At 60.1% G+C, this 57,671-nt stretch carries 46 protein-coding genes and 1 pseudogene (1 of these 47 running past the window's edge); 27 read left to right on the top strand and 20 right to left on the bottom strand.

The window, feature by feature from the left end; genetic code table 11:
• Positions 1 to 862 carry the 5' portion of a LysR family transcriptional regulator gene (locus tag ACZRMH_RS19150; protein ID WP_464014767.1) on the bottom strand. Its footprint begins 86 nt before the window's first position, so the window shows 862 of its 948 coding nt (coding positions 1-862); its start codon is at positions 860 to 862; its stop codon lies off the left edge, out of view.
• Between the two features lie 114 nt (positions 863 to 976).
• Between ACZRMH_RS19150 and ACZRMH_RS19145 the strand changes: the two genes are divergently transcribed.
• Positions 977 to 2,491 carry a CoA-acylating methylmalonate-semialdehyde dehydrogenase gene (locus ACZRMH_RS19145; RefSeq protein ID WP_464014766.1) on the top strand — a complete coding sequence of 505 codons (1,515 nt, stop codon included), beginning with the start codon at positions 977 to 979 and terminating at the stop codon, positions 2,489 to 2,491.
• An 11-nt stretch (positions 2,492 to 2,502) separates the two neighbouring features.
• On the top strand, positions 2,503 to 3,387 hold the full coding sequence (gene mmsB, locus ACZRMH_RS19140) for a 3-hydroxyisobutyrate dehydrogenase (protein ID WP_464014765.1): 885 nt from the start codon (positions 2,503 to 2,505) through the stop codon (positions 3,385 to 3,387).
• A 60-nt stretch (positions 3,388 to 3,447) separates the two neighbouring features.
• On the opposite strand, the gene ACZRMH_RS19135 is transcribed toward mmsB, so the two are convergent.
• The 3 genes from ACZRMH_RS19135 to ACZRMH_RS19125 form a co-directional block, all read right to left on the bottom strand.
• Complete coding sequence (locus ACZRMH_RS19135; protein ID WP_464014764.1) at positions 3,448 to 3,792, bottom strand: cupin domain-containing protein; 345 nt, start codon at positions 3,790 to 3,792, stop codon at positions 3,448 to 3,450.
• A 226-nt stretch (positions 3,793 to 4,018) separates the two neighbouring features.
• The gene (locus ACZRMH_RS19130; RefSeq protein ID WP_464014763.1) at positions 4,019 to 5,422 is read right to left on the bottom strand and encodes an amino acid permease; all 1,404 of its coding nucleotides are present in this window, start codon (positions 5,420 to 5,422) and stop codon (positions 4,019 to 4,021) included.
• 145 nt (positions 5,423 to 5,567) lie between these two features.
• Positions 5,568 to 6,452 carry a LysR substrate-binding domain-containing protein gene (locus ACZRMH_RS19125; RefSeq protein ID WP_464014762.1) on the bottom strand — a complete coding sequence of 295 codons (885 nt, stop codon included), beginning with the start codon at positions 6,450 to 6,452 and terminating at the stop codon, positions 5,568 to 5,570.
• Between the two features lie 205 nt (positions 6,453 to 6,657).
• Between ACZRMH_RS19125 and ACZRMH_RS19120 the strand changes: the two genes are divergently transcribed.
• The 7 genes from ACZRMH_RS19120 (at position 6,658) to ACZRMH_RS19090 (ending at position 14,376) form a co-directional block, all read left to right on the top strand.
• Positions 6,658 to 7,422 carry a sulfite exporter TauE/SafE family protein gene (locus ACZRMH_RS19120; protein ID WP_464014761.1) on the top strand — a complete coding sequence of 255 codons (765 nt, stop codon included), beginning with the start codon at positions 6,658 to 6,660 and terminating at the stop codon, positions 7,420 to 7,422.
• A 144-nt stretch (positions 7,423 to 7,566) separates the two neighbouring features.
• The gene (gene mdaB / locus ACZRMH_RS19115) at positions 7,567 to 8,157 is read left to right on the top strand and encodes an NADPH:quinone oxidoreductase MdaB (RefSeq protein ID WP_464014760.1); all 591 of its coding nucleotides are present in this window, start codon (positions 7,567 to 7,569) and stop codon (positions 8,155 to 8,157) included.
• Between the two features lie 147 nt (positions 8,158 to 8,304).
• Positions 8,305 to 9,216, top strand: a complete 912-nt coding sequence (locus ACZRMH_RS19110; RefSeq protein ID WP_464014759.1) for a LysR substrate-binding domain-containing protein — start codon at positions 8,305 to 8,307, stop codon at positions 9,214 to 9,216.
• Positions 9,217 to 9,330: 114 nt separating this feature from the next.
• Complete coding sequence (locus tag ACZRMH_RS19105; RefSeq protein ID WP_464014758.1) at positions 9,331 to 10,224, top strand: NAD-dependent epimerase/dehydratase family protein; 894 nt, start codon at positions 9,331 to 9,333, stop codon at positions 10,222 to 10,224.
• A 363-nt stretch (positions 10,225 to 10,587) separates the two neighbouring features.
• Entirely contained in the window at positions 10,588 to 10,845 is a 258-nt protein-coding gene (locus tag ACZRMH_RS19100; protein ID WP_464014757.1) for a DUF3077 domain-containing protein, read from the top strand.
• A 224-nt stretch (positions 10,846 to 11,069) separates the two neighbouring features.
• Entirely contained in the window at positions 11,070 to 12,737 is a 1,668-nt protein-coding gene (ggt, locus tag ACZRMH_RS19095; protein WP_464014756.1) for a gamma-glutamyltransferase, read from the top strand.
• 193 nt (positions 12,738 to 12,930) lie between these two features.
• Positions 12,931 to 14,376 (top strand): SulP family inorganic anion transporter, encoded by a 1,446-nt coding sequence (locus ACZRMH_RS19090; RefSeq protein ID WP_464014755.1) that lies wholly within the window; start codon positions 12,931 to 12,933, stop codon positions 14,374 to 14,376.
• 128 nt (positions 14,377 to 14,504) lie between these two features.
• On the opposite strand, the gene ACZRMH_RS19085 is transcribed toward ACZRMH_RS19090, so the two are convergent.
• Both ACZRMH_RS19085 and ACZRMH_RS19080 read right to left on the bottom strand, forming a co-directional pair.
• The gene (locus ACZRMH_RS19085; protein WP_464014779.1) at positions 14,505 to 15,209 is read right to left on the bottom strand and encodes a methyl-accepting chemotaxis protein; all 705 of its coding nucleotides are present in this window, start codon (positions 15,207 to 15,209) and stop codon (positions 14,505 to 14,507) included.
• A 198-nt stretch (positions 15,210 to 15,407) separates the two neighbouring features.
• Positions 15,408 to 16,292, bottom strand: a pseudogene (locus ACZRMH_RS19080) (methyl-accepting chemotaxis protein); the annotation flags it as partial.
• Between the two features lie 467 nt (positions 16,293 to 16,759).
• Between ACZRMH_RS19080 and pmrG the strand changes: the two are divergent.
• Positions 16,760 to 17,482, top strand: coding sequence for a lipopolysaccharide core heptose(II)-phosphate phosphatase PmrG (pmrG, locus tag ACZRMH_RS19075; RefSeq protein WP_464014754.1), 723 nt, complete (start codon positions 16,760 to 16,762; stop codon positions 17,480 to 17,482).
• A gap of 82 nt (positions 17,483 to 17,564) precedes the next feature.
• Here pmrG and ACZRMH_RS19070 read toward each other — a convergent pair whose 3' ends face one another.
• The 3 genes from ACZRMH_RS19070 to ACZRMH_RS19060 all read right to left on the bottom strand — a co-directional run bounded on the left by ACZRMH_RS19070 (position 17,565) and on the right by ACZRMH_RS19060 (position 21,130).
• Positions 17,565 to 18,071: a hypothetical protein gene (locus ACZRMH_RS19070; protein WP_464014753.1), complete on the bottom strand. Its 507-nt coding sequence runs from the start codon at positions 18,069 to 18,071 to the stop codon at positions 17,565 to 17,567.
• Positions 18,072 to 18,165: 94 nt separating this feature from the next.
• Positions 18,166 to 19,626, bottom strand: a complete 1,461-nt coding sequence (locus tag ACZRMH_RS19065; protein ID WP_464014752.1) for an ArnT family glycosyltransferase — start codon at positions 19,624 to 19,626, stop codon at positions 18,166 to 18,168.
• Between the two features lie 208 nt (positions 19,627 to 19,834).
• Complete coding sequence (locus ACZRMH_RS19060) at positions 19,835 to 21,130, bottom strand: carbohydrate porin (RefSeq protein WP_464014751.1); 1,296 nt, start codon at positions 21,128 to 21,130, stop codon at positions 19,835 to 19,837.
• A 176-nt stretch (positions 21,131 to 21,306) separates the two neighbouring features.
• Here ACZRMH_RS19060 and ACZRMH_RS19055 point away from each other — a divergent pair, with 176 nt between their 5' ends.
• The 13 genes from ACZRMH_RS19055 to ACZRMH_RS18995 all read left to right on the top strand — a co-directional run bounded on the left by ACZRMH_RS19055 (position 21,307) and on the right by ACZRMH_RS18995 (position 32,822).
• Positions 21,307 to 22,320: an ATP-grasp domain-containing protein gene (locus ACZRMH_RS19055; RefSeq protein ID WP_464014750.1), complete on the top strand. Its 1,014-nt coding sequence runs from the start codon at positions 21,307 to 21,309 to the stop codon at positions 22,318 to 22,320.
• A 40-nt stretch (positions 22,321 to 22,360) separates the two neighbouring features.
• Complete coding sequence (locus ACZRMH_RS19050) at positions 22,361 to 23,503, top strand: trypsin-like peptidase domain-containing protein (RefSeq protein ID WP_464014749.1); 1,143 nt, start codon at positions 22,361 to 22,363, stop codon at positions 23,501 to 23,503.
• Positions 23,504 to 23,579: 76 nt separating this feature from the next.
• On the top strand, positions 23,580 to 24,716 hold the full coding sequence (locus tag ACZRMH_RS19045; RefSeq protein WP_464014748.1) for a phosphoribosyltransferase domain-containing protein: 1,137 nt from the start codon (positions 23,580 to 23,582) through the stop codon (positions 24,714 to 24,716).
• The gene (locus ACZRMH_RS19040) at positions 24,706 to 25,464 is read left to right on the top strand and encodes an HAD family hydrolase (protein ID WP_464014747.1); all 759 of its coding nucleotides are present in this window, start codon (positions 24,706 to 24,708) and stop codon (positions 25,462 to 25,464) included. Before ACZRMH_RS19045 ends, ACZRMH_RS19040 begins: the two co-directional genes overlap by 11 nt.
• Complete coding sequence (locus tag ACZRMH_RS19035) at positions 25,457 to 26,551, top strand: cysteine protease StiP family protein (protein ID WP_464014746.1); 1,095 nt, start codon at positions 25,457 to 25,459, stop codon at positions 26,549 to 26,551. The genes ACZRMH_RS19040 and ACZRMH_RS19035 overlap by 8 nt, the downstream gene beginning before the upstream one ends.
• Positions 26,551 to 27,510 (top strand): HpcH/HpaI aldolase/citrate lyase family protein, encoded by a 960-nt coding sequence (locus tag ACZRMH_RS19030; RefSeq protein WP_464014745.1) that lies wholly within the window; start codon positions 26,551 to 26,553, stop codon positions 27,508 to 27,510. The genes ACZRMH_RS19035 and ACZRMH_RS19030 overlap by 1 nt, the downstream gene beginning before the upstream one ends.
• Positions 27,507 to 28,184 (top strand): HAD family hydrolase, encoded by a 678-nt coding sequence (locus ACZRMH_RS19025; protein WP_464014744.1) that lies wholly within the window; start codon positions 27,507 to 27,509, stop codon positions 28,182 to 28,184. The genes ACZRMH_RS19030 and ACZRMH_RS19025 overlap by 4 nt, the downstream gene beginning before the upstream one ends.
• A 73-nt stretch (positions 28,185 to 28,257) precedes the next feature.
• Positions 28,258 to 28,848 (top strand): TerD family protein, encoded by a 591-nt coding sequence (locus ACZRMH_RS19020; protein WP_464014743.1) that lies wholly within the window; start codon positions 28,258 to 28,260, stop codon positions 28,846 to 28,848.
• Entirely contained in the window at positions 28,845 to 30,032 is a 1,188-nt protein-coding gene (locus tag ACZRMH_RS19015) for a TerD family protein (RefSeq protein WP_464014742.1), read from the top strand. The genes ACZRMH_RS19020 and ACZRMH_RS19015 overlap by 4 nt, the downstream gene beginning before the upstream one ends.
• A 66-nt stretch (positions 30,033 to 30,098) precedes the next feature.
• Positions 30,099 to 30,548: a tellurite resistance TerB family protein gene (locus ACZRMH_RS19010; RefSeq protein ID WP_395247421.1), complete on the top strand. Its 450-nt coding sequence runs from the start codon at positions 30,099 to 30,101 to the stop codon at positions 30,546 to 30,548.
• Positions 30,549 to 30,555: 7 nt separating this feature from the next.
• Positions 30,556 to 31,602, top strand: a complete 1,047-nt coding sequence (locus ACZRMH_RS19005; protein WP_016783513.1) for a TerC/Alx family metal homeostasis membrane protein — start codon at positions 30,556 to 30,558, stop codon at positions 31,600 to 31,602.
• Positions 31,603 to 31,628: 26 nt separating this feature from the next.
• The gene (locus tag ACZRMH_RS19000) at positions 31,629 to 32,204 is read left to right on the top strand and encodes a TerD family protein (protein ID WP_133078838.1); all 576 of its coding nucleotides are present in this window, start codon (positions 31,629 to 31,631) and stop codon (positions 32,202 to 32,204) included.
• 39 nt (positions 32,205 to 32,243) lie between these two features.
• Entirely contained in the window at positions 32,244 to 32,822 is a 579-nt protein-coding gene (locus tag ACZRMH_RS18995) for a TerD family protein (RefSeq protein WP_464014741.1), read from the top strand.
• A 211-nt stretch (positions 32,823 to 33,033) separates the two neighbouring features.
• On the opposite strand, the gene ACZRMH_RS18990 is transcribed toward ACZRMH_RS18995, so the two are convergent.
• Positions 33,034 to 36,003: an autotransporter outer membrane beta-barrel domain-containing protein gene (locus ACZRMH_RS18990; protein WP_464014740.1), complete on the bottom strand. Its 2,970-nt coding sequence runs from the start codon at positions 36,001 to 36,003 to the stop codon at positions 33,034 to 33,036.
• 87 nt (positions 36,004 to 36,090) lie between these two features.
• The gene (locus tag ACZRMH_RS18985; protein ID WP_464014739.1) at positions 36,091 to 39,291 is read right to left on the bottom strand and encodes a S8 family serine peptidase; all 3,201 of its coding nucleotides are present in this window, start codon (positions 39,289 to 39,291) and stop codon (positions 36,091 to 36,093) included.
• A 295-nt stretch (positions 39,292 to 39,586) separates the two neighbouring features.
• Between ACZRMH_RS18985 and ACZRMH_RS18980 the strand changes: the two genes are divergently transcribed.
• The 4 genes from ACZRMH_RS18980 to garD all read left to right on the top strand — a co-directional run bounded on the left by ACZRMH_RS18980 (position 39,587) and on the right by garD (position 44,622).
• On the top strand, positions 39,587 to 40,336 hold the full coding sequence (locus ACZRMH_RS18980; RefSeq protein ID WP_464014778.1) for a FadR/GntR family transcriptional regulator: 750 nt from the start codon (positions 39,587 to 39,589) through the stop codon (positions 40,334 to 40,336).
• A gap of 290 nt (positions 40,337 to 40,626) precedes the next feature.
• Positions 40,627 to 41,538 (top strand): 5-dehydro-4-deoxyglucarate dehydratase, encoded by a 912-nt coding sequence (gene kdgD / locus ACZRMH_RS18975; RefSeq protein WP_464014738.1) that lies wholly within the window; start codon positions 40,627 to 40,629, stop codon positions 41,536 to 41,538.
• A 106-nt stretch (positions 41,539 to 41,644) separates the two neighbouring features.
• Positions 41,645 to 43,057, top strand: a complete 1,413-nt coding sequence (locus tag ACZRMH_RS18970) for an MFS transporter (protein ID WP_464014777.1) — start codon at positions 41,645 to 41,647, stop codon at positions 43,055 to 43,057.
• Between the two features lie 11 nt (positions 43,058 to 43,068).
• Positions 43,069 to 44,622 carry a galactarate dehydratase gene (gene garD / locus ACZRMH_RS18965; RefSeq protein ID WP_464014737.1) on the top strand — a complete coding sequence of 518 codons (1,554 nt, stop codon included), beginning with the start codon at positions 43,069 to 43,071 and terminating at the stop codon, positions 44,620 to 44,622.
• 113 nt (positions 44,623 to 44,735) lie between these two features.
• Here garD and ACZRMH_RS18960 read toward each other — a convergent pair whose 3' ends face one another.
• From ACZRMH_RS18960 to ACZRMH_RS18920, 9 genes are all read right to left on the bottom strand, one after another.
• Complete coding sequence (locus ACZRMH_RS18960; protein WP_464014736.1) at positions 44,736 to 46,136, bottom strand: purple acid phosphatase family protein; 1,401 nt, start codon at positions 46,134 to 46,136, stop codon at positions 44,736 to 44,738.
• A gap of 326 nt (positions 46,137 to 46,462) precedes the next feature.
• Positions 46,463 to 47,245 carry a uroporphyrinogen-III C-methyltransferase gene (cobA, locus tag ACZRMH_RS18955; RefSeq protein WP_464014735.1) on the bottom strand — a complete coding sequence of 261 codons (783 nt, stop codon included), beginning with the start codon at positions 47,243 to 47,245 and terminating at the stop codon, positions 46,463 to 46,465.
• A gap of 10 nt (positions 47,246 to 47,255) precedes the next feature.
• Positions 47,256 to 49,973, bottom strand: a complete 2,718-nt coding sequence (locus ACZRMH_RS18950; protein WP_464014734.1) for a nitrate reductase — start codon at positions 49,971 to 49,973, stop codon at positions 47,256 to 47,258.
• Complete coding sequence (nirD, locus tag ACZRMH_RS18945; protein ID WP_464014733.1) at positions 49,973 to 50,290, bottom strand: nitrite reductase small subunit NirD; 318 nt, start codon at positions 50,288 to 50,290, stop codon at positions 49,973 to 49,975. Before nirD ends, ACZRMH_RS18950 begins: the two co-directional genes overlap by 1 nt.
• Positions 50,287 to 52,755, bottom strand: coding sequence for a nitrite reductase large subunit NirB (nirB, locus tag ACZRMH_RS18940; RefSeq protein ID WP_464014732.1), 2,469 nt, complete (start codon positions 52,753 to 52,755; stop codon positions 50,287 to 50,289). Before nirB ends, nirD begins: the two co-directional genes overlap by 4 nt.
• Before the next feature lie 296 nt (positions 52,756 to 53,051).
• Positions 53,052 to 54,731, bottom strand: a complete 1,680-nt coding sequence (locus ACZRMH_RS18935; protein WP_464014731.1) for a protein kinase domain-containing protein — start codon at positions 54,729 to 54,731, stop codon at positions 53,052 to 53,054.
• Positions 54,732 to 54,738: 7 nt separating this feature from the next.
• Positions 54,739 to 55,950: a nitrate/nitrite transporter gene (locus ACZRMH_RS18930; RefSeq protein WP_464014730.1), complete on the bottom strand. Its 1,212-nt coding sequence runs from the start codon at positions 55,948 to 55,950 to the stop codon at positions 54,739 to 54,741.
• Positions 55,951 to 56,228: 278 nt separating this feature from the next.
• A complete protein-coding gene (locus ACZRMH_RS18925; protein WP_464014729.1) occupies positions 56,229 to 56,804 on the bottom strand; it encodes an ANTAR domain-containing response regulator in 576 nt (191 codons plus the stop codon).
• A gap of 14 nt (positions 56,805 to 56,818) precedes the next feature.
• Positions 56,819 to 57,607 carry a CmpA/NrtA family ABC transporter substrate-binding protein gene (locus ACZRMH_RS18920; protein WP_464014776.1) on the bottom strand — a complete coding sequence of 263 codons (789 nt, stop codon included), beginning with the start codon at positions 57,605 to 57,607 and terminating at the stop codon, positions 56,819 to 56,821.
• Positions 57,608 to 57,671 lie beyond the last annotated feature (64 nt).

Here is a 57,671-nt window from a genome sequence, read left to right as displayed (position 1 = left end):
GGGTGATCCGCTTGAGTTTGCGCAGGTCTTCGCGGCAGTACATCCAGAACTGGCGAGTGAGATTGACCTCCTCCGGCAGTACTGGCAGCAAGCGCGGGTCCTGGGCGGCCAGGAAGCACGGCAGAATTGCCAGCGAACGCCCTTGCTGCGCCGCTACGAACTGCGCAATCACGCTGGTGCTGCGCAGGTTGGCGCTGGCGCCCGGCAACACATTGGCCAGGTACAGCAGCTCCGAACTGAACGCCAGGTCGTCCACGTAACTGATAAAGGTGTGCTCCGACAAATCTGCCGTCCGGAGGATTGGCGGGTGTTGGTCCAGATACTCTTGGGTAGCAAACAGTTGCAAGCGGTAGTCGCACAGTTTGCAGCACACATACGGCCCGTGCTCCGGGCGCTCCAGCGCAATCACGATATCCGCCTCGCGCTTGGACAGGCTGATAAAGTGCGGCAACGGCAGGATATCCACCGATATCGCCGGGTAGTTATGCACAAAGTGGCTGAGCTGCGGGGTGATAAAAAAGCTGCCAAAGCCCTCGGTACAGCCCATGCGCACATGCCCCGATAACGCCACCCCGGACCCGGAAACCTGCTCGCAGGCCATATGCAGGGTGCTTTCGATCGACTCGGCATAACCCAGCAAACGCTGGCCTTCGCTGGTCAGGGTAAAGCCATTGGTGCGCGACTTTTCAAACAACAGCGTGCCCAGTGCTGCCTCCAGCGAGCTGATCCGTCGCGACACGGTGGTGTAGTCCACCGCCAGGCGCTTGGCCGCGCTGCTGGCCTTGCGGGTGCGGGCCACTTCCAGGAAAAACTTCAGGTCGTCCCAGTTCAGTGCGCTTAACGATGTGATGTTTTTTTGCATGTTAGACCGGCTTTTATGTGCGTTCTTATTAGAAGAACGCACACCTATACTCCAAAAACAGTCCTGCGACCAATCTGGACGCCCGTACTCATAAAAATAATTCCGGAGACTTTCATGAGCGTTTCTACCACCCCGTATCAGAACGCCCGCCTGCTGATCGATGGCGAATGGGTCGAGTCGCAGTCCACCGAGTGGCACGACATCGTTAACCCGGCCACTCAGCAGGTGCTGGCCAAAGTGCCGTTTGCCACCGCCGATGAAGTCAACGCTGCCATCGCCGCCGCCCAACGCGCTTTCCAGACCTGGAAGCTGACGCCGATCGGTGCGCGCATGCGCATTATGCTCAAGCTGCAGGCGCTGATTCGTGAACACTCCAAGCGCATTGCGACCGTGCTCAGTGCTGAACAAGGCAAAACCATTGCCGACGCCGAGGGCGATATTTTCCGTGGCCTGGAAGTAGTCGAGCACGCGTGCTCCATCGGCACCCTGCAGATGGGTGAATTCGCTGAAAACGTTGCAGGTGGAGTCGATACCTACACCTTGCGCCAACCGATCGGCGTCTGCGCGGGCATTACACCCTTTAACTTCCCGGCGATGATTCCGCTGTGGATGTTCCCGATGGCTATTGCCTGCGGTAACACCTTCGTACTCAAGCCTTCCGAGCAAGATCCGTTGTCGACCCTGATGCTGGTCGAGCTGGCGCTGGAAGCCGGGGTTCCACCAGGCGTGCTCAACGTCGTTCACGGTGGCAAGGATGTCGTGGATGCACTTTGCACCCACTCCGATATCAAAGCCGTTTCGTTTGTTGGCTCAACCGCGGTCGGCACCCATGTCTACGACCTGGCGGGTCGTCACGGCAAACGCGTGCAATCGATGATGGGCGCGAAAAACCACGCCGTGGTGCTGCCTGACGCCAACCGTCAACAAACCCTCAATGCTCTGGTGGGTGCTGGTTTTGGCGCTGCCGGGCAACGTTGCATGGCCACTTCGGTGGTGGTGCTGGTGGGTGCCGCCAAGCAGTGGCTGCCCGACCTCAAGGCGCTGGCGCAAAACCTCAAGGTCAACGCAGGCAGCGAAGCGGGCACAGATGTAGGCCCGGTGATCTCCAAACGTGCGAAAGAGCGCGTGCTGGGGCTGATCGAAAGCGGCATCAAGGAAGGTGCAGTGCTCGAACTCGATGGCCGTAACATCAAGGTGCCGGGCTTCGAACAAGGCAACTTTATCGGCCCGACCCTGTTTTCTGGCGTCACCACCGATATGCAAATCTACACCCAGGAAATTTTCGGTCCGGTGCTGGTGGTGATTGCGGTCGACACCCTGGATCAGGCCATTGCACTGGTCAACGCCAACCCGTTCGGCAATGGCACCGGCCTGTTTACCCAAAGCGGCGCAGCGGCGCGCAAGTTCCAGACAGAAATCGACGTGGGCCAGGTGGGCATCAATATCCCGATTCCGGTGCCGGTGCCGTTCTTCAGCTTTACTGGTTCCCGTGGTTCGAAACTCGGCGATCTGGGGCCGTACGGCAAGCAAGTGGTGCAGTTCTATACTCAAACCAAGACCGTCACCAGCCGCTGGTTTGACGATGAAAGCGTGAATGATGGCGTCAACACCACCATCCATCTTCGTTGAGGGCACACAGCATGAACATCGCATTTATTGGCCTGGGCAATATGGGCGCACCCATGGCGCGCAACCTGCTCAAGGCCGGGCATTCGTTGAACCTGTTTGATCTGAACAAGGACATTCTGGCTGAGCTGGCGGGCCTGGGTGGCCATATCAGCGCCTCGCCGCGCGAAGCTGCCCAAGGCACCGAACTGGTGATCACCATGCTCCCGGCCGCGGCCCATGTGCGCAGCGTGTGGTTGGCTGAGGACGGTGTGCTGGCCGGTATCGGCGCAGGCGTACCGGCCGTGGATTGCAGCACCATCGACCCGCAGACCGCCCGTGATGTGGCCGCTGCTGCTGCCAAACAAGGCGTGGCAATGGCCGACGCGCCGGTGTCCGGCGGCACCGGCGGCGCGCAGGCTGGCACCCTGACTTTTATGGTGGGCGCCTCTCAGGCTCTGTTCGACACTCTGCACCCGGTACTCGCACAAATGGGCCGCAACATCGTCCATTGTGGGGATGTGGGCACCGGCCAGGTGGCTAAAATCTGCAACAACCTGCTGCTCGGGATCTCCATGGTCGGCGTCAGCGAAGCCATGGCCCTGGGCGCGGCGCTGGGCATCGACAGCGAAGTGCTGGCCGGGGTGATCAACAGCTCCACCGGGCGCTGCTGGAGTTCGGAGGTGTATAACCCGTGGCCGGGCATCGTTGAAACCGCCCCTGCATCACGCGGCTATACCGGTGGTTTTGGTGCCGAGCTGATGCTCAAGGATCTGGGGCTGGCGACGGAAGCTGCACGCCAAGCCCATCAACCCGTGGTGATGGGCGCTGTGGCGCAACAGTTGTATCAGGCCATGAGTTTGCGCGGCGAAGGCGGCAAGGACTTTTCGGCCATCATTAACAGCTATCGCAAACCCTAATAAGGGGTTTTTCCGGGAATCCGCGTCGGGCGGAATCCCGGGTTTTTTGCGTGCTTTCAATCAGGCAAAAACGAAATACTTGCGCACGGTTTCAACCACTTCCCACGTGCCTTTCATACCCGGCTCCACCACAAAGATATCGCCAGCACGCAGATGGATCGGCTCCTTGCCTTGCGGGGTGATGATGCAATAGCCCTCACGGAAGTCGCAGTATTCCCACTTCACATATTCCACATACCACTTGCCGGGCGTGCAAATCCACGTGCCCATGATCTTGCTGCCGTCTTCGCTGGTGTAAGCGTTGAGGTTGACAGTGTGTGGGTCGCCTTCGAGTTTTTCCCATTTGCAGGCATCTAGCACGGGCAGGGGATGGGTGTCGCGAAGCACGGTAATTGGCGCAGACATAAGACCTCCGGTGATGGGTTAATAAACTCCACCCTAACCGGGGGCGTCATTCGACAGATGCCTGGTTCCGACCCCCAGTGACCCGAATGCGCAAAAGTGCATGGTGCCTCTGTGGGAGCGAGCCTGCTCGCGAAGGTCGTAAACGATGGCGCGTGTTTACCGATTATTCGCGCCGCTTGCTGCCTTCGCGAGCAGGCTCGCTCCCACAGTTGAGGTCACATGGACCTTAGCCCGCGCTGGCCAGTGCCTTGCCGGTGCGCAGGCGCAGCAGGTAGAAACCGTAGATCACCAGCAACCACACCGGGATCGCATACACCGAGGCGCGAACGTCGGGGATCATCCAGATGACCGAGACAATCATCGCCATAAACACCAGGCACAGGATATTGCTGAACGGGAACCAGAACGCCTTGAACGAAGGGGTTACGCCCTGAACGGCCATGGCCTTGCGGAACTTGATATGGGTGAGGCTGATCAGCGCCCAGTTGATCATCAGCGAGGCAACCACCAGGGCAAACAGCAGCTCCAGCGCTTTATGCGGGGCCACATAGTTGACCACCACACACAGCAGGGTCACCAGCGCCGACACGCCCAGCGCGCGCAAGGGCACGCCATTTTTGGTCAGCTTCATCAATGCCCTGGGCGCATCACCCTGCTCGGCCAGGCCGAACAGCATACGGCTGTTGCAGTACACGCCACTGTTGTAGACGGACAATGCGGCGGTCAGTACCACGAAATTGAGGATTTGCGCGGCGGTATCGCTGCCGATCAGGGCGAAAATCTGCACAAACGGGCTACTGCCGTAGGCATCGCCACCGGCGCCCAGAGTGACCAGCAACTGATCCCACGGGTATAGCGCCAACAGCACCGTCAGGGCGCCCACATAGAAAATCAGAATCCGGTACACCACCTGGTTGATGGCCTTGGGGATGACTTTTTTCGGTTCGCTGGCTTCCGCTGCGGTGATGCCCACCAGCTCCAGGCCACCGAAGGAGAACATGATAAAAGCCATGGCCATCAGTAGCCCGGTGCCGCCATTGGGGAAAAACCCGCCGTGGCTCCACAGGTTGCTGATCGACGCTTGCGGGCCACCGGTACCGCTGAACAGCAGGTAGCAGCCGAGCACGATCATGCCGACAATCGCCACCACCTTGATAATCGCGAACCAGAACTCCATTTCGCCAAACACCTTCACGTTCAGCGTGTTGATCAGGTTGACCAGCACAAAGAACACCACGGCGCTGACCCAGGTGGGTACCTCGGGCCACCAGAACTGGATGTACTTGCCCACCGCCGTCAGCTCGGCCATGCCTACCAGTACGTACAGCACCCAGTAGTTCCAGCCCGACAGAAACCCTGCATAGCCGCCCCAGTACTTGTGGGCAAAGTGGCTGAACGAACCGGCCACCGGTTCTTCGACAATCATCTCGCCCAATTGGCGCATGATCAGAAAGGCGATAAAACCGGCAATCGCGTAGCCCAGAATCATCGACGGCCCGGCGGACTTGAGTACGCCCGCCGAGCCCAGGAACAGGCCCGTACCAATGGCGCCGCCCAGGGCAATCAGCTGGATATGGCGGTTTTTCAAACCGCGTTTGAGTGTGACCGGGGGGGAATTAGCGTCAGCCATCGGGTGCCCTGTGGGTTGTTATTCTCAAAATCTGATCAAAATACCCGCGGCCAAAGGCGCCCCGGGTGTCGCAAGCCCCGGATATTACTCCGGGTAAAAATGCAGGCATACAGGTGAAAACAAATCCGCGACCTGTCCTACAGGCTCAATTGAACGACAACGCTTCAAGCAACGCCACGGCATAGGCGGGCAGTTGCTCGAACGAGCGGGCACACAACAGCAATTTGCGATCGGCCCAGGGCTCGCTCAGGTTTATCACCTTGAAGGTGCGCGGTGCCTGCCAGCGGCTAATGGTTGCATGGGGCACGATGCCCAGCCCGGCGCCCCGGGCAACCATGCGCAACACCCCGTCAAAGCCCTCGGCTCGGATTCGTACCTGCATGCGCAAGCCGCAGTGCAGCGCCTGCTCTTCCAGATACACCGCCAGCGCGCTGCTGGCCGACAGCCCTACATAGTCATGGCCCAGGGTGTCGTTGAAACTGAGGGCAGGGCAGTGGGCCAGCGGATGATCGAGGGGCACCACCAGCACCAGCGGGTCATCGCGAAAGGGGCGGGTTTGCAGGTCACGGGTGTCTACGGCGTTGGAAATCACCCCGATATCTGCCGCGTCCTGGCGCAAGGCATGGGTGATACGCAGGCTGGTGAGTTCTTGCTGGTCGATGCTGATCGCGGGGTGCTGGCGCACAAAATCAGCGAGCAACTCGGGCAGGTACTCGGTGAGGGCGGCGGTGTTGCACAGCAGGCGTATGCGGCCTTTGAAGCCCTGGGCGTATTCGGCGAGTTCGTGGTTCATGCGCTCCACCTGTTGCAAGAGCAATCGCGCATGCTGTGCCAGCGCTTGCCCGGCCGGGGTTGGGCTGATACCACGGCGGCTGCGCTGCAAAAAGTCCACGCCCAGTGAGGCCTCCATGGCGCGGATCCGCGCACTGGCAGCGGCCAGGGAGAGATGGCTGAGGTTGGCGCCTGCGGTGATATTGCCCGCCTGTAAGACATTTAAATACAGGCGCAGATCAACCAGATCGAAGTGCATAAAACGGACCTCAACAATCCTGTGGGAGCGGGCTTGCTCGCGATTCAGGCGCCGCGGTCTGCCGGGTACACCGTGGCGATCCCATCGCGAGCAAGCCCGCTCCCACAAAGGTGGGTAAGTGTGTGATCTGCCTATTGCCAGGCAAGAGGCTAGCTCAGTGTATGCCACATTTTCAGGCTCCTGCCGATGCCCCACCCTAGCCCCCATGAAAACACTTATCGAGTTCTACCAAAACCTTGGCTGGGCTTTGTCACTGCTGGTGATGATGACCTTTTTACTGGCCGGCACGGTCAAGGGCGTCATCGGCCTTGGCCTGCCGACGGTTGCGATGGGCATGCTCGGGCTGGCTATTGCCCCGGCGCAGGCTGCGGCGCTGCTGATCATTCCTTCTATCGTCACCAACACCTGGCAACTGGCCGCAGGCGGGCAGCTTCGGGCGCTGATAAAGCGCCTGTGGCCCATGCAACTGGCGATTTTTATCGGCACCGGGCTGGGCATTCTTTGGCTCGGCATCGACGGCGGTAGCTGGGTGGTTCGGGCATTGGGCGCGGCCTTGCTGCTCTACGCCCTGATCGGCCTGTTCCTGCCTACCCTGCATGTGCCCCCGCAGCATGAAGGCTGGCTAGGCCCGGTGTGCGGGCTTATTACCGGGGTGATCACTTCTGCTACCGGGGTCTTCGTGATTCCTGCCGTGCCGTATCTGCAAGCCTTGGGCTTGAACCGAAATCAATTGGTACAGGCCTTGGGTTTGTCCTTCAGCGTCTCCACATTGGCCCTTGCCGCCGGGCTCTACTGGCGCGGCAACCTGGGTGGCGGTGAGCTGAATGCCTCGGTACTGGCACTGGTGCCCGCCATGCTCGGTATGTGGCTGGGGCAATCGTTGCGCCAGCGCATCAGCGCCTTGCTGTTTAAACGGGTGTTTTTTATCGGCATGGCGCTGCTGGGTATGCACTTGCTGATCAACAATTAACAATTGATTCGTGCTGTAGCGGCAAAGGTTATTTGACCCAACACGGGTTTTTCTCCCGCGAGGGCATCGATATTCTGCCGACATGTTTTTGAACCCCCGATGTCGCTCAACAGCGCTGAGGGTTTAACCCCCTGGAGGCTGATGATGAAAAAAATACTCTTGCTTAACGGCGCCAAAAAATTTGCTCACTCCGATGGTCGTTACAACCTGACCATGCATGAAACTGCACTGGCGTTTTTTGATCGTCAGGGCTTTGAAGTCAAAGTGACTCATATCGACGAAGGCTACGATATTGCCGAAGAAGTCGAAAAATTCCTCTGGGCCGACGTGATCATCTATCAAATGCCGGGCTGGTGGATGGGCGCACCCTGGATCGTTAAAAAGTACATGGACGAAGTGTTCACCGAAGGCCACGGCAAGCTCTACGCCAGCGACGGCCGCACCCGTTCCGACGCCTCGCAGCGCTACGGCAGCGGCGGCCTGATTCAAGGCAAGAAATACATGCTGTCCCTGACCTGGAACGCACCGCAGCAAGCGTTCGACGACCCGGCCGACTTCTTTGAAGGCAAGGGCGTGGACGCGGTGTACTTCCCGTTCCACAAGGCCAATGAGTTTTTGGGCATGACCGGCTTGCCGACCTTCCTGTGTGTAGATGTGATGAAGCGCCCACAGCCAGAAATTGATGCCGCACGTTACGAGCAACATCTGGCTGAGGTGTTCGCCCTCAAGGCATAAATGCAGCCATTGTGGGAGCGGGCTTGCTCGCGATGCAGACTGCGCAGTTGTGCTGACGGATCGCGGTGATACCATCGCGAGCAAGCCCGCTCCCACAGGTGGCAGTGGCTGGCTTGGCCATTCCCAATCGCCGATAAGGTCGCACCCGTGAAAGCCAGATCCGATGAGCTGCAAATCTTTGTTTCGGTAATCGAGTGCGGTTCGATTTCTGCCGCTGCCGAGCAGGCCGGGCAAACGCCTTCTGCCGTCAGCCGCACGCTGTCACGCCTTGAAGCCAAGCTTGAAACTACGCTGATCAACCGCACCACGCGGCGTATGGACCTGACCGAGGAGGGCAAGTTCTTCTTCGAACGGGCCAAGCTGATCCTTGAGCAGATGGACGAGCTGGAAGAGCGTCTGATCTCGCACCAGCGCACGCCTTCAGGGCGTTTGCGCATCAATGCAGCGGCGCCCTTTGTGCTGCACGCCATCGTGCCGTATATCCCCGAATTCCGTGCCCTGTACCCCGAGATCCAACTGGAGCTCAACAGCAACGACCTGATCATCGACCTGCTGGAGCAGAGCACTGATATCGCCATTCGTATCGGCACCCTGGCCGACTCCACTCTGCATGCCCGCTCGCTGGGTTGCAGCCCGCTGAATATCCTTGCCAGCCGGGACTACATCGCTGCCCACGGGATGCCCACAAGTGTTGCAGAACTGGCCGACCACACCCTGATCGGTTTCACCCAGAACGATGGCCTCAACCAATGGCCGCTGCGTTATGCACAGGGCGACCGCTGGCCCATCCAGCCGGCCATCAGCGCCTCAAGCGGTGAAACCGTGCGCCATCTGGCACTGCAAGGGCAGGGCATCGCCTGCCTGTCGCACTTTATGACCCATGAAGACATCAAGGCCGGGCGCTTGCAGGTGGTATTGGGCGCATTCAACAGCGGTTACCGCCAGCCAATCCATGCCGTGTACTACCGCAACTCGCAGCTGGCGCTGCGCATTCAGTGCTTTCTGGACTTTATCCAGGCCAAGCTCTCCGGGTACGCGGGGCCGCACTTTCAAGGGTGAATCCGCGGCTGATTCGTGATCTGCAGGCAAGATTGAATTGGCCGGGCGCGGGTTTTTCTGTCGCCATGACTCTTTGATACTGGCCCTATCACTTACTCACACGGGAGTCATGGCATGAACGTTTTCGTAACCGGCGCAGCAGGTTTTATCGGTGGCTCGATTGCCACGGCACTGGTCAAGGCCGGGCATCAAGTTACGGGTCTGGTGCGCAGCCCGGAGCAGGAGCAGCAAATGCTTGCCCTGGGTATTACTCCGGTCATCGGCACTCTGGATGACAGCGCCTTGCTCGCCACCCTGGCGCGTCAGGCCGATGCGGTGATCAACGCGGCCAGCAGCGACCACCGTGGCGGCGTCGAAGCCTTGCTCGATGCCCTGCGTGGCAGCGGCAAAGTGTTCTTGCACACCAGCGGTTCGAGCATTGTCGGCGACGCCTCGGGCGGCAAGGCCAGCGATATCATTTACTACGAAGGTCAATTGCCCGAGCCAACCGTGGACAAGGCGGCGCGGGTGGCCATCGACAACCTGATCCTCGCGGCAGCGCAGGACAACGTGCGCTCGGCGGTGATCTGCAACACCCTGATCTACGGCCACAGCCTGGGCGTCAACCGCGACAGCGTGCAGTTGCCGCGTCTGCTCAAGCAAGCGCGTAAAAGTGCGGTGGTGCGCCATGTGGGCAGCGGTCAGAACATCTGGTCCAACGTGCATATCGAAGACGTGGTGGCGCTGTACCTGCTGGCGCTGGAGAAAACCCCGGCCGGCACCTTCTACTTTGTTGAAAGCAGCGAAGCGGCCTTTGCCGACATGAGCAACGCCATTGCTCAAGCCCTGGGCCTGGGGCACGCCCACGACTGGCCACTGGCAGACGCCGAAGCCGAATGGGGCTATGAAATGGCCAACTACGGGCTGGGCTCCAACAGCCGCGTGCGTGGCAAAAACGCCCGCGAACTGCTGGGCTGGGCACCGAAGCGCAACAGCGTGGTGCAGTGGATCAAGGACGAAATGCTGTAAGGCCTCCTACGGGATTTGTGGGCGGCGGCTACACATAAAGCAACGTCTGCACCTGACGTTTCGCTTTCTCTTGAGTGATGTTTCCTAGAGAATCCCGAGCGTCTTGTGGTGCTGTAAACGGGTCGATAGTCTCGGCGGGTCGCTGATTTCAGTGACCGGTTTTGACAGGCCGATGAGAGTGAGCAAGACAGCGTCATAAACATTTCATCGTGTTATGGCGGCTGCGTGTGGGGCACTTTCGAGTGCACCGAGTCGTTCTGTCTTGCTTTCTCCTCGGTCTGTCAACCGCACGCAGCTGCCACCCTTTCCGAATGACAGCGGAGCATTGGCAGTTCTTTCATCCCTAATTGAGAAAGCAATGCTATGAAGAAAATTGTCCCAGATTCTCCGCTGTTTACCTGCGCCCATGAGGGCACTTCGCTATTTAGCATCAACCCCGGCGTGCCGCTTCAGGACGCGCTTAAACACGCCTCGCTATTGCTCAAGGGCGCGGAACTGACTGCCGACGATATCCGTTCCCACCTCAGCGGTTATGAAGCCGAGCAGTTGTGGTGCGTGATTCACGGTATCGAAATGGCCCGTGGCCTGATGGATGCGCTGATAGCCGAAGCATCCGCCTGACCCACCCCCTCCCTGTGGGAGCGGGCTTGCTCGCGATGCAGACGCCTCGGTCTATCAGGTACACCGCGGCGATCCCATCGCGAGCAAGCTCGCTCCCACAAAAGCCCGGTAGATGCGCCCGAAAGGTTGTGCGTCATCGCTCAGTTTTGCTTTTGTTGTTTGAAAATGTTGCCGAATTCAGACAAGGTTCGGCCACAGTTGATAACAATAAAAGGAAGTAACAAATGCGCATTGTGTGGTTCAAAACCCTGGCCTTGACGGCTGCTATTGCCGCCAGCTCCTCGGCGTATGCCGTTACTCTGGAAGGCGGCGCAGTCGCCGCGCCGGACCAATACGGCGCCGAAGTAGCCGCGCAAATTCTTAAAAAAGGCGGCAACGCAGTCGACGCTGCTGTCGCCACCGCCTTCACCCTCGCCGTGACCTACCCCGAAGCCGGCAATATCGGCGGCGGCGGTTTTATGACGATGTATATCGATGGCAAACCCTATTTCCTCGACTATCGCGAAACCGCGCCCAAGGCTGCTACCCGTGATATGTACCTCGACGAAAAAGGCGAGATCATCGAGAACCTGAGCCTTGTCGGTTCACGCGCAGCTGGCGTGCCGGGCACGGTGATGGGCCTGTGGGAAGCGCACCAGCGCTTCGGCAAATTGCCCTGGGCCGAGTTGCTGACCCCGGCCGTGGGTTACGCTAAAAACGGTTTCAAGGTGGCCGACCAGCAATTTCAGTACCGCGAAGATGCGCTGGCGCTGTTCAAGGGCACTACCAACTTCGGCGACTATTTCGGCAGCATGAAGCCGGGGCAAACGTTCAAGCAGCCCGAGCTGGCCGTGACCCTTGAACGCATCGCCGACCAGGGCGCCAAGGAGTTCTACCACGGCAAGACCGCCGACCTGCTGATCGCGCAAATGCAGCAGGACAAGGGTTTGATCACCAGGCAAGATCTCAACGATTACAAGGTCAGCTGGCGTGAGCCGATGCGGGTGGATTTCCGCGGCAACACCCTGTACACCGCGCCGCTGCCAAGCTCGGGCGGGATCGCACTGGCGCAACTGATCGGCATCAAGGAAGACCGTGCCGCGGACTTTAAAGGCGTGGAGCTGAACTCAGCGCCTTATATCCACCTGCTGGCCGAAATCGAAAAGCGCGTGTTTGCTGACCGTGCCGACTACCTCGGCGACCCGGCCTTCGGCAAGATGCCGGTAGCTGAACTGACCGACCCGGCCTATATCGCCAAGCGAGCGAAAGAGGTCAACCCGAAGGCGATTTCCGAGACGGCCAAGGTCAAACCGGGCCTGGAGCCGCATCAGACCACGCACTTTTCCATCGTCGACAAACAGGGTAATGCGGTCAGCAACACTTACACCCTGAACTGGGATTACGGCAGTGGCGTTGTGGTTAAAGGCGCGGGCTTTTTGCTGAACGATGAAATGGATGACTTCAGCTCCAAGCCGGGGGTGGCCAACGCCTTTGGTGTGGTAGGCGGTAATGCCAACGCCATCGAGCCGGGCAAGCGCATGCTGTCGTCGATGAGCCCAAGCCTGGTGACCCGCGATGGTCAGGTCACGCTGGTGCTGGGTACCCCGGGCGGTTCGCGGATCTTCACCTCGATTTTCCAGGTGCTGAACAATATCTACGACTACGATCTGCCGCTGGAAAAAGCCGTGGCGGCGCAGCGTGTGCATCACCAGTTGCTGCCCAAGGACACCATTTACTTTGATGCCTATGCACCGCTGACCGGCAAGGTGGCCGACGAGTTGAAGGCCATGGGTTACACCCTGGAAGATCAGGGCTGGAACATGGGTGATATTCAGGCGATCCGGGTTAATGGCACTCAGCTTGAAACCGCCTCCGATCCGCGTGGGCGTGGGGTGGGTATGGTGGTGAAGTAACTCCGCAACTCTCCCCCCCACCCTGTGGGAGCGGGCTTGCTCGCGATGCAGACGCCTCGGTCTATCAGGTACACCGCGGCGATCCCATCGCGAGCAAGCTCGCTCCCACAGTTGCTTTTTCCCGCCTGCAATTTGTTACCATCTGTTGCTTGTTACGCCCTCCGTTTTCCCCGTCCCGAATTTTAGGTAAACCATGAAACTCTCACGTCTGCGCGCTGATGTCCTGGCCGGGCTCACGACGTCCTTCGCCCTATTGCCCGAGTGCATTGCGTTCGCACTGGTTGCCCATCTCAACCCGCTGATGGGCTTGTATGGCGCGTTTATTATTTGCACCCTCACCGCGCTGTTTGGCGGGCGGCCGGGCATGGTCTCCGGTGCAGCCGGGTCGATGGCGGTGGTGATCATCGCGCTGGTGGTGCAACACGGTGTGCAGTATCTGCTGGCCACGGTGCTGCTGAGCGGGCTGATCATGCTGGCGTTCGGTCTGCTCAAGCTCGGCAAGCTGGTGCGCATGGTGCCGCACCCGGTGATGCTGGGGTTTGTTAACGGGCTGGCGATTGTGATTGCCATGGCGCAGCTGGATCACTTCAAGGACGGTGATACCTGGCTCAGTGGCATGGCGCTGTACATGATGATCGGGCTGGTGGCGGCGACCATGGCCATTGTTTACCTGCTGCCGCGCCTGACCCGTGCCGCGCCGCCTGCGCTGGTGGCGATTTTGGGGGTTGGGCTGGCGGTTTATTTTCTCGGTTTGCCGACCCGCACTTTGGGCGATATGGCGCATATCGCCGGTGGTTTGCCGAGCTTTAGCCTGCCGCAGATTCCCTGGACTCTGGAGACCCTGAGCATCATCGCGCCTTATGCAATCGTGATGGCGGTGGTGGGTCTGCTGGAAACCCTGCTGACCCTTAACCTGACCGACGAAATCACCGAAAGCCGTGGCTACCCGGACCGCGAGTGCGTGGCGCTGGGGGCGGCCAATATGGTGTCGGGTGCATTCGGTGGCATGGGCGGTTGCGCGATGATCGGGCAGACCGTGGTCAACCTCAGTTCCGGCGGGCGCGGGCGGTTGTCCGGTGTGACGGCGGGGGTGATGATTCTGCTGTTTGTGTTGTTCCTGTCACCGTTTATCGAGCGTATCCCGTTGGCCGCGCTGGTGGGGGTGATGTTTGTGGTGTCGCAGCAGACCTTCGCCTGGGCTTCATTGCGAGTGCTGAACAAGGTGCCGCTCAACGATGTGCTGGTGATTATCGCGGTGACGGTGATTACCGTGTTTACCGATCTGGCGGTGGCGGTGATGTGCGGAGTGATTATCGCCGCGCTCAATTTTGCCTGGCAGCAGGCGCGCCAGTTGTATGCTGATGCGGATATGCAGAGTGATGGCAGCAAGCTTTATCGCGTGCATGGCACGCTGTTTTTTGCCTCGACCACGGCCTTTCTCAAACAGTTTGACCCGGCCAATGATCCGGCGCAGGTGACCCTCGATTGCCAGCATTTGACCTTTGTTGATTACTCGGCCATTGCGGCACTGGATACCTTGCGCGAGCGCTATCGCAAAGCGGGCAAGCATCTGCGCGTGTTGCACTTGTCCGAACGCAGCAAGAAGCTGCTCAAGCGCGCCCGGGTACATCACGAATAGGGCGCTGAAGATCAAGAGCCCCTCACCACGCCTCTCCCGGAGGGAGAGGGGACTGACCGCACGCGACCTCAAGAACACCGCTAATCAGCTCCCTCTCCCTCCGGGAGAGGGTTGGGGTGAGGGTGCTTTTAAACTTTGAAGTGGCTGACCATCTCTTGCAGCTGGTTACCCAACCGCGCCAGTTCAACGCTGGACTTGGCCGTCTCGTCGCTGGCCGCGGCGGTTTGTTCGGAAACGTCGCGCACGTTGACGATGCTGCGGCTGATTTCTTCTGCCACTGCGCTTTGCTGCTCGGCAGCGGCGGCAATCTGCTGGTTCATCGACTGGATATTTGACACGGTGTGGGTGATGCCCTGCAACGATGTGCCCGCGTGGCGCGTCAGGCTCACACTGCTGTCGGTCAGGGTGCGGCTGTTTTGCATCACCGTAGCCACGTGCTGGGTGCCGCTTTGCAGGGCTGCCACCAGGGTTTGAATCTCTTCGGTGGATTTTTGCGTGCGCTGGGCCAAACCGCGCACTTCATCGGCAACCACGGCAAAACCACGCCCGGCATCACCGGCACGGGCCGCTTCAATGGCCGCGTTGAGGGCCAGCAGGTTGGTCTGCTCGGCCACGGCCTTGATCACGTCCATCACGCTGCCGATCTTGTCGCTTTCCTGTTGCAGCACGGCCATGGCTTCGGTCGAACGGCCGACCTCTACTGCCAGACGCTCGATCTGATCGATCGCCTGATTGACCACGGTGTCGCCTTCGCGGGCTTCATTGTCCGCCGCAGCGGCCGCTTGCGAGGCTTGCTCGGCGTTGCGCGCAACTTCCTGCACGGTGGCGGTCATTTCATGCATGGCCGTGGCCACCTGATCGGTCTCGATCTTCTGGCTGTTGACCCCGGCGCTGGTCTGTTCGGTCACGGCCGACAACTCTTCGGCCGCACTGGCGATCTGGCTGACGCCATCACGAATACCGCTGATCAACTCACGCAGGGTAGTGCCCATGCGTGCAATGCCCTGTTGCAATACCCCCAGTTCATCGCGGCGGGTAACGCGCAGGTTCTGGGTGAGGTCGCCACTGGCAATGCGGTCGACCACGGCCAGGGTTTCGCGCAGGGGGACGGTGATCTGGCGGGTGATGATCACCGCAGCGGTGATGCCAAACAGCAGCACCAGCAAGGTAGTGATCAGTTGCATGCTGTTGGCCGTAGCGCTTTCGATGTCACGGCGCTGCAGCTGGATTTTGTACAGTTCATCACTGATGCCCAGGATGTTGCTGCCGTATTCGGTCATGTCCTTGCGCGTGGCAATAATGGTGTTGTCGGTGCTGGCGTACAGCTCCAGCGCTTGCTGGTACTGCTCCATGGTCCGGGTCAGGGTGCGCAGGGTATCGCCGGCGTCCGTGGCAAAGTGCGAGTTCAGGCGCTCAAGGCTGGCCACGGCACTGTCCAGTTGCTGGCGTGCGGCTTTTTCGGTGGTGGGGTTGGGTGCCGCGATGTAGGCGCGTACTTGATAGCGCGAGAGCAGGAACTGCTCGCGCACTTCAGATACGGTCTGGAACATGGCAAAACGGTTTTCATCGCCTGCGGGCAGTTGCAGGGCGCGGGCTATCAGGGTGGCGATGGCGTCTTGTGCCAGTGCGGCATTGCGGTCCATGTTGGCCCGCGATACGGCGGATTCAACGTAGGCCTTGCGCATGGTGACCAGCGCACTCTCGTAGCGACCGATGATCTCTTGTTGCTGCTTGAGCAGCTTGAGGTTCTCCGGGCTTTGGAAGGTGCTGATCAGTTGTGCTTGCAGGGACGAAAACGCATCGATGCTGGTTTGTACGCCCTGTGCGGCGGTTTCGTCACCGTCCGTGAGCATGTACTGCAAGCGCGTAACCCGCAGGTTGGTAAACGCGGTGTTTAAACGGGTGATGTCGCTCATCCAGTTACTGCGATCAATCATCTTGTCCAGACTGATCCAGTTGCAGACGGCCATCACGCAGGTAAGGGCCAGTACCAGGCCAAAGCCCAGGGACAGTTTCAGGTTGACGCTGATATTGCTCAGCCATCTATTCATAGAGTTCTCCAGGAACGCTGCACGCATGATCTAAGTTCGCTGGAGGGTTTTATTTTTTTGGCCCAGCCGAGTGTTGTGTTGGGGGGTATCGGCGGCTTTCGCCAGAGCTGAAACGTTTTCTTCAACGCTTTGTTTATTCATGGCTCAAGTTTTTTTTCACATTCGTTTCACCTGCCTCTGACCTGCGCTTTTTTAGACTCCTGTTCAGCTAATTGAGACCTGCGCCATGCAAGTCTGTTGGGCGTGCGGGTCTGTCACCGACCCGCTGTCATATTCGCGCTATAGGGTGGCGCCAGTGTCTTTCACTGATTGCCGCGGGGGGCATAAGTACCGTGACATTGAGCCTTGATCTGATCGGGATTAACCGTACGCTGCTGCGTCGTGTGCTTAAGCGTTATCGAAATGCGCTGGTGGTCATCGCCGCGAGCGTGCTGGCGGCTGCGCTGGCATTGGCGTTGCTGGCACCAGCGTCCCCGCCCAACCTGGCGCAACCGAGCCATGCCGATCATGTGCAGTTGTTGACCGAGAGCTGGGCCAAGGGCGATGTGATTGCGGTGGTGCGCCACGGCGAGCGTTGCGATCGTTCCTCTTCCCGATGCCTGGGGCCAGCGGACGGTGTGACGGTACGCGGTGAGGTTGTCGTTCAGGCGCTGGGCGCGGACTTCAAGCAGTTGGGGCTGATGAACACCGATGTTTACAGCAGCTTGCTGACCCGCGCCCGGCAAACCGCCGATGCCATGTTTGTGCGGCCGGTGGAGGCACTGGACTGGCTATTCAATTGCCGGGGCAGCATGTTGCGTGATGCCCTCCAGCACAAAGTGCCGGGTCGCAATCTGATCCTGGTGAGCCACAGTGAGTGTATGGACCAGTTGCTCACCGATATGCACCTGTCGACCAGGACCACCTTCGGCTACGGCGCCACATTATTTATCAGTACTAATGAGACCAATGGCGAGGCGCAGATGCTTGGCTATATCGAGCCCAAGGATTGGGAAAACATCGTGCCGGTGATGACGGCAAGCAGCCGTCACGGGTATGAAGCCTCGCAATTTTAAGCCGTGGCAGCGAGCCTGCTCGCGAAGTTCGCTAACGAGAATTTCGCGAGCAGGCTTGCCCCACTGAGTCACTGCACACCCATCAAATGCGCTTTAGCAGGCGATCCCAGTTTTGCTCATCGGGCAATGGCAGGTCGCTTAGTTCGCGGGCCACCACATTTTCGATATCGTTGGCGCTGAGTACTTTCTCGTCGAGCCACGGCCAGGTCGCATCCGCATCACGAAAGTTGAGCTGGCTGTTCAATTGCTGGCAGGCGAGGGCGAGCAAATGCATCAGCCCCCAGAGGCTGCTGATATAGGGCTTTTGTTGCGCCGGTATGCGGTTGAGCAGGGCCGTCACGTCGGCCAGGTTGGCGCCCGGCGCGGCGCCGTTGTGCAGGTTCCAGACAATCGAGCCGTTGTTCGACACATCCTGATTGGCCAGGGCCGGGTCGGTATTGACCTCGATGCTGAGCTTTACGTGCTGCTGCTCCAGCTGATCGATCAGGTAGTTGGCCAGATCGGATTTGCGCAAAAACGCAGTGGCGGTGTTGAAGGCGAGGTTGGCGTCGTAGTCGCTCAGGGTCTTGCTGGAAATGCTGATGGTCATGGCAGGCTCCTTGTGTCCGGGAATCGTCCAAGGAGCGTAGCCAATGCACGGTGATCGGCCACGCCATCTGCAGATCTGTTGCCCCGGATCAAATTTATGCGGCGGGGGCCGCCAGGCTGACGAAGTAGAAGTGGTGCCGGCCCACGCTGACCTCATCCAGAACGTTCAGGGCAATACCCGGGATCTCGGGATTCTCGACAAGGGCGATATGGTCAGGGGATGCGCTGAGAAATGCCTGCAGTTCAGCCGTGGTTTTAAGTGTGTGCTGCAATTGCTGGCTGTAAAACACTATGGCACCGAGGCGCTCGTCGGGCCTGAGCAGGGCGACCTGTTTGCCGCTGGCTTGCAGCGCCATGACCTGGGCCGCGATCGCCTGGAAGGATTCCTCCTTGTCGGCCCGCGGGGCCCAGTGTGCCGCTAGCAGATAGGCGGCCACCAGGCCCGTCAGCAGGGCAACGGCCAGCGAGCGGTGGTAGTTACTGAGAAATCTGGCCACGGGCGAGGCCGGGCTTTTCTTGCGCAACCCGTCCAGCAGCACCCGGGCATATTCAGCGGCAATCACAGCAGCGGCTGGTGCCATCGACATCATGTACACCGCACGCTTGCTGGAGGCCAGGTTGAGCAGCACAAATTGCGCCACCAGCCACACACAGAAAAACAGCAGAAACGGGTTGCTGCGCAACTGTTTGCGAAAGTGCCACAGGCCCAGGTAGGTCAGCAGGTTCCACGGCAAAAAGGCTTCGGGCAGTTTTCTGAGGTAGTAGTAAAAGGGTTCGTAATGCCCGGCTTCAACAAAGGAGCCGCTAAAGCGCCCGACACTGTTGGTCAGCAGCAGTTCGCTGACCGCCTGCATGCCGCCGCGTTGGTACAACATGCACAGCCAGATCAACAGCGGGATCAGCCCCAGCAGGGTGAACAGTGCGGGGCGCAGCCAGTTGTGCAGCATGAAGCGTTTTTCGATCAGGCTTTCGCACAATAAATAGACAAAAATCACCACTCCCGGCAGCGCCAGGCCCAGTACGCCTTTGCTCAGGGTGGCAATGGCAATGCCGGTGGCAAACAGCAGCCAAGTGCCCCATGCACAACGAGGCTGGCGACTGGCATAAAAGAACCCCAGCAAGGCCATGCTGACGCCCAGGGTCAGCAGGGAGTCTTCGCCTACCTGGCGGGCGTTACCCCAAAAGATGCCCATGGTTGCCAGCATTGCGGCGGCGGTCCAGGCCAGGGCGGTGGGGCGTCCCATTTTGCGCAGCATGGTGTACAGCAACAGCAGGCTGAACAGCCCGGCAAAGGCCGAGGCCAGGCGCACGGCGAATAACTCGCCGCCGAACACACGGATTGCGCCAGCGTCCAGCCAAAGACTGAGGGGTGGTTTTTCAAGGAAGGGATCATTGAGCAGATTGGGCGTGACCCAGTCGTCGCTCAGGTGCATCTGCATGGCGATGCCCGCTACCCGCGACTCGGTCGAGCCCTGCAGTTGGTGATTGCCCAGTGCAAAAAACAACAGCACGCAACCGAGCAGTAATAACAGCAGAGCAGGACGAGACAGGCGCATTGGGTTACCAGGCAGCAATCGAAGGAAATACTGCACTGGAGTATAGGAGGGCAATTCTTAACGAATTGTGAAACCTGTTTGCGCTGATGCTGATCAATGTGGGAGCGGGCTTGCTCGCGATTCAGGCAGCTCGGTGCATCAGGTAAACTGAGGCGATGCCATCGCGAGCAAGCCCGCTCCCACAGATTTTATGCCGCAGCGGCACTCGTCAGAACGTTGCTTTAACCTGCAAGCCCGCCACCAGTGCATTGCTGCGCCTGGCGCCGTAGAACGCACCCGGTTCGATGATGTATTGCAGGTCCGGGCGCAACAACAGCCATGGCGTAACTTGCGCACCGTAATTGAGTTCCAGCAACTGCTCGCCGCTGTCCAGGCTGGCGATCATGTCCGCCTGCTCGGGGCCGCTGGCGGCCGCTTCCTGTACGTCCCGGGAGCGCGAGTTGAATACGGCGCGGCCATAGGCGAAGGCGATGCTGTCTTTCGGGCGGCTGGCAAACGGTTTTTGCTTGACCAGGCCCACCGAGTACCAGTGGCGCATCGGCGAGGTCGCGGCATTGCTGCTGGAGGCCTGGCCAAAGGCACGCAATACGCTTTCGGGGTCTTGTTCGTCACGCCAGATGGCCTGGTCGACCAGCACGTAAGCGCCGGTGCGGTTGTTGGCTTTTTGCGTGCTGCCAATCTTGCGGGTGTTAGAGGTGTCGTAGTACCAGCCCACCTTGTATTGGCCATTGAGCCAGGCGTCGTTGGTGAAGATCGCCTCCAGCGGCATGATCGCCCCGGTAGTGCCTTTGGTGGTCATGCTGAAGGCTTCCGAGGAGCGGCTGTTGTACTCGGGGTTGACCTGGAACACAGCGGTTTGCAAGGTCAGGGCCGGGCTGACGGTGTAACGCAGTTCGCCGCCCCAGTGGCCGGTGGGGTAGTTGGTCCAGCCACTGCCATTGGACTGGGTCAGCGGGTGGGCGCAGAAACCGGCGTTGACGAAGCTGGTCAGCAACGGCATGCCGCCAAAGTCGTTGCCCATCGGCATAAAGCCGACCTTGGTGGTCAGGTCTTCGGAAAACAAGGTGCGCTGGTAGCTGAACTCGGACAGGCGAGTGTAGTTGCCGCCAGCGTTTTCCTGAATCGGCAGGCGGTTGCCTACGAGGTCTTCGGAGGCGCTGTGGCCGCGACGATCGTTGACGGTGATTTGCACCAGGCCAGCATCGGCGCTGCCGAGTAGTTTGCTCAGGTCGAACTGGGCGCCGATCCGCACTTGTTGCGAGTATCGGGTGCCGTGCTTGATCCCGCCATGCAGGTTGGAGAAGGTTTCGGAGTTGTAATCACCGGTCAGCTTGATGCCTTTGTCGATCAGCTTCTGGCGTTCGCCGCCCCAGTCGCCGGTCAGGGTCGAACGGTTCATCAGGTTGTCGGTGGTGTCGGCCAGTACGCAGGCAGGCGTCAGGGCCAGCAATGACAAGCCGCCGCACAGGCTGGTGTTCAGCAGGGCGCGGGAAGAGAAAAACATCTACGGGAGCTCCTTTATATGAAGTGTCAGCGACGGGGCGCGACACGATGCCGCACATTATGAACTATTTAGTTAGTTAATTTCATATTTGGTTACACAGACTCCCCCTAATGACTAAGGGCGTTGGTATTAGCCTTGCGCTAGACTCCCGCGTTTATCCGTACCAAGGGATGTTCATGATCTGGTTTCTTGAAGGGCAATCGAGCCAACGCGACGTGATTGCAGGTGCCCGGGCGGCGCTGCCGGACTCGGTGCGGATTTTTGCTTCACACCGCCAGAATCGCCCTGAGATCACCGGGCTGGCCGATGTTGCCTGGCGCGAGCCGCAGGACAACCAGGAGCGCATCGGCTGGGTGATCGAACAGGCTCGCGCCCAGCAGATCAAGGTGGTACTGGCCGGGCGTGTGGGGCAGGTGTATGAAACGCACCGCGCCGAATTTGAAGCGGCCGGGCTGCAACTGATTACTGGCGCGCTGGATCTGGACACCTTTGAGCGGGTGGACGACAAGTCGACCTTTACCCGTGAAGCCCTGGCGGCAGGGCTGGCGTGTATTCCAGCGATAACGGTGAGCACCCGGGCTGAACTGGAGGCGGCTTACGCCCAGTTGGCCCGCGACGGTCAGGTCTGTGTAAAACCGACGCGCGGCATTTATGGCCAGGGCTTTTGGCGTCTGGCCGATGATGTCGACCCGTTTCGCAGTTTTGCCAATGCCGATGCCCATGAGGTCAATGCGTCGGTGTTTGCCCAGGCTTACGGTCAGTCCGAGGCCCCCAAACCGTTGCTGGTGATGCCTTATATGCCCGGCAGCGAATGCTCGGTGGACATGGTCTGCGAGGCAGGCGAGGCTGTGGCTTATGTCGGGCGGCGCAAGCAGGGCCTGATGCAGACCTTCGAACGCGATGGTGCCGCGGTCGAACTGGCGATCAAGGCGGCGCGTCACTTCAAGTGCGACGGCATCGTCAATGTGCAGACCCGCGATGATGCTGCAGGCCAGCCGCATTTGCTGGAGATCAACCTGCGTTATTCCGGCGGTATCGGCTATACCCGCGAAGCCGGGGTCAATCTGCCCGGTATCTTTGCCGCGCGTCGCCTGGGCCTGCCTGTTCCGGCCAGCGTGTGGCGCGAGGATGTGCAGGTCAAGGCGATCACGGTGGTGGTTCCGGTTCGTGGAGAAGAGCTGTTAAGGTGATCAGCTCTTGTTTGTCGCGGGCACAGGGGAGTCACAAGCGATGATATTGATGCCAGGCGCCAATGCGGCCCTTGAGTCTGTGCGTTGTGAGATGGTCCTGACTTGCTCGCGAGCGGGCGCATTGGGTGACTATGCGGGGCTGGCGTTGCTGGCCGTGGATGACCAGCGCCAACCCGTCGGCGAGCCTGCACTGATGCACGCCCCGCAACCCTGGCTGGCCTGGCATGACACCGTCGGTGTGGCCCGTTTTACCCTGGCGCTGGAGCAACTGCCTGCACACTGTGAACGTGTGTTGCTGGTGCTGTATGTGTTCGGCGCTCTGGGCCCGTTACGCGAACTGGGCAGTTTTCAGCTCAAGGTCGGTGCGCAGATCGAGCACAGTCTGGCACTGGCTGAATACGGTGATGGCGCAATGGTCATTGCCGAGGCGTACCGTCGTAACGATCAGTGGAAGATTCGCGCACTGGCCGAAGCGTCAGCCTACGGTCTGGGTGCTTTAGCCCGACGCATGGGGCTGCCTTTGGATGATCGCCATCCGCAACGAACACAGCCCGAGGCGTCGGACGACAGCACTGCGCGCCAGGGCGCTACGGGTACCGGCTTTGCCGTGAGTGCCCAGCATATTTTGACCTGCGCCCATGTCATTGAAGGCCTTGAGCAACTGTCGATTACCTCCTTTGATGGTCGATACAAGGCGGAGTCTGTGGTGGTCGATCGCAAAAATGATCTCGCCTTGTTGCGCGTTATTGGCGCGCCGCCCCTGAGTCCGCTGACTTTTCGCGAGGGCATGGGCTGTGAGCTGGGCGAAAGTGTGGTCACCCTGGGCTTTCCGCTGGCCGGGCTGGCGGGCGGTGGCGTGCAAGTATCCCAAGGTGTGGTTTCGGGGCTGTTTGGCCTGCGCGACGATGCCAGCCTGATGCAGTTCACCGCGCCAATCCAGCCTGGCTCCAGCGGTAGCCCGGTGTTCGACCCGCAAGGTTTGGTCGGTGGTCTGGTGACGTCCAGCATGGCGGATGCGCAGAACATGAACTTTGCCGTCAAGTCGGCGCTGGTGCTGGCATTTCTTGAGGCGGCCGGTGTGCCGGCCCAGCGCGGGCGCGGCGAGCGCTCGTTGAGCACGCCGCAATTGGTGCGAGCATCCCAGGCTGGATTATGGCGAATTGACGCCAGCCATCTTCAGTAACCATTTTTTACTTGTCATAACCCCCCGTCTCCCTAATCGTCCCCCATTTTTCAGTATGTTCAGGTAGTAATCATCAATGAGCAGCGGTAATTCCAAGACCGAACCCAAGGTGTTGCATGCAAACCTTAAACGCGGTCGCCTGGAGGTAGAGGTCAATGCATCGACCGTTGATCCACAGGCACTTTTCGATTTTGCCGAGCGCCGAAACCCTAAACGCGCCTTTTTATTCGTTTCCCGTGTGCTGGGCCGGCATATCCCGGCGCGGCCGTCGCTGATGGCGGCAAGCTTCAATGCGCTGGCGGCCAAAATCCCCGCCGACCTGCCCGGCCCGGTGCTGGTGATCGGTATGGCCGAAACCGCCGTTGGCCTGGGCGCTGGCGTACACCGTGCGCTCAGCCACACCCGTGATGACAGCGTGTATCTGTGCAGCAGCCGCCACCCCACGGGCAGCGAGCTGTTTGCCCGTTTTGAAGAAGAACACAGCCACGCCAGCTCGCATCTGCTGCACTTGCCGCAAAACGCGCAAACCCGCGCCATGATGCTCAACGCCCGTTCGCTGGTGCTGGTGGACGATGAAGCCTCCACCGGCAATACCTTTATCAACCTGTCCCGGGCGCTGGCCGAAGCCGGGCTCAACTCGATTGAACGTATCGTGACCGCGACCCTGACCGACTGGTCCCAGGACGCTGTGCGCAAGGCCATGGGCAACCACGTCAGCAGCGTCTCGTTGCTCGACGGTCGCTACACGTTCGCCGAAGATTGCGCCGCAGAGCTGCCGGATATGCCCGAGGTGGGCAGTGTCGCCCAAGGCGACTGGGCCCTCGATGCCAGCCGTGACTGGGGGCGCATGGGTGTTCGCGAACATTTCGATACCCTGGCGCCCGACTTGCAGGTCGCGCCCGGTGAACGGGTCCTGGTGGTGGGTACCAGCGAATTCGTCTGGCGCCCGTTTCTGCTGGCCGAGCGACTTGAGCGCGCGGGTGCCGATGTGCGCTTCAGTTCCACCAGCCGCTCGCCCATTGCCTTGGGCCATTGTATCGACCATGCGTTGTCGTTCTCGGACAACTACGGCCTGGGCATCCCCAATTTTCTTTACAACGTCGCCCCCGGCCAGTTCGATCGGGTGCTGATTTGCAGCGAAACCCCGGCAGCCGCCGTCGACCCGGCGCTGGTCAGCGCGTTGAATGCGCAGGTAATCGTTGATGAGCAGTAATCGTCCTCTGGTGTTCGTTGATCTGGATGACACCCTGTTTCAAACCGCCCGTAAAATGGGCGATGAGCCGCGTTTTGCCGCCACCCTGGATGTGGACGGCCAGCCCAACGGCTTTATGAGCGCAACGCAAAAGAGCTTTGTGGAATGGCTGCTGGCTACCAGCGACGTGGTGCCGGTGACGGCGCGCAGCATCGAGGCCTATCAGCGGGTGCAGTTGCCGTTCGTCCACGGTGCGGTGTGTGCCCACGGCGGCGTGATTCTCAACCCCGACGGTTCACTGGACCCGGTCTGGCATGCACGCATGTGCGACGAACTGGCGCTTGAGCAAACCCGTCTGCACGAACTGAGCGAGCAAACCCTGGCCATTGGTGCCGAGCTGGGCATTTCGTTGCGCGGTTGGGTGGTTGAAGAGCAGGGCCTGGCCAATTACGTGGTCACCAAGCACAACAACGAAACCGACGCAGCGCTGCTCACCGTATTGGCCGAGGTCAAGGCGCGCGGTTTGCTAGATGGCCTGTATGTACACGGCAATGGCAACAACCTGGCGTTCCTGCCCGTCACCCTGCAAAAGCGTGAAGCGGTACGCGAGTGGATTCGCCGTGATCAGGCGATCAACGGCAAACGCCCGCTGCTGGGCTTTGGTGACAGCGTGTCGGACCTGGGCTTTATGGCCGAGTGCGACTGGTGGGGCACGCCCAAGCGCGGGCAACTGGCCGCCCATGTGCTGGCGAGCGTCGACCATGAGTAATGCATTTGCAGACCTGGAAACCGTCGGCAGTGGTAGCTATGACGCCGATGACGTGCACTTTCTCCTGCGCGCCCTGCAGATTGAAGTTACCGACGTGCAGGAAAAAGAACGGCTGATCCAGACCCAGCAGCGCCATTACTCCGAGATGATCAGCCAGGAGCATGCGCCGTCCGACACCCATAAAAGCCTCTATCAGCGTGCCCTGACGCAGAACGGTGCGCGCATGGCGGCCGATGTGCAGGCGCTGGCGCTGGCCTTGAATGAACGCTACAGCGGCCCTTCGATTGCGCTGGTGTCCTTTGTGCGTGCCGGTTTGCCCCTGGGCGTGCTGCTGCGCCGGGCACTGCTCGATCTGGGGCGCGAGGCTGCGCACTACGGCATCAGCATTATTCGTGACCGTGGAATCGACAACGTCGCACTCGAGGCTATCATCAAGAGTCACGGTGCCGAAAATATCGTGTTTGTCGATGGCTGGACCGGCAAGGGCGCGATCAGCGGCCAGATCCGCGAGAGCCTGGCGGGGGACTCGCGTTTCCCGGCAGACCCACGCCTGGTGGTGCTGGCTGACCCCTGTGGCCGCGCCTGGCTGGCGGCTTCGGCTGAGGACTGGCTGATCCCCTCGGGCATTCTGGGGGCCACGGTTTCAGGGCTGGTTTCTCGTTCCATCTGGCCGCAAACCCCGGGCCTGCATGGTTGCGTGGTGTATGACCACTTGGCGGAACACGACGTGACCATGAGTTTTATCCACAGCATCGAAACCGAGCGGGCGCAACTTGCCCCGCTGGCCGCTGCACAACCCTGGACAGCAGAGCAGGCTGGCGCCTTGCAACACTCGGCGGTCGCTGCGGTCGAACGTATCTCGACCCGCTTTGCGGTGACCAACCCCAACCGGGTCAAACCGGGTATCGCCGAGGCCACTCGCGCTGTGATGCGCCGGGTGCCGGACCACGTATTGGTGCGTAACCTGGGTGATCAGGACGTGCAATTACTGTTGCACCTGACACGTCAGGCCAATATCGAGGTCCAGGAAGTCGGTGATGAACTGGGGCCGTATCGCGCCGTGACCGTAATCAGGAGTGTTCGCTGATGATCAAGTATTCAGCCTATGCCTTGGGCGCCACACTTTATATGCCGGCCACCCGTCCCGATATTCTGGATGTGGTGCTGGGCGAGAAGATCCAGGGTTTGCGCTCACTGGTGGTGTGCCTTGAAGACGCTGTGGCCGAAATTGACGTGCAGCAGGGGCTGAACAACCTCAAGAACCTGCTGCTGGGCATCGAGGCCCGTGGCGGCCGGCCGTCGTCCGGGCCGATCCTGTTTGTGCGCCCGCGCGATGCAGCAATGGCAGCGGTGCTTAATGAATGGTCACTGATGCGTCATGTCGACGGTTTTGTCGTGCCCAAACTCAGCCTGGGCAATATCCGCGAGTGGCAGCAGGCGGTGACCCGCGCCGACCTGATGCTGATGCCCACCCTGGAAACCCCGGAAGTCTTTGTGCCCAATGCCATGGTGGAGCTGCGCAGCGCCATGCTGGAGCTGTTGCCTGAACGCATTATTGCCCTGCGCATCGGCGGCAATGACCTGATGGGCTGCCTGGGTTTGCGTCGCCCGCAAACCATGACCCTGTACAGCACGCCCATGAGCTATGTGATTCCGATGTTGTGCGGGATCATGGGCTCGGCAGGTTTTGCCCTGACCGCGCCGGTGTTCGAGCAGCTCAATACGCCGCACTTGCTGGAGCAGGAACTGGCGCTGGATATGGCTCACGGGCTTGTGGGTAAAACTGCAATCCATCCGTCGCAAATTGCAGTTATCCACAGGGCGTTGCAAGTCAGCCTTGAAGATCTCAACAGTGCACGCCAAATATTGAGTGAGGCGGCGCCTGCGGTGTTCAAGTTCAACGACGCCATGTGCGAGCCCGCGACCCATTACAAATGGGCGCAAACAATTATTGAACGGGCACATTGGCAAGGGGTTCGCCCTGAAGCCGCCGGCCCGACAGACACTTTTGGAGGCAGCCTGCGATTGGCTGAATTAGTGGGTTGAACGACGTTTTGAATACATCGGACAAAGGCAACAAGCAGGTTCTGGCAGCGTTCGACTTCGATGGCACGCTGACCTATCACGACAGCTTTGTGCCGTTTTTGCGCTTTGCCTTTGGCAATCGCCTGTTTGCGATGCGCCTGTTGCGGATGATTCCGGCCACGGCGTGCTACCTGCTGGGCAGGATTTCTCGCAATGATTTGAAAGAGAAACTGATCGCGGTCTACCTGACCGGCGCCAAAGAGGCCTGGGTTAAGGAGCGCGCTGAAGCATTTTGTGACGTTTCCTGGCAGCGTCTGATGCGGCCTTTGGGCTTAACATCCGTCGCCAACCAGATTGAGCAGGGCGCCAACGTAACAATTTGCTCGGCGTCCCCTGAACTGGTGCTCACGCCTTTTGCCAAAAAACTCGGTATTGGCCTGATCGGTACGCGGCTGGCGTCAGTCGATGGCGTGCTGACCGGAGATATCGAAGGCACCAACTGTCGCTGTGAACAAAAAGTCATTCGGCTCCAGGCGCAATATGGGCCTTTGGGCCAATACGAACTGCGTGCCTGGGGTGACACCCGGGGCGATGAACAGATGCTCGGGGCCGCTCAAGAGCCGCATTGGCGTGAATTTCACGCGCTGTGGCGTCGCAAGCGGCCGCTTGATGTGTGCTTGCGCGAGGAACTGTAAGCCAGGCGTAAGCAAAGCATGTCAATAATCAGTAATTACCTATCGTGCTTCAGTGCAGACAAGGAGACGCTTCATGGCCATTTCGCTGTCCAAGAATCAAACCATTTCTCTCGAGAAAGAAGCTGGAACCGGTCTCAAGAAAATCCGTATGGGCCTGGGCTGGGACCCGGTCAAGCCCAGCGGTTTTTTCGCCAAGCTGCTGAGCAGTGATGCTGCCATCGACCTGGATGCCTCGTGCATCCTGCTCGACAGTGCCAAACAACCACTGGACCTGGTGTGGTTTCGCCAGCTCAAGTCCAACGACGGCTCCATCGTTCACTCCGGCGACAACCGCACGGGTGAGGGCGATGGTGACGACGAGTCGATCCAGGTCAACCTGGAGCAACTGCCGGCCGGGGTCAAACACCTGGTGTTTACCGTGAACTCGTTCACCGGGCAAAACTTTGAAGCGGTAGAAAACGCCTACTGCCGTATCGTTGACGAGCTGACCGGCAAAGAGCTGGCGCGCTTCAACCTATCGGACAAGGGCCGTCACACCGGCGTGGTCATGGCCTACATCAGCCGCACAGCGGCAGGCTGGGACCTGACCGCCATCGGCACTGTGGCCAATGGCCGTACCGCACAGGATCTGGCCAGTGATGCGGCCCAGGCGGTGCGCGGATGACCACACTGACCCCGGGCGCCAACACCGGCGTTGCCAGCGGAACCCTGAGCGTTACTGTCAGCTATACCCCGGTGACGGGCGCGGACCTGGACGTTTCGGCGTTTTTGCTCAATGAATCGGGCAAGGTACGTGGCGACAACGACATGTGCTTCTTCGGCCAGCAAAGCGTCAACAATGGCGCGGTCAAGCTGGTGGAATCGGCGGCAGGTCGCAGTGTGTTCAGTGTCAATCTGGACGCCATTGATCAGGCCATCGAAAAAGTCGCCCTGACCGCGACCATCTACGAAAACAAGGCCCGTTTCGATGCCTTCCCGCAGTTGAGCGTAACGGTGAGTGGTGGCATCGAAGCGCCGATCCCGACCCAGGGCATGCAGGAAACCGCGTTGATCCTCGGTGAATTCTATCGCCGCCAGGGCGTGTGGAAGTTCCGCTGCGTGGCCCAGGGCTTTGCCGGTGGCCTGGCGCCTCTGGCCGAGCACTTTGGCGTTGATATTGCTGCACCTGCAGCAGCGCCGACGCCACCTCCTGCGCCTGCAGCTCCGGCCCCGGCCCCGGCATCGAAGATCAATCTGTCGAAGATCACCCTGGACAAGCAGCGCCCGTCCATAAGCCTTGAGAAAAAGGACGGTGACTTCGGCGAGATCAAGATCAACCTCAACTGGAACCGTACCAATCCCAACGCTGGCGGCGGCGGCTTTTTTGCCTCCCTGCGTGGCAAGTCGGGCGGCATCGATCTGGACGTGGGTTGCCTTTACGAAATGGAAAACGGCCGCAAGGGCGCGGTACAGGCCCTGGGCAATGCCTTTGGCGATTTCCGTGACGAGCCGTTTATCCAGTTGATGGGCGACGACCGTACCGGCTCGGTGAGCGATGGCGAGTGGCTGCGTATCAACGGCAAGGAGTGGCGCAAGATGCGTCGCGTGCTGATTTACGCGTTCATTTACGAAGGCGCGCCGAACTGGCAGGCGACCGACGGCGTGATCACCTTGTACATCCCGGGTGAACCGCCGATTGAAGTGCGCCTGAGCGAAGAGGGTGGCACCAAAGGCATGTGCGCCATCGCTTTGCTCGAAAACGTCGGTGGCAGCGTGAAGGTCAACCGCAAGGTTGAGTTCTTCAAGGGCCACTCGGATATGGATAAGGCGTTCGGCTGGGGCATGCGCTGGGCTGCCGGCTCCAAATGAGCGCTGTGTAAGTGGCCGCCTGATGAAACAGGCGCCGTACCTGCAATTTCTGACAAGGTGACTCCAATGCTCGAATGGCTCAAAACCAACGCTACCGCCGCCCGTGACAAGCTCTCGACGGAAGTCAGCAAGTTCAAGAACCGTGAATTCATGGAAGCTGTGGTTTCCGGGTGCGCACTGGTGGCCGCTGCCGATGGCAACATCAGCAGCGACGAAAAACAGAAGATGGTCGGGTTTATTCAAAACTCGAACGAGCTGAAGGCCTTTGACGTTAAAGACGTGATCAAGGCATTCAACTCCGTCTGTGAAAAATTTGAGTTTGACCAGCAGATCGGTCGCGCTGAAGCGCTGAAATCGATCGGTCAACTGCGTAAAAAAGAAGATGCCGCACGGTTGCTGGTGCGTGTTTGCTGCGCAATCGGTAGCGCCGACGGCAACTTCGATGAAAGTGAGCGGGCTGCTTGCCGCACCATCTGTAATGAGCTGGGGCTGAACCCTGGCGATTTTGATCTCTGAGGACATCATGGAAAACACGGCAATTGGCTTTCCGCCAACTACCATCGCTGTATTTGTGGCTCTGGCGGTCATTGCTCTGGCAATCGACCTGTTTACCCACAAAAGCGATAAACCGGTCTCACTGACCAACGCCGCCGTCTGGTCGGTGTTCTGGGTAGTGATCTCGCTTATGTTTGCGGGCTATCTGTATGTGGCCCACGGCCCAAGCGTGGCCAGCCTGTTCGTGACCGGTTATGCGCTGGAGAAAGTACTCAGCGTCGATAACCTGTTCGTGTTCATGGCGATCTTTGCCTGGTTCAAGATCCCGGACGCATTGCGTCACCGCGTTCTGTACTGGGGCATTATCGGCGCCATCGTCTTCCGTCTGATTTTCGTGGCGATCGGTACTGGTCTGCTGGCGTTTGGTCCTTGGGTCGAAGTGTTGTTTGCCGTGGTTGTGGCCTGGACCGCAGTGATGATGCTGCGCAGCAAGGAAGAGGATGAGGAGGAAGATTACTCCAAGCACATCGCCTACCGTTTTGCGAAAAAACTGTTCCCGGTCTGGCCGAAGCTGCACGGGCATAATTTCTTTGTTTCACGTACAGAGCTTGAAAAAGAGATCACGAAGCCGCAGAACAAGGGAATGACCCTTGTAGGCAAGGGCGCTCTTTTTGCGACCCCACTGTTTTTGTGTGTGGTGGTGGTTGAGGTGTCAGACATTCTGTTTGCCTTCGACTCCGTACCGGCAGTGATTGCCGTGAGCCGTGAACCGTTGATCGTGTACTCGGCCATGATGTTCGCCATTCTGGGTCTGCGGACCATGTACTTCGTTCTCGAAGCACTGAAACGCTACCTGGTACACCTGGAAAAAGCAGTTATCGCATTGCTGTTCTTTATCGCCGGCAAGCTGGCCCTGAACGCAACCGATCACCTGTTTGGCCATGGTTATGAAATTGATCCAAACACCAGTCTGATTGTGGTGTTGGTGGTATTGGCCATTGGTATCGTGGCCAGCATCATCTTTCCCGGTAAGGAAGAAGAGCAATCCGACGTTAACAACGACACGAAAGCTTGATCGCACATTACTAAGGAGAATTACACATGGCACTTTCCCTTTCCAAAGGCGGCAATCTGTCTCTGTCCAAAGAAGCTCCGGGGATGACTAAAGTCCTCGTGGGTCTGGGTTGGGATGCACGTTCCACCGATGGTCAAGACTTCGACCTGGATGCGAGCGCTTTCTTGCTCAAGGCTGACGGTAAAGTCCGCGCTGACTCCGATTTCATTTTTTACAACCAGCTCAAAAGCGTTGACGGCTCGGTTGAGCACACCGGCGACAACCGTACCGGTGAAGGCGACGGCGATGACGAGGCGATCAAGGTCGACCTGTCCAAAGTGCCTGCCGACATCGATCGCATCGCCTTTACCGTGACCATTCACGAGGCTGACGCTCGCCGTCAAAACTTCGGTCAGGTGCGCAATGCGTTTATCCGCATTGTGAACCAGGACAACAACAACGAAGTGGCGCGTTATGACCTGGCAGAAGACGCCAGTACTGAAACCGCGATGATCTTTGCCGAGCTGTATCGCAATGGCGCCGAGTGGAAATTCCGCGCTGTGGGCCAGGGCTTTGCTGGCGGCCTCAAGCCATTGGCGGAAAGCTACGGTCTGAAATTCTAATCTGCACCCCATTAACTTTTCATATAAGGGTTCACGAACATGGCAGTAAGTCTGAGTAAAGGCGGCAACGTCTCCCTGACCAAAGAAGCACCTGGCCTGACTGAAGTGGTTGTAGGCCTGGGTTGGGATCCACGGGTGACTGACGGCCAGGAGTTCGACCTGGACGCCTCGGTGTTTATCGTGGGTGAGAGCGGCAAAGTGCTGAACGACGGCAGCTTTGTGTTCTACAACAACAAGACGTCGCCGGACGGTCACGTTGTGCACCAGGGCGACAACCGCTCGGGCGCTGGCGACGGTGACGACGAGCAAGTGAACGTCAACCTGGCGGGCCTGTCGCAGGACGCCAAGAAGCTGGCATTCGCCGTGACCATTCACGAAGCTGATGGCCGCAAGCAAAACTTCGGTCAGGTGTCGAACGCTTACATCCGCGTTCTGAACAAGGCTGACGGTAAAGAGCTGGCACGTTTTGACTTGAGCGAAGACGCTTCGACCGAAACCGCGATGGTGTTCGGCGAGCTGTATCGCAATGGCGAAGAGTGGAAGTTCAAGGCAATCGGCCAGGGTTTTGCAGGTGGCCTGGCGCCATTGGCTTCGAACTTTGGCGTTAACCTGGGCTAACTCCCGGCGTTAAATAAAAGGCCCTCCCCGGTTTCGGGGAGGGCCTTTTTTTGTGCCTGTGGGAGCGGGCTTGCTCGCGATGGCATCACCGCGATGTATCAGGCAGACCTCGTCGCCTGCATCGCGAGCAAGCCCGCTCCCACAGTAATCCTTGCAGGCCTCCTATCTGCAGTATTGCCCATCATTTGTGGGATCAGGTTCAGGGAGATGGTCAAAAACTCATCTGCCATTGCCCCAGCAGCCCGTGATTGCGGCTGTTGCTGCCGATATCGCCGGTGTAGCCCACGCCCAGGGTCTGGCGGGCCGAGACGCCAATATCCAGCCCGGCTTCCAGCACCAGACTGTTACGGTCCAGGGCACTGCCTTCGACATTGAACGCCGAGCCACCCAGCACAAAGGCCTGGCGCGTTGAGCTGCTGACATCGCCATAGGTGTGCTTCCAGCCTGCGCTCAGGCGCGGGGTGATGCTTATGCCGTTTTCCAGTTGGCTCAGATGTGCCAGGCGCACGCCCAGGGTGCTGTTGAAGTTGTCCTGTGTTTGCTTGTCGACGTGCAGCGCTGCCGCGCCGCCTTTTTCGCTGTAGCTGTCACGCTCATACCGTTGATACCCGAGGTTGGCAAACGGCTCGGCGTTCAGGCGGCCGTTGCTCAGGGCATAACCCAGTTCGGCAAAGGCTTGCTGGCTGCTGGCGTGGTAATCGCCCTTGGGGCGGTCGCTAAAGCCGTTAAACATCACGCTGCGTTTGCTGTCACCGTTATGGCCGCTATAGGCCGCGCCCAGACGCAAGGCCAGCGCACCGCTCTGGCGAATGGCATAGGCCCCCGCGTGCCAGCTGTTGACGGTGCCATCCATGCCGGTACTGTCCACATCGGTTTTTGAGTAGCCGCCCAGCACGCCCATGCGCCAGTCCGAAGTCAGGGCCCAGTCGGCTCCCAGCACGCCGCCCTTGGTGCGTTGGGTCAGGTCACTGTTGCCGTGGGCTCCGTCCAGTCGGCCATAGCTGCCCAGACCTTGGAGCCAGAGTCGGCCCTGGGCATTCGGGTCATTGAGGTTGCGCACACCGGGCGGCAGGCCGGTGGCGGCCAGGGCAGGGGTGTCGCTGGCGACACTGGCAACCCGTAATCCAGCGCCAGCACCAAGGGACTGCATGGCTGCCAGCATGCTGCTGCCCACCTGCGAAGTGGCGCCCAACGTCGCGCTGCTGAGGCTCGCATTGCTGCTGCCGGAGAGCTGCTCGATGGCCGCTCCCGCTGTTTGTGTATTGGTGTTGAGCAAGGCGTTATACAGCGCGTTGCCAGCCTTGAGCTGGCTCAGGCCGATGGCGGCGCTGGTGCCGTTGGCACTGCTGGCGTAATCGGCAAATGCCACGTCATTACGTGCATAGGTCAGCTCGACGCTGGTGGGGCTGTAGTTGAGGGTTGGGGTCAGGAAGGCGTAATCGCTGGTGACCTTGGTAAAGGTGCCGTCGATGGCTCCGGCGTTGAGCACGGTGTATTGGCTCAGCCACGGGTAGGTGCCACTGCTGGCATTGATCGCCAGGGTCGAGCCGTTGAGGTGGGCGGTGCCGCCGACTTGCACCGGTGCGCTGCTGCCATCGGCATTGACGCCATAGGCCAGGGTCGCGCCGCTGCCCAGGGTCAGGTCATGGCTGATGGTGGCGCTGCCCAGCTGCGTGCCGGTTTGCAGGGTGCCGTTGACCAGCAGGTTGCCGACACTGCCGCCACCGGCATAAACGCCACCTGCGTCGACCGTGAGGGAACCGCTGATCGCGCCCTGATTGATCAGGCGGGCGCCACTGAAAATCTCGCCGCCGTCACTGAAGTCGTTGTGGCTGGTGAGTGTCCAACTGCCCGATTTGACGTCCAGCCATTCAAAGTTCTGGCTGTTGCCGAAGCTGCCACCGGCCTGGTCATCGAAGGTCACCCGGTCGTAGCCACTGCCGCCATCCACCAGCCCCTCGAAGCGGCTGGCGCTGCCCAGCGTGAGGCGGTCATTGCCGCCGCCCAGGTCCAGTGCCTGGCCATTGCTGCCACTGATCAGGCCATTGTTGATGACCACATCCTCGAACTCGCCCACAAACTTCACGCCAAAGCCGTCCAGCCCTTTGATCGTGCCGTTGTTGATCAGCGTGGTGGCGGCCAGCCCGGAGCCATCGCTGCCGTCATCCACCAGCACCGCATTATTAGCGCCGCTGACCCGCGCGCCCTCGGCGTTGAAGATATAACCGCCGCCCAGAGCGATACCTTCGCTGCCGTTGGCAAAGCCGTTTTTATCCACACCGCCGGCACCGGTGCCCTGGATCACGCCGTAGTTTTCGATATGGGCGATCAGGTCGATATCCACGCCATCGCCGTCACCGTTGGGCTTGAGCCCGGAGTAGGCGCCGGTGATGGTGCCATGGTTGATCACAGTGCCATTGCCGTCCGAGCCGAAGCCCGAGCCGTTACGCCCGGTGACATCGCCGTAATTGACCAGTGTCGCCCCCAGATCGGTGGTGATGCCGTGGCGGCCGCCGGAAATGCTGCCGTAGTTGGTGACGCTCACGCCGGTGGCCGAGTCGATATCGATGCCGTCGAACTTGTTGTCGTCGGTCAGCGCATCGCCCGAGGATATCTCGCCGTAGTTGAGAATCGAGGCGTTGGCACCGGTCTTTATACCATCGCTGAACTCGCCGCGAATCAAGCCGCCTGCGCGGTTGGTCAGGGAGATGTTGACGTCATCGCTGCGCACCGCGTCGAGGTCGATGGCCTGGCCGCTGCCGGTCGAACGAAGGGTGCCGCTGTTGTCGATAAGTACAGTGCCGCTGCTGAAATTGGTATCGATGCGCAAGGCATCGTTGCTGCCCTGGATGATCGCGCCGCTGCGGTTGAAGATGCTGTAGTTGCGCTGGCCTGATGCGCTGCCACTGCTGTCGATGGCCCGTCCGCCGCTGGAAATCAGGCTGCCCGAGTTATCGATCACCACGCCTGTGCCGCTGGTGCTGCCCTTGAGCGTGACCGCCACCTTGGCGGTGGTCAGGCTGCCGGTTGGGGTCACTGTCAACGTATCGCTGGCGCCCAGGTTCAGCGCGCTGGTGCCGGGTGCACTCAGAGTGATGTCACTGGCGATTGCCAGCGAGGCAAAGCCGCTTGAACTTAACAGCGCGATGGCGAGTGCAAGGCGTTGGGGGGCGAGGGGCATGACGGACGACCTTATCGGGAATAACCGGGCCGTCCGTTATAGCGTGAGGTTTTTACAGAATGATGTATTTAACTACCACCTCAAGTATTAGAACTCGAACTGATATTGGATTGATGCGCTTCGCGCGTTCGAGCGTTCACCGCGCTGATCATTCAGGCTCAGGCTCACTGTGTTGCTGCGGTTGAGCCGGGCCACTGCGCCCAGGTTCAGTTGCAGCGCCGAGTTGTTCAGCGGGGCACCGGCAATGCGCATGGTGCTTGCCTCTTGCCAGGCAACGTCGGTGGCCGGGCTCAGGTTACCGCTGGCACGGGTATAGGCGGCGCTGCCGTTAAGGCTGAGCCAGGAGGGGCCTATTGAGGTTCTGTTCAAATCCACCTTGAAACGCAAGCCGCCAGTGGCCAGATTGACCGCGCTGCTGGCTGCACGTCCCGTCAGCGCGCTCCTGGCGCCGCGTTCACGGAACCCGTCAGTTTCAGCGTTGACGCGGGCAAACTGGACAAAGGGTTGCCAGTCCCATGCGCCTTGACGCAGGTGATAGTTGCCTTCGACAAAGGCTTGTTGGGTGCGGCTGCGGTAGTCTGCGGACAAACGTTCTTCCACCCCGGGAAAGCGGATATATCGGCTGGTTTTAATCCGGTTCTGGCCCCAGGCCAGCCCGCCGTATAGCCCGAACCCGTTCCAGGTATGCCCTGCGTGTATGCCGAACTGGTAGCCGTCGAGGCTGGCCTGGTCGCTCCCTGCGGTTTTTACGTTGATTTGACCGCTGGCCAGCAGCACCCCGGCGCGGGTGCCCTGTTCAAAGTCATGATCCGCGCCGACCATCAACCCGGTGAGTTTGTGGTTGGCAGATGCCGCATTGCCGTTACCGTCCAGTCGACCGTTTTGCAGCATCGATTGCACCCACACGCCTTGATGTGAAATACCCGTTTGCCGGGCCGGGCTGTCCAGTGCTCCCCGGGCTCGAGCCAGCGCAGCATCACGCAGTACCCGGGTGTTTTCGATCTGCACCGCCTGGGTGCTGGCGTGGAGTTCGCCGCTGAGCTGGCCCAGGGCGTTTCTCGCCTCGGCGGGGAACAGCGACGTCAGGCGCTGCGCCAGTGGTTCGGACATGGCCAGGGCGTCCGCAGCGCTGGCCGTGGCACGCTGGTTGGCGGTGTTGGCGGCCGAGAGCAGAGGCAGGCCCCGACTGACATTAACGCCGATGTTGTGAGCATCCCGAGTCTGGGTGAAGCTTAGAAAGGGTGAGAATGCCCGGTGATCCAGGGCGCTGAATTGGCCTGTGATGCCCGCATCTGCCTGCAACACCGGGTAGTGTCTGCCCAGGGTAAACACGTCGGGCTTACGGGCCAGGCGCAGGGTGCTGTCTTCCACTCGGGCTTGACCCGTTATCTGCAACGCAGCGCGATCAGGCGTTTCGCCCGCAGTGGCGATCAGGGTCGACCCTGCCTCTTGCAGATAATCGCCGTTGATCGTCAGTGCACGGTGCGCACTGCCGGGCGCAATGGTGCCCCGCACCTGGGTATTCCCCAGCGTGCCGTCACCACTGAGCCAGCCGTTGGTGCCTATCCGGGTCATGGCACCCGCTTGCAGGCCGTGGATCTGGGCGAGGCCACCGGTGACGTTGAGTTCGGTATTGTGCAAGCTGCCGTTAAGGCGCAGCAGGCCGCCAGCGACGTTGATATCGCTGGTCAAACGGTTGTGGCCGTCGAGTTCGAGAATGCCGCCGTTGAGGGTCGCACCGGCAAAACTGTTGTTGCCACTGAGGCGCAACCAGCCGTCACCGCTCTTGCCCAGGCGCCCCGGGCCACTGATATCGTTGCGCCAGTCGTCCCAGGCACCGCCTTGCCAGACCACCGCGCCACCGGCGCGGCGATCCATTGCCACCGTGGTGTCGACGCGCAGTTGTCCCGGCCCGTCGATGGCCTTTTTCAGGTCAATCAGGCCCCACCCATACACCTCATCGACGCCGGGGGCGCCGAGGTCTTGCGCAGTGGTCAGGAGTACGTCGCGGATCTGCGGGTTGTCGAGATAGGGGAAGCGCTCCATCAGCAAACCGAGTGCGCCGGTCACATGGGGGGCAGCCATGGAGGTGCCGGTATGGGCGAGATAACCAAAGCTTGGACGGTCGCCTGTTACGGTGATGCCGTTCACTTCGCCGTTTTCGTCATGGCGTTTTGCGACGTCGATCTCGCCGCCCACTATGGAGGAGGTGATGTTCGTGCCGGGCGCCGCCACACACCAGTTCATGCTATAGCCGCATCGAAACGAATCCGGGTTCAGCAACCGGTTTTCATTCACATTGACCACGCTCAGCCAGTACGGCTCAAGTTCTGGTATGGCACGGGGCACGGAAGCCAGAGTGTCGGCAAAAGGGGCCAGTTCGGGGGTCGGGTTGTTCTCGGAATTGCCGGCCGCCCACACCTGCAGCAAACCGCTGCCTTGCGACATTTTGGCAAAGACATCGATCAAGCCAGAGCGATGCTTTTGCAGTGACGCATCCAGTTGTTCGACGGTGGACAGTTCTTCCGGGAGACCCCAGCTGTGATTGATGGCGCGCACGTTCTGGTCGCGCAGTTGCTCGTATGTCGACAGGTAGGCCTCAAGGGCAGGTCTGACTGTCTTGTCGCGGTCAGGCCCCTCGTTATAGACGTTACCGAACAGGCGCACGGTGCTCAGATCGGCTCCCCAGGCTACGCCGTGGATGCCTTTGCCATCGCGGTTGGCGAGCATGGTTCCGGCGACGTGAGTGCCATGGGCTTCATAGGTTGCCCCCAGCTTGGCTTTGTACTCGTCAAGCTCTTCGGTCAACAAATCGTCGTCGAGGATCATTTGTTCCAGTCGCGCCAGGGTTTGGGGTGGCAAGTCGTTGTACTCGATGCTGGCGCGATCCCCTTCGGCGAAGAAACATCCCTTGCTTCCCGTTGCAGGCAGTGTTTCCTGTTCGCATCCGGGGTCCGCCAGGCGTACGGAGCGATGATTTTTTGCCGCGAACTCAGGGTGACGCAAATCTACGCCGGAATCGCCAAGGCTCAGGCGTACACCGTTGCCACTGAGCCCGCGGGCATAGGCCCAGTCTGCGCCAATGGCACTCAGCCCCCAGTCCAGCTTGAACTCATCGCTGCGCCAGCTTGCGGCATCGTGCAAACGCCCCTGTTCGCTATAGGCCAGTACTTGAGTGGGGAGTGTCCACAGGCCAGCAAGCAGGCCAAGGGCAAAAGGGGCTGTGCGTAATGAGTGTTGGCAGGTGCTGGAAGCGGGCCAATTGCGGATTTTTATTGGGATCAGCATGCCTGAAGAGTCTTTGTTTGAAATGAGCAGCCAATCCTGAGCAATTGCCTACAGGATGCGTATCAGATGAGGAGGGGGTCTGTGCGAGAAGGCTCTGGTTCTGATGTAGGTAAACGCAATTCGCTCGGCGGCTCAGTGTCGTGAGCCCGCAGCAGGTGATCGTACAACCGGCTTGAGCTATGATGCGTCCATACGGGGGCGGGATAACACCGCGTTCAGATCCGCCAAAGCGATAAATCAGATGCTTTAATGATCAAAGCTCCCGATCCTTTTGATTTCGAGAAAAATGTTCACCATGGAAAACCACAACGACGTACCCCGCCTCCCTCGCAAGCGCCGCAGCCTGGCGCAAGAGTTGGTGACGGTGCTGTCCGAGCAGATCCGCGACGGTATGCTCAAGCGCGGCGACAAGTTGCCGACCGAGTCAGCGATCATGGAAGCTCATGGTGTCAGCCGCACGGTGGTGCGCGAGGCAATTTCCCGCTTGCAGGCCGCAGGACAGGTGGAAACCCGCCACGGTATCGGCACCTTTGTGCTGGATACGCCGAGCCCGAGCGGTTTTCGGATCGACCCGGCCACCGTCGTCACCTTGCGCGATGTGCTGGCGATTCTTGAATTGCGCATCAGCCTTGAAGTGGAGTCTGCCGGGCTGGCGGCGCAACGGCGCAGTACCGAACAACTGGCGGCGATGCGGGCGGCACTGGATGCCCTGAACGAAAACACCGCCCGTAATGGCGATGCCGTGGCCTCGGACTTTCAGTTTCACCTGCAGATTGCGCTGTCGACCGGTAACCGCTATTTCACCGATATCATGACGCACCTGGGCACCAGCATCATTCCGCGCACCCGGCTGAACTCGGCGCGTCTGGCCCATGATGACCAGCAGCAGTACATGAATCGGCTGAATCGCGAGCACGAAGAAATCTACCAGGCCATTGCCCGCCAGGATTCGGAAGCGGCCCGTGCGGCCATGCGCCTGCACCTGACCAACAGCCGCGAACGCCTGCGTCATGCCCACGAAGAAGCAGAGGCGCAACGCGGGTAGGGGACGAGAAACTTTGTAGCAGCTGACTCGCGGAGCGAATCAGCTGCTACAAGGGAGGGGTTCTCAGACAACCTATCTCTATTTGTAAATTAAATTCAATCGATGCAGCGCTGCCATAAAGCCCGTTTTAGACGGGCTTTGTCGTTTTTAAACGGACACATTCTGCCGCCCCCCAAGCACGATGTTCACAAATGAGATTGACGTTACTTATTTAAGTTGTACGATGACGTACGACGCAGTAAAGCGCTAACGTATTTTTCATCACAACGTGCTCCCAGGGTGTTCGAATAATGAATCCACAAGAACTGAAGTCCATCCTCTCTTCCGGTCTGTTGTCGTTTCCGATAACCGACTTCAACGCTCAAGGTGATTTCCATCGTGAGGGTTACATCAAGCGCCTGGAATGGTTGGCCCCGTATGGTGCCTCCGCCCTGTTCGCCGCAGGCGGCACCGGTGAGTTCTTCTCCCTGGCGGCCAGTGAATATTCGCAAGTGATCAAAACCGCTGTCGATACCTGCGCCACCAGCGTGCCGATCCTCGCCGGTGTCGGTGGTTCGACCCGCCAGGCCATCGAGTATGCTCAAGAAGCCGAGCGTCTGGGCGCCAAAGGTTTGCTGCTGCTCCCGCACTACCTGACCGAAGCCAGCCAGGACGGCGTTGCCGCCCACGTTGAGGCGGTGTGCAAGTCGGTGAAAATCGGCGTGATCGTCTACAACCGCAACGTCTGCCGTTTGACTGCACCGCTGCTGGAACGTCTGGCCGAGCGCTGCCCTAACCTGGTCGGTTACAAGGATGGCCTGGGTGATATCGAGTTGATGGTGTCGATACGTCGCCGCCTCGGTGATCGCTTCAGCTACCTGGGCGGCTTGCCGACCGCAGAAGTCTACGCTGCCGCTTACAAAGCATTGGGCGTACCGGTTTATTCCTCGGCGGTGTTCAACTTCATCCCGAAAACCGCGATGGATTTCTACCATGCGGTGGCCCGTGAAGATCACGCCACAGTGGGCAAGATTATCGATGACTTCTTCCTGCCGTACCTGGACATCCGCAACCGCAAGGCCGGTTATGCAGTGAGTATCGTCAAGGCCGGTGCAACTATTTCCGGTTATAGCGCAGGCCCGGTGCGTACGCCGCTGACCGATCTGTTGCCAGAAGAGTACGAAGCATTGGCCGCCTTGATCGACAAGCAAGGTCCGCAGTAAGCACATATCAAGGCCGCTGAGAAATCAGCGGCCTTTTGCGTAAGGGAATATGCTCGGGGGCTGTAAAAAATCTCCCAATGAATTGGACACAGCTGCACCTGTAAGCCTGCTACATCAAAACTATTTACCCGCGCATAAAAATAATCAGTGGGAGTCGTACTACATGCAAGCCACCAAGCCGACGCGCGTGCGTTATTTGATTTTGCTCATGCTTTTTCTGGTGACCACGATCAATTACGCAGACCGCGCCACCATCGCAATCGCAGGCTCCAGCCTGCAAAAAGACCTCGGCATCGACGCCGTTACCCTGGGTTATATCTTTTCCGCATTCGGCTGGGCCTACGTGGCCGGGCAAATTCCCGGCGGCTGGTTGCTCGACCGTTTTGGTTCGAAAAAAGTCTATGCCCTGAGTATTTTTACCTGGTCACTGTTTACCGTGCTGCAAGGTTTTGTCGGCGAGTTCGGTATGTCCACTGCAGTGGTTGCGCTGTTTATGCTGCGCTTTCTGGTAGGCCTGGCCGAAGCACCGTCCTTTCCTGGCAACGCCCGCATCGTGGCTGCCTGGTTCCCGACGGCAGAGCGTGGCACGGCATCCGCTATTTTCAACTCGGCGCAATACTTCGCCACCGTACTGTTCGCTCCATTGATGGGCTGGATCGTCTATTCCTACGGCTGGGAGCACGTATTCATCGTTATGGGGCTGTTCGGCATCGTATTTTCGGGCATCTGGCTGAAAGTTATCTACAGCCCGCGCGAACACCCGAGCATTAACGAAGCCGAGTTCAAGCATATCGCTGAAAACGGCGGCATGGTCGACATGGACCAAAAAGGTAAAAAGGCTGATGGTCCAAAGTGGGATTACATACGCCAACTTTTGACCAATCGCATGATGATCGGCGTTTATCTAGGGCAGTACTGTATCAATGGTATTACCTACTTCTTCCTGACCTGGTTTCCGGTGTATCTGGTACAGGACCGCGGCATGACCATCCTCAAGGCCGGTTTTATTGCCTCATTACCCGCCATCTGCGGGTTTATTGGAGGAGTGCTGGGCGGGGTGATTTCCGATTACCTGCTGCGCAAAGGTCATTCACTGACCTTCGCCCGCAAGGCACCGATCATCGCAGGGTTGCTGGTATCTAGCAGCATCGTGGCGTGCAACTACGTGGAGCTGGAATGGATGGTGGTCGGCTTTATGGCCCTGGCATTCTTCGGTAAAGGTGTCGGTGCACTGGGCTGGGCTGTGGTCTCCGATACCTCGCCCAAGCAGATCGCAGGTCTGAGCGGCGGACTGTTCAACACTTTCGGCAATATCGCTTCGATCACTACACCCATCGTTATCGGCTACATCATCAGCTCCACCGGCTCATTCAAATGGGCGCTGGTGTTTGTCGGCTGCAATGCACTGGTCGCAGTGTTCAGTTACCTGGTTATCGTCGGACCGATCAAGCGTGTGGTACTTAAAGAACCGCCCACCAGCGGGCCGGTAGCGGTTGAACTTTCACCTGCCCATACTTGAGGAGCGACGCCATGACCTTGATTGAACATTCCGATTCGCCGCGCTCGATCCGCTTGCACCCACAGGATAACGTTGCGGTGGTGGTCAACGATCAGGGCGTACCGGCCGGTACGGTGTTTGCCGACGGGCTGGTGACCCTGGATTTTGTGCCGCAGAGCCATAAAGTCACTTTGCTGGATATTGCCGAGGGCGGCGAGGTGATCCGCTACGGCCAGGTGATCGGCTACGCCCTGCAGGCCATCGCGCAGGGCAGCTGGGTCAATGAAGACCAGCTGCGCATGCCCACCGCGCCAACCTTGGACAGCCTGCCGCTGGCCACTGATGTTCCGTTGGCTCAGGCGCCACTGGAGGGCTACACCTTCGAGGGTTATCGCAACGCCGACGGCACCGTTGGTACGCGCAATATTCTGGGCATCACCACTACCGTGCAGTGCGTAACCGGCGTGCTGGATCATGCGGTCAAACGCATCAAGGACGAGTTGCTGCCCCTTTACCCCCATGTCGATGACGTGGTGGCCTTGACCCACAGCTACGGCTGCGGCGTAGCCATCAGCGCCACCGACGCCTATATCCCGATCCGCACCGTACGCAATCTGGCGCGCAACCCCAACCTGGGGGGCGAAGCACTGGTGATCAGCCTGGGCTGCGAAAAATTGCAGGCCGGGCAGGTGATGCACGAAAACGACAGCTCGGTGGATTTGAGCGAGCCGTGGTTGTACCGCCTGCAGGACTCCAGCCACGGCTTTAGCGAAATGATCGAGCAGATCATGGCGCTGGCTGAAACCCGGTTAAAGAAACTCGATCAGCGTCGCCGCGAAACCGTACCGGCATCCGAGCTGATTCTGGGCATGCAGTGCGGCGGCAGCGATGCGTTCTCCGGGATCACCGCCAACCCGGCGCTGGGTTATGCCTCGGACCTGCTGTTGCGGGCGGGAGCAACGGTGATGTTTTCCGAAGTGACCGAAGTACGCGATGCCATTTACCTGCTGACATCCCGGGCCGAGAACCAGACCGTGGCCCGCGAGTTGGTGCGTGAAATGGACTGGTACGACCGCTATCTGGCCAAAGGCGAAGCGGACCGCAGCGCCAATACCACGCCGGGCAACAAGAAGGGCGGGTTGTCGAATATCGTCGAAAAATCCCTGGGGTCCATCGTCAAATCCGGCAGTAGCGCGATCAATGGCGTGCTTGGCCCTGGCGAGCGCTTTACCCGCAAAGGCCTGATCTTTTGTGCAACGCCTGCCAGTGACTTTGTGTGCGGCACCCTGCAACTGGCGGCCGGGATGAACCTGCATGTCTTCACCACCGGGCGCGGCACGCCGTATGGATTGGCGATGGCACCGGTGGTGAAAGTCTCGACCCGAACCGAGCTGGCGCGGCGCTGGCCGGACCTGATCGATATCGATGCCGGGCGTATTGCCACCGGGCGGGCGAGTATCGAGGACCTGGGTTGGGAGCTGTTCCACTATTACCTGGACGTGGCCAGCGGCAACAAACGCACCTGGGCGGAGCAGCACAAACTGCACAACGACATCACCCTGTTCAATCCGGCGCCGATCACCTGAACTTGAAGCAATTGTGGGCGCGGGCTTGCTCGCGATGCAGGCGGTGCGGTCTACCTGAATAACTGCGTTGATGCCATCGCGAGCAAGCCCGCTCCCACAGGTCTCCCATATGGCTATTTGCCCCGCGAGCTGCAGGCAAAACCATCAGGCCCGATGCTGGCGGTGCAGGCGCGCTCGGCAGGCAGGTTCTTCACCGGCTCGCGCAAGTGGTTACGGTTTTTGCCGTCGCGCTCCAGATCAAAGGCGTCATATAACTTGCCTGCTGCGGTGTAGCTGCGCACCTTGAGCCGTGAGTCCTGCACGTCGATGGTCTGGTACAGCTGGGTTTCTTCAGCGCTGCGATCCGGTTGCTGCCGGGCCCGGTCATTCAGGCCGTACATCTTCGATCCCGCTACCGAGACCATATACACCGGCCCCTGCACCTTGCCCCCGGCCCTGGCAGCTTTGGACGCAACACGACCGGCTTCATTGGTAATACGGCTGTAGCAGTGATCATGTCCTTGTAGCACAAGATCCACGGCATAACGCTCGAACAGCGGCTTCCAGGCAGTCTTCAACGGCTCGCTGTCTTCGGGGCGGGCACAGGTGTACACGGGCTGATGATTGACCACGATGTTCCAGCGCGCCCGGCTGCTTTTCAGGCTTTGTTCAAGCCATCGGGTTTGCTGCGCCAGAGTGCCCATATCGAGGGCCGAGGTGCCGTCGAGGACAATAAAACGCACGCCCTGATAGTCGACAAAATAGGTGGTGTCTTTCAGCCCTTCGACGCCGTTTTGCGGCAAGGCGAACTGGCGGCTCCAGTGTGGGCCGAGGGTGCGGGTTTCGCTGCCGTCGGGGTTGAGGCTGTCGAGGTATTCGTGATTACCCACGGCCAGCACCTGGGGGATCATCCCGTAGTGAAAACCTCCAGCCTGATTCCATTCGCCCCATTGGTCGTCGTGCACCAGATCGTCGCGCTGCGACACCAGATCACCGGCATGCACGATCAACGCCGGGCTGGCGACGCTCTGCAGCGCCTGGCGAATACTGCGCGAAGCCAGGGCCAGGATGTCGTTTTGCACATCGCCCATATAGATAAAGTTGAACGGTTTGAACCCCTCGGCAGCGGTGCGGAACTGCAGCCATTCGCTCCAGCCGTCGTTGCCCATGACCCGGTACACATAGGCTGTATCCGGCTGCAAATCATGCAGGCGAACCTGGTGGAAAAGGGCCGGACCGTTTTCGTTGTCCAGGCTCAGACGCGAGCCTTCGACCGTGTGCGCTGCCTTGGCCAGTTGCGGGCCATCGAGGGCAGGGGCCAGTTGCAACTGGCTGGCCTGTTGGCGGGTATCGGTGCGGAAAGTCACGGCCATTTCCCGTGCGGGATTGGCCCCGGGGGTCAGCACGATACGGTCGGCGAGGCCCGTGGCGGCATAAGGTGCGCCGGGGGAATGGGGTAATGGGGATGCGGGGTCGGCTGCGGCGCTGTTGATCACGGAAAGCAGCGAGAGGGCCAGTAATGTAGGGCGAATCATGGTGACTCCTTGAAGGCTGAATGCCCGTCAAGGAAACAAAGCCCCATGACGCCGGGATGACGGCGGGGGTCGATTTGGCTCAGTCAAAAGCCACTTTGCGCACGGATTGTGGGCAGGAGCGGGGTAAACGCTGGGGGGAAGGGGGTCGTTTGGGATCACCCCTTCTGCGCCATTTCTGTGGGCTGGCTTGCCTGCGTTCAGGTAAACCCCACCGCCTGCATCGCGAGCAAGCTCGCTCCCACAATGTTCCCTGCCAGGTTTGAATTTTGTGGGTGCCACAAAACTTGTGGGAGCAGGCTTGCCTGCGATCGCATCACCGCGATGCCTCAGTACAACCGCGCCGCTTGCATCGCGGGCAAGCCCGTCTCCCACACATTCTCTTCCCTCAATTGTTGTGCCGCACTGGATGCCGCCACACGACCAATCACCAGAATCGCCGGGCTTTTCAATTGGAAGACCTCGGCGTCGTCTTCCATCGAATCCAGGTGGCTGCGGCATTCGCGCTGGTGAGGCAGGGATGCATTTTCGATCATGGCCACCGGCATGTCCGCGGTCATGCCGCCCGCCAGCAATTGCTCGCGGATCTCGCTCAGTTTGGCCACACCCATATACACCACCAACGTGGTGCCGCTTTGCGCCAGCGCCTGCCAGTTCACCCGGCTGTCATCCTGGGTGTGCGCCGTTACCAGCGTCACACCCCGGGCCACGCCACGCAGGGTCAGGGGGATAGCGCATTGCGTGGCGCCTGCCAGCCCGGCAGTGATGCCGTTGACCAGCTCAACCTCAACCCCCTGTTCGCGCAACCACTGCGCCTCTTCGCCGCCACGGCCGAAGATGCACGGGTCGCCGCCCTTGAGCCGCACCACGCATTTGCCGTGACGGGCATAGCGCAGCATCAGGCGATGAATAAACGCCTGCGGGGTCGAGCGGCAACCACCGCGCTTGCCCACCGCAATCACCCGTGCAGCGGGGCAATGTTCCAGCACTGCGTCATTGACCAGATCGTCAATCAGCACCACATCCGCTTCGCGCAGGGCGCGGACGGCCTTGAGCGTCAGCAGTTCCGGGTCACCCGGGCCTGCACCTACCAGCCAGACTTTTGCACTCATCGTGTTTTCCTCACGCGATAACGGCGATCGGCTGCACTTGGGCAGCCAGCAAACGCTTGATTTCCGGGACACAGGAGCCGCATTGCGTCCCGCAGCTCAATGTATTTTTCAGCCCCTGCAAGTCCAGCCCTTGGCCGATACCAGCGCAGACTGCGTTCTGGCTGACGTTCTTGCAGTTGCACACAATCTTGTTGCCTGTGGCCGCAGCATCGACGCCACCCGGTGGCGCGCTTAGCGGTGCCAGTAACCAGCGGCGCAGTTGTTCATCGGCTCGACCTTCCAGCCACAGGCTTTGCAGCCAGTGCTGGGCGAGGGTTTCGCCCGCCAGGCGAATGGCAGTAATACGGCCGTTTTCGATCCGCACCCGCTTGCCAATGGAACGGCGCGGGTCGTCGTATGCCAGTACCGGTCCCGTGTTGAGGCCCAGGTATTGGTCGATATCGCGCAGCAGTTGCGCGTCCGGCGCGCTGGCGCTGGCGGCACGAATCAACAGCGCAGGGCGCTCGCGTCCGCTCAGGCTGAAACTAACGTACGAAAAAGCTTCGCAGAGCGGGCGCAAGGTCTCGAAACTCTGTTGCACATCGCCCTCGATCAGGGCGAAAAGATGCCAGGGCAATTGCACCGGTTCCAGGCGTACGGCGCTGTGCTTGAGCTCCGGTTGCTTGGACAGTGGGTCGAATGCGGGCAGAGTCAGGGTGTTGACTCCACCCTTGAGAAAACGGTCGCCCCAGTGCATTGGCAAAAACGCCTGGCCCGGGCGCACGCTGTCGTCGCTGCTGACTGGCAGGATCAGGGCTCCGCGTCGGCTCTTGAGGTTGATCAAGTCACCGGGTTGCAGGCGATGGCGGCGCAGTTCATCTGGGTGCAGGCTCAGCACCGCTTCGCTGACATGGCCGAACAACTGCGCGGCGGTGCCGGTGCGGCTCATGCCGTGCCACTGGTCGCGCAGGCGGCCGGTGATCAGGGTCAGGGGAAAGCGTGCATCGCGCTGCTCCTTGGCTGCCCGATAAGGGTCCGCGATAAACTGCGCACGCCCGCTGGGGGTAGGAAAAATTCCGTCCAGATACAGCCGCGCCGTGCCTTCACCGGCACCCGCCGGGAAGGGCCACTGTTGTGGGCCGATGGCATCGAGCACGGCATGGCTGATGCCCGACAGGTCCAGGTCACGGCCTGAGGTCAGTTGTTTGTATTCGTCGAAGACCTGGGCCGCGGTTGCAAAGGCAAACAGGCTTGCGCGCGCGGGACGCAGATGTTTTTCCAGGCGCTGTGCGAAATCCACTGTAATCGCCCAATCTGAACGCGCTTCACCTGGTGCGGTGATGGCTTTGCGTACATGGGAAATACGCCGCTCGGAGTTGGTCACCGTACCGTCTTTTTCGCCCCAACTGGCTGCGGGCAACAGCAGGTCGGCGAACGCTGCGGTTTCGGTGGTATGAAAGGCCTCTTGCAACACCACAAACGGGCAGGTTTGGAGCGCCGCCCGCACGGCGGTCTGGTCCGGCATGGATTGCGCAGGGTTGGTGCAGGCGATCCACACGGCCTTGATCTTGCCGCTGGCCATCTGCTCGAACAGTTCGATGGCGCTCAGACCGGTGTTTTGCGGCAGTTGCTCAACGCCCCAGTAAGCGGCGACTTCGGCCCGGTGTTCGGCATTGGCGGCCTCGCGATGGCCAGGTAACAAATTGGACAGGCTGCCGGTTTCGCGCCCGCCCATGGCATTGGGCTGACCGGTCAGGGAGAACGGCCCTGCACCCGGCCGGCCTATTTGCCCGGTGGCCAGATGCAGGTTGATCAGCGCGCTGTTTTTCGCACTACCGGCGGTGGACTGGTTGAGGCCCATGCACCACAGCGACAAAAAACTTGGCGAAGTGCCAACCCATTCGGCGCATTGCTGCAGGTGCTCGACGCTGATACCGCACAGCTGCGACACCATCTGCGGGGTGTAATCGCGCACCAGGCTTTTCAGCTCGGCCAGGCCCTGGGTATGCGTCTGGATAAAGTCGCGGTCGATCCAGTCTTCCCACAACAACAGATGCAAAATCCCGTGAAACAAAGCGACATCGGTACCCGGAAGAATCGCCAGATGCAGGTCGGCCAGATCACAGGTGTCGGTGCGGCGCGGGTCGATAACGATGACTTTCATCTGCGGGCGTCGTGCTTTTTCCTCTTCCAGCCGACGAAACAGTACCGGGTGGGCGTAGGCCATATTGCTGCCGACGATCATCACGCAGTCGCTCAGCTCCAAGTCTTCATAGCTGCAAGGCGGTGCGTCGGCACCCAGGCTGCGCTTGTACCCGACCACGGCCGATGACATGCACAGCCGTGAGTTACTGTCGATATTGTTGGTGCCTACCAGCGCACGAGCCAGTTTGTTAAAGGCGTAGTAGTCCTCGGTCAGCAATTGCCCGGAGATATAAAACGCCACGCTGTCGGGACCGTGCTCGGCGATAGTGGCGGCGAACACATTGGCCGCGTGATCGAGGGCGCTGTCCCAGTCGGTGCGGGTGCGGGCCAGTGCCTTGCCCAGACGTAATTGCGGATACAGCGCGCGGGCGTTGCGGTCACCGGTCAGGTGCAGTGTCGAGCCTTTGCTGCACAGTTTGCCGAAGTTGGCCGGGTGCGCCGGATCGCCGCTGACACCGAGGATGCGCTCGCCGTCATGTTCGATCAGCACGCCACAGCCGACCCCGCAATAGCAGCAGGTGGAGGCGGTGATCTGGCGCTCCATCAGCCTGCGTCCCGCAGGGCCAGCAGCACGCGGCCATTTTCCACCCGCGCCGGGTGATGATGGGCACAGCCGATGTCCGGGGCCAGGGCTTCGCCGCTTTGCAGGTCGATCTGCCAGTTGTGCAGCGGGCAGGCCACGCGTTTGCCGTAGATCAGGCCCTGGGACAGCGGGCCACCCTTGTGCGGGCAGCGGTCGTCGAGGGCGAACACTTCGTCGTCGCTGGTACGAAAGATCGCGATATCCCCCTTGGGCCCGCTGATGATCCGCGAGCCCAGGGCGTTGATGTCCTCCAGTGAGCAGATATCCAGCCAGTTCATGCCAGCACCTCCAGGTTTTTCACGGGGATGACCTCGAATTCCTTTTTCAGCAGCGGCTGCTCCAGGCGTTCCTTCCACGGGTCTTGTTCAAACGACAAGGAAAACTGCAGGCGCTCGTTGAGCGTCTTGCGCCGCTCGGGGTCTTCGAGCACGGCCTTCTTGATGTGCTCCATGCCGACCCGTTGCAGGTAGTGCACGGTGCGTTCGAGGTAGAAGGCTTCATCACGGTACAGCTGCAAAAAGGCGCCGTTATATTCGCGTACTTCTTCGGCAGTCTTGAGCTTGACGAAGAACTCGGCGACTTCGGTCTTGATCCCGCCGTTGCCGCCGATATACATCTCCCAGCCCGAGTCCACGCCGATAATCCCTACGTCCTTGATCCCTGCTTCCGAGCAATTACGCGGGCAACCGGATACCGCCAGCTTGACCTTGTGTGGCGACCACATATTGAACAGGTCGTGTTCCAGCTCGATGCCCAGTTGTGTTGAATTTTGCGTGCCGAAGCGGCAGAACTCGCTGCCCACACAGGTTTTTACGGTACGGATGGATTTGCCGTAGGCATGCCCCGAGGGCATGTCCAGATCCTTCCATACCCCCGGCAGGTCGTGTTTCTTGATCCCCAGCAAGTCGATACGTTGGCCGCCGGTGACCTTGACCATCGGCACGTTGTACTTGTCGGCCACATCGGCAATGCGCCGCAATTCGGACGGATTAGTGACACCGCCCCACATCCGTGGGACCACCGAATAGGTGCCGTCTTTTTGAATATTGGCGTGGGCCCGCTCGTTGATCAGGCGCGATTGCGGGTCATCCCTCGCTTCCCCCGGCCAGGTGGAAATCAGGTAGTAGTTGAGCGCCGGGCGGCAGGTCGCGCAGCCATTGGGCGTGCGCCAGTTCAGGTAGCTCTGGGTGCCGGCGATGGTCAGCAAGTGTTGCTCGCGGATGGCCTGGCGGATTTGCCCGTGGTTCAGGTCGCTGCACCCGCAGATGGCTTTTTCGCTTTTGGGTTTGACGTCTGCTGCGCCACCGACGGTGTTGATCAGGATCTGCTCGACTAAACCCGCGCAGGAGCCGCAGGAGCTGGCGGCCTTGGTGTGCTTTTTGACCTCGTCGACGCTGAACAGCCCGTGCTCCTGAATGGCCTTGACGATGGTGCCCTTGCATACGCCATTGCAACCGCAGACTTCGGCGCTATCGGCCATGCTCATGGCCTTGTCCTGGCCCTGATGGCCTACGTCGCCGATGGCATGCTCCATTAACGAAGAGCCACCGAACATCAAATGATCGCGAATCTCACCGATGGCGTGGTTCTCACGGATCTGACGGAAGTACCAGCCACCGTCGGCGGTGTCGCCGTACAGGCAGGCGCCCACCAGAATGTCGTCCTTGATCACCAGTTTTTTGTAGACCCCGCCAATCGGGTCGCTGAGGGTGATGGTTTCGGTGCCTTCACCGCCCATAAAGTCGCCGGCGGAGAACAGGTCGATACCGGTGACCTTCAACTTGGTCGAGGTGACCGAGCCTTGGTAACGGGCAAAGCCCAGTTGCGCCAGGTGGTTGGCACAGACCTTGGCCTGCTCGAACAGCGGTGCCACCAGGCCGTAAGCAATGCCGCGATGGCTGGCGCATTCACCGATGGCGTAAATGCGCGGGTCGTAGGTTTGCAGGGTGTCGTTGACCAGAATCCCGCGGTTGCAGGGGATGCCCGCCCGCTCGGCGAGTTCGGTGTTGGGGCGAATACCGGCAGCCATCACCACCAGATCGGCGGGGATGATCTCGCCGTTCTTGAACTCCACCGAGCCAACCCGGCCATTGCCCGCATCATGCAGGGCATTGGTTTGTTCGCGCAGGCGAAAATGCAGGCCGCGTGCTTCCAGGGCGGTTTGCAGCAGTTGGCCGCTGATCGGGTCGAGCTGGCGATCGAGTAGCCATTCACCAATATGTACCACGGTCACATGCATGCCGCGCAGCATCAGGCCGTTGGCCGCTTCCAGACCGAGCAGGCCACCACCGATAACCACCGCATGTTTATGGGTCTTGGCGGTGTCGATCATTGCCTGGGTATCGGCAATATCGCGGTAGCCGATTACGCCGTCCAGGGTGTTGCCCGGAATCGGCAAGATAAACGGCGTTGAACCGGTGGCGATCAGCAGGCGGTCATATTCGGCTTCGGTGCCGTCTTCGGCGATCACCCGGCGCTTTACCCGGTCAATCTGCACCACTTTACGGTTGAGCAGCAGCTTGATGTCGTTGTCCAGGTACCAGTCGAGATCATTAAGTACGATTTCTTCGAAAGTCTGCTCACCGGCCAGCACCGGTGAGAGCAGGATGCGGTTGTAGTTGGCGTGGGGTTCGGCACCGAAGACCGTAATGTCGTAAAGCTCGTTGCTTAGTTTCAGCAATTCTTCCAGGGTGCGAACCCCGGCCATGCCATTGCCGATCATTACCAGTTTGAGTTTTTTCATCAGGTTCTCCGGGAGCAGGGGCCTGCCTTGTAGGTGGCATTGCGGCCTTGCTCGACAAATTGTGCGCAAACAAAAAAAGGCGTCCCGCTAGTTGCCTAGCGAGGACGCCTTTGTCCTTGTCCCGTTCTCTCGGGAAACCTGGCCTTCGTCGTTGAAGACCGGGTTTTATGATTGATGGATCAGCTAATGCAGTGGTTGTGCCAAGTGGGCAGGGGCCCGTGTTTACGGGGTGGAATTTTATTTGTTTGTTTTTTTGTGCACTGAATCAAAGCGCGCCGCCCGTTATTGGGGCGCGGCTACAGGGGGTGTGCGTGAAGCAAAAAAAACAGCAGCACCAGATTTATCAGCAGCGACACTAATGCAACCCCCCGCCACACCTTCAGCGGTTCGCGCTCCAGCCACGGCCTTGGGCGCACATTCAAGCTCTGCCTTTCCCCCTGTTCCAGTTGCAGCAACCATTCTTCCGCCGTTTCAAAACGCTGCGCCGGGTCGCCTGCAACGCCGCGCTCCAGGCTGTGGGCAATCCATTCCGGCAGGTCGGGGCGGTAACGGCTGGCGCTCACCGGCACGCCAAAACGCGGGCGCTGGAAGGCTTCGATCTCACCGTAGGGGTAATGCCCGGTCAGCAGGTAATACAAGGTCACGCCCACTGCGTACAGATCCTGCCCAGGGCCGGGCTTGTCACCGCGAAAGGCTTCCGGGGCGATATAGCTGGGTGTGCCGGGCAGCGCCGATGGCAGATCCTCTGACAACCCTGGGCAGTAGGCCAATCCGAAGTCCAGCACACGTAATTCGCCATCGTCCCCCAGCAACACATTCTGCGGTTTGATATCACGGTGAAAAATCTGCCGCCGGTGCAACAGGCCCACAGCCCGCAGCAGGCGCTCGGCAAGATCCAGCCATTGTGCCAGCGGCAGCGGCCCGCCCTTGGCATAGAGTTTTTCCAGGGTACAACCGGAGTATTCCCGCATCACGTAGTACAGATGCTGACGCTGACTGGCAGGGTGTACTTCAGGGAAATGCCGCCCGGCCACGCGCTTGAGAAACCATTCCTCCGACAGCAGGGCCTGCCCGGCCAGATGATCGTCATGCAGGCGCGCGGGCAGGGTTTTCAGCAGCCAGGGCTGTTGCTGCGTGTCCCGTACCCGGTAGAGCAGCGACTGCTGGCTCTGGCCAAGATGGCTTTCGACCTGCCAACCCTCAAAGTGCTGGCCCGGCCTGAGCGCAGGCGGCAGTGGCCATTGCTGTAATTGCAGCAATGCATCGCCGATAGCGCTTTCGCCCAGGGCATCGACCCGCACCAGCAGGGCGCTGGCATTGTCCTGGCTGCCTGCCCGGTGCGCGGCATTGACCAGCGTGCAGGCGGCGCTTTGCAGGTCGGGCAGGTCACGCAACAGGGCGGCGATTGCGGTATCGCCCAGGCACGACCACACACCGTCGCTGAGCAGCACAAAGGTTTCGTCCTGTTGCAGTTCGCCGTCGAGAAAATCCACCACCAGATGCTGATCCAGCCCCAGTGCCCGCTTGAGTACATGCTGCATGCCCGGCTGCTCCCAGACATGATCTTCGCTGATGCGCTGCAAGGCCCCGGCGTGCCAGCGGTACACCCGGCAATCGCCGACATGGGCCAGGGTGAAACGCCTGCCGCGCAGCACCAGGGCACTGACGGTGGTCAGCAGCGGTTGGCCGCCACCATTGGCCTGTAGCCAGCGGTTTTGCGCCAGCAGCAAACGCTCCAGTGCCTGCGCCACGCTCCAGGTTTCGGGTGTGGCGTAGTAGTCCAGGGCTAGCGCCTGCAAGGTCGAGCGGGCCGCCAGGGCGCCATCTGCGCATTGGCTGACGCCATCGGCAATGGCGAACAGATAGCCCTTGCTCGCTGCCAGCAGTGGCAGCGGCGTGACCTCACGCAGCGCGTCCTGATTCTCGGCGCGCGGCCCGGTGGCGCTGGCGTGGGCGAAACTCAGTTGCAGGCTCATCGCCGCCTCACACCCGCGCAGCGGTCACGGCAGCCGAACCCCAGGTGGTTCTCCAGCGGCGTTTGACCCCGTGCAGGCCGAACCAGGCCAGCACCCCGAGGCTGGCAAATAACCACAAGGCCAGTTGATAACTGCCGGTGCTTTGCTTGATTGCCCCCATGCCCGCCGCCAGGGCGAAACCGCCGATACCACCGGCCATGCCGATCAGGCCGGTCATGACCCCTATTTCACGGCGAAAGCGCTGCGGTACCAACTGAAAAACCGCGCCGTTGCCTGCACCCAGCCCCAGCATGGTGCACACGAACAGTGCCAGTGCCGCGTAGGAACTGGGCAGGTTAAAGCCCACGGCGGCGATGCTGATGGTCGCCAGGGTGTACATCCCCAGTAAGGTGCGGATGCCGCCAAAGCGATCGGCCAGTGCACCGCCCAAAGGTCGCATCAAACTGCCGCCAAATACGCAGGCGGCAGTGTAGTAACCGGCGGTCACCGGGCTGAGTCCGTATTGATCGTTAAAATAGCCGGGGAGGGCGCTGGCCAGACCGATAAAGCCGCCGAAGGTCACGCTGTAGAAGAACATAAACCACCAGCTGTCACGGTCGCCCAGGGCCTTGAAGTAGTCGCTTATGGACTTGGCTTTGGGGCGCTCGGGGGCGTTTTTTGCCAGCCAGGCAAACACGAAAATGCACAGTACCAGCGGGATCAGGGCAAAGCCGAACACGTTGCTCCAGCCATAGGCTGCAGCCAGCACCGGGGCCAGCAGGGCGGCAAACACGGTGCCTGAATTGCCGGCTCCGGCGATGCCCATGGCCTTGCCCTGATGCTGCGGCGGATACCATTGTGAAGCCAGCGGCAGGGCGACGGCGAACGAGGCCCCGGCCATGCCCAGAAACAGACCCAGCAGCAAGGCCTGTTCGTAGCTGTGGATGCCGTGTTTCCAGGCCACAAACAGCGCGCAGATGACGATGACTTGACCGATCAGCCCGGCGGTTTTCGGTGACAGGCGATCGGCCAGCAGGCCCATCACAAAACGCAGCACGGCACCGGCCAGAATCGGCGTGGCCACCACCAGACCGCGCTGTTGGGTGGTCAGGTGCAGGTCGGTGGCGATTTGCACCGCCAGCGGGCCGAGCAGATACCAGACCATAAAACTCAGGTCGAAATACAGAAATGCCGCAAACAGGGTCGGGGTATGGCCGGACTTCCAGAAGCTTGAATTCATCGCGCACCTCAACGGTTATTCGTTTCGAGAAGGAGTGATTTGCGATGGAGCGCCGTAACGGCCGCACCACCAGCCCCGGTCACTGGGGCCAAAACGAAAAAACGCCGCTGCCGGATTCGCCATGGGCGAATAAGGGGAGCGACGTCTTTGTCGTAGGTGGGGCAACCGCCGTTGGTTACCGGTAGTGATTGCTTAGCGAGAAGTGTGCCAAATTGCAGGAACTCGTCAGTTGCTTGTTTGACTCAAAAATTTTGTGGGCGCCACAGAGAGTTTGTACCTCAGCCCAGCAACTCACTCATGGCAATGATCTGCTCTGCCACCAGTATCAGCTTTTGCTGGCGGCTCATGGCCTGGCGGCGCATCAGGGTATAGGCCTCTTCCTCGTTGCAGCTTTTCATGGTCATCAACAAGCCTTTGGCCAGTTCAATGCGTTTGCGCTCGGCCAGTTGCTGGTCGCGGGCGTGCAGTTGGGCGCGCAAGGCCTGGTCGCTTTCAAAGCGGGCCATGGCCACATCGAGAATCGGCTGCAGGCGCTGGGCATGGATACCTTCGACGATGTAGGCGCTGACCCCTGACTTGATCGCCTGGCGCATGACGCCGGGGTCGTGTTCGTCGGTAAACATCACAATCGGCCGTGGCTGATCCCGTGAAACCAGCACCACTTGCTCCAGCACATCGCGGCTTGGCGACTCGGTATCGATCAGGATCACGTCCGGGCGCACCGTTTCGACGCGTGCGGGCAGGTCGATGGTCAGGCCCGATTCGTCGATCACTTCAAACCCGGCTTCGCTCAGCGCGGCTTTCAGGCGGCCGACTTTCTTCGCCGTGTCGTTGATCAGTAAGATACGCAGCATGGGGCAGGCTCCGGTCAACGACGGGCAACAAGGGGAGCGCTGGCGCTCATGGCATGCAGCGCAAAACTTCGGGCATAGCCTGCAGGGTCCGAGCCGTCCCACACCTTGCCATCAAGCAATTGGCTGCTGCGCATGTCCGAGTCAGCGACAGGCACGCCAACAGCGCTGGCTGCGTCGCGGTACAAGGCCAGTTGCTGAACCTGACGGGCAACGCCGAGGTAGTCCGGGTCTTCGCGCAGCAAGCCCCAGCGGCGGAACTGGGTCATAAACCACATGCCATCGGACAGGTAGGGCAGGTTGACCTCACCGTTGCCATAAAAACGCAGCGCGTGCGGGTCTTGCCAGTGATTGCCCAGGCCGTCGCTGTAGTCGCCCAGCAGGCGCGGGGCGATGCACTCAACGGGTGCATTGAGATACTCGGCGGCGCTCAACAACTGCGCGGTGCTGCGACGGTTTTCGTGGTTTTGTTCGATAAAGCGGCTGGCTTCGAGAATCGCCATCACCAGCGCCCGGGCGGTATTGGGATATTGCTCGACAAACTCGCGGGTGCAGCCCAGGACTTTTTCCGGGTGGTCGGGCCACAGGGCTTGGGTGGTGCTGAGGGTGAAGCCCATATTCTGCTGGACTGCACTGGCGGCCCACGGCTCGCCGACGCAAAAACCGTCAATACGCCCCGCCTGCAAGTGGGCGATCATCTGTTGCGGTGGCACTACCACGCTGGCGACGTCCCGCAACGGATGGATACTCTGGCTCGCCAGCCAGTAATACAGGGCGGTTGCAGGAGCTGAGTGCAACACGGTTATTGAATTGAAGCCGGAGCATCATGCCGCATAGCCAAGGCTTCCTGCATCACCTCTCCCATGACTT

The sequence above is a fragment of the Pseudomonas sp. B414 genome, from assembly GCF_055408445.1.
Note: the sequence above shows the minus strand (reverse complement) of the source record. Positions and strands in the feature narration are given on the sequence as shown.

Coding starts and splice junctions, on each gene's coding strand:
- ACZRMH_RS19145 (WP_464014766.1), top strand. CDS start 977: ATGAGCGTTTCTACCACCCCGTATCAGAACGCCCGCCTGCTGATCGAT.
- mmsB (WP_464014765.1), top strand. CDS start 2,503: ATGAACATCGCATTTATTGGCCTGGGCAATATGGGCGCACCCATGGCG.
- ACZRMH_RS19135 (WP_464014764.1), bottom strand. CDS start 3,792: ATGTCTGCGCCAATTACCGTGCTTCGCGACACCCATCCCCTGCCCGTG.
- ACZRMH_RS19130 (WP_464014763.1), bottom strand. CDS start 5,422: ATGGCTGACGCTAATTCCCCCCCGGTCACACTCAAACGCGGTTTGAAA.
- ACZRMH_RS19125 (WP_464014762.1), bottom strand. CDS start 6,452: ATGCACTTCGATCTGGTTGATCTGCGCCTGTATTTAAATGTCTTACAG.
- ACZRMH_RS19120 (WP_464014761.1), top strand. CDS start 6,658: ATGAAAACACTTATCGAGTTCTACCAAAACCTTGGCTGGGCTTTGTCA.
- mdaB (WP_464014760.1), top strand. CDS start 7,567: ATGAAAAAAATACTCTTGCTTAACGGCGCCAAAAAATTTGCTCACTCC.
- ACZRMH_RS19105 (WP_464014758.1), top strand. CDS start 9,331: ATGAACGTTTTCGTAACCGGCGCAGCAGGTTTTATCGGTGGCTCGATT.
- ACZRMH_RS19100 (WP_464014757.1), top strand. CDS start 10,588: ATGAAGAAAATTGTCCCAGATTCTCCGCTGTTTACCTGCGCCCATGAG.
- ggt (WP_464014756.1), top strand. CDS start 11,070: ATGCGCATTGTGTGGTTCAAAACCCTGGCCTTGACGGCTGCTATTGCC.
- ACZRMH_RS19090 (WP_464014755.1), top strand. CDS start 12,931: ATGAAACTCTCACGTCTGCGCGCTGATGTCCTGGCCGGGCTCACGACG.
- ACZRMH_RS19085 (WP_464014779.1), bottom strand. CDS start 15,209: ATGACCGCCACCGTGCAGGAAGTTGCGCGCAACGCCGAGCAAGCCTCG.
- ACZRMH_RS19070 (WP_464014753.1), bottom strand. CDS start 18,071: ATGACCATCAGCATTTCCAGCAAGACCCTGAGCGACTACGACGCCAAC.
- ACZRMH_RS19065 (WP_464014752.1), bottom strand. CDS start 19,626: ATGCGCCTGTCTCGTCCTGCTCTGCTGTTATTACTGCTCGGTTGCGTG.
- ACZRMH_RS19060 (WP_464014751.1), bottom strand. CDS start 21,130: ATGTTTTTCTCTTCCCGCGCCCTGCTGAACACCAGCCTGTGCGGCGGC.
- ACZRMH_RS19055 (WP_464014750.1), top strand. CDS start 21,307: ATGATCTGGTTTCTTGAAGGGCAATCGAGCCAACGCGACGTGATTGCA.
- ACZRMH_RS19050 (WP_464014749.1), top strand. CDS start 22,361: ATGATATTGATGCCAGGCGCCAATGCGGCCCTTGAGTCTGTGCGTTGT.
- ACZRMH_RS19045 (WP_464014748.1), top strand. CDS start 23,580: ATGAGCAGCGGTAATTCCAAGACCGAACCCAAGGTGTTGCATGCAAAC.
- ACZRMH_RS19040 (WP_464014747.1), top strand. CDS start 24,706: ATGAGCAGTAATCGTCCTCTGGTGTTCGTTGATCTGGATGACACCCTG.
- ACZRMH_RS19035 (WP_464014746.1), top strand. CDS start 25,457: ATGAGTAATGCATTTGCAGACCTGGAAACCGTCGGCAGTGGTAGCTAT.
- ACZRMH_RS19030 (WP_464014745.1), top strand. CDS start 26,551: ATGATCAAGTATTCAGCCTATGCCTTGGGCGCCACACTTTATATGCCG.
- ACZRMH_RS19020 (WP_464014743.1), top strand. CDS start 28,258: ATGGCCATTTCGCTGTCCAAGAATCAAACCATTTCTCTCGAGAAAGAA.
- ACZRMH_RS19015 (WP_464014742.1), top strand. CDS start 28,845: ATGACCACACTGACCCCGGGCGCCAACACCGGCGTTGCCAGCGGAACC.
- ACZRMH_RS19010 (WP_395247421.1), top strand. CDS start 30,099: ATGCTCGAATGGCTCAAAACCAACGCTACCGCCGCCCGTGACAAGCTC.
- ACZRMH_RS19005 (WP_016783513.1), top strand. CDS start 30,556: ATGGAAAACACGGCAATTGGCTTTCCGCCAACTACCATCGCTGTATTT.
- ACZRMH_RS19000 (WP_133078838.1), top strand. CDS start 31,629: ATGGCACTTTCCCTTTCCAAAGGCGGCAATCTGTCTCTGTCCAAAGAA.
- ACZRMH_RS18995 (WP_464014741.1), top strand. CDS start 32,244: ATGGCAGTAAGTCTGAGTAAAGGCGGCAACGTCTCCCTGACCAAAGAA.
- ACZRMH_RS18990 (WP_464014740.1), bottom strand. CDS start 36,003: ATGCCCCTCGCCCCCCAACGCCTTGCACTCGCCATCGCGCTGTTAAGT.
- ACZRMH_RS18985 (WP_464014739.1), bottom strand. CDS start 39,291: ATGCTGATCCCAATAAAAATCCGCAATTGGCCCGCTTCCAGCACCTGC.
- ACZRMH_RS18980 (WP_464014778.1), top strand. CDS start 39,587: ATGGAAAACCACAACGACGTACCCCGCCTCCCTCGCAAGCGCCGCAGC.
- kdgD (WP_464014738.1), top strand. CDS start 40,627: ATGAATCCACAAGAACTGAAGTCCATCCTCTCTTCCGGTCTGTTGTCG.
- garD (WP_464014737.1), top strand. CDS start 43,069: ATGACCTTGATTGAACATTCCGATTCGCCGCGCTCGATCCGCTTGCAC.
- ACZRMH_RS18960 (WP_464014736.1), bottom strand. CDS start 46,136: ATGATTCGCCCTACATTACTGGCCCTCTCGCTGCTTTCCGTGATCAAC.
- cobA (WP_464014735.1), bottom strand. CDS start 47,245: ATGAGTGCAAAAGTCTGGCTGGTAGGTGCAGGCCCGGGTGACCCGGAA.
- ACZRMH_RS18950 (WP_464014734.1), bottom strand. CDS start 49,973: ATGGAGCGCCAGATCACCGCCTCCACCTGCTGCTATTGCGGGGTCGGC.
- nirD (WP_464014733.1), bottom strand. CDS start 50,290: ATGAACTGGCTGGATATCTGCTCACTGGAGGACATCAACGCCCTGGGC.
- nirB (WP_464014732.1), bottom strand. CDS start 52,755: ATGAAAAAACTCAAACTGGTAATGATCGGCAATGGCATGGCCGGGGTT.
- ACZRMH_RS18935 (WP_464014731.1), bottom strand. CDS start 54,731: ATGAGCCTGCAACTGAGTTTCGCCCACGCCAGCGCCACCGGGCCGCGC.
- ACZRMH_RS18930 (WP_464014730.1), bottom strand. CDS start 55,950: ATGAATTCAAGCTTCTGGAAGTCCGGCCATACCCCGACCCTGTTTGCG.
- ACZRMH_RS18925 (WP_464014729.1), bottom strand. CDS start 56,804: ATGCTGCGTATCTTACTGATCAACGACACGGCGAAGAAAGTCGGCCGC.